The organism is Candidatus Eisenbacteria bacterium, assembly GCA_016235265.1.
Lineage (GTDB): Bacteria > Eisenbacteria > RBG-16-71-46 > RBG-16-71-46 > JACRLI01 > JACRLI01.
In genome coordinates this window covers 1-57671 of sequence record JACRLI010000003.1, presented here as the reverse complement: position 1 = coordinate 57671, position 57671 = coordinate 1, and the positions used below count along the sequence as shown (strand labels likewise).

Below are 57671 nucleotides of genomic sequence, written 5' to 3'. Positions count from 1 at the left end.
CTGCCGTGCCCGTGCTGGTACAGTGTCTTTGAGCCAACACTGATCGAGGATCGTCCTAACTCCGGCTGCGTAGTGGTGCCCGCCGCAAGGCGGGGGCGCGAACCAGCGGGGGGGATGCCCGCTTTTGGGGTATCTGGCTCAGGACCTTCACTCACGGCACACCGGCGGGGTTTTTCTTTTGCCCGCCGGACTGATCGCGGGGCTCCTGGACCCGGAGGGGTCTGACCTATGAATCCGACCATGATCTTGTATGGGGCGCTGGGGTTCGCTGTCGGCGCCCTCGTCTTTTATTTCGTCGGCTTCCTCGTCAGCCGCAACTTCGGGGAGAAGAGCCTGGCCAACGCCCGGCGCGACGCCCAGAAGCTGCTGGAGGACTCCACCCGGGAGGCCGAGACCCAGAAGCGCCAGGTGCTGCTGGAGGCCAAGGAGCACGCCTACCAGGCCAAGCAGCAGCACGAGAAGGACATGTCGCGCCAGAACGCCGAGATCGCCGCGCGCGAGAAGCGGCTGGACGAGCGCGAGAACAACCTGCTGCGCAAGGTGGACCTGCTGGAGAAGAAGGAGCGCACGCTGCGCACCGGCGAGAAGGACCTGGCCGTGCGGGAATCCGCCCTGGACAGCCGGCAGGCCGACCTCGACCGGCTGGTGCAGGAACAGAACGCCCGCCTGGAACGCATCGCCCACTTCACCGCCGAGGAAGCCAAGCAGCAGCTCATCGCCAACATGGAGAGCGAGGCGCGCCACGAGGCGGCCCGCCGCGTGGTCGAGATCCGTGAGACCGCCCAGCGCGACGCCCAGCGCGACGCGCGCAAGATCGTCACCCTGGCCATCCAGCGCTCCGCGGCGGAGCACACCGCGGAGAGCACCGTCTCGGTGGTGAACCTGCCCGGCGACGAGATGAAGGGCCGCATCATCGGGCGCGAGGGGCGCAACATCCGCGCCTTCGAGCGCGCCACCGGGATTGACGTGATCATCGACGACACTCCCGAGGCGGTGGTGATCTCGGGCTTCGACCCCATCCGGCGCGAGGTGGCCCGGCGCTCGCTCGAGCAGTTGATCGCCGACGGCCGGATCCACCCCGGACGGATCGAGGAAGTGGTCGAGAAGACCCGGCTGAAGCTCGACGAGGAGGTCCTCGAGACCGGCGAGCGCACCGTGCTGGACCTGGGCATCGCCGGGGTGCACCCCGAGATGGTGCGCCTGCTGGGCCGGCTGCGCTTCCGCACCAGCTACGGCCAGAACATCCTCGAGCACAGCAAGGAAGTCGCCCACCTGTGCGAGATCATGGCCTCCGAGATCGGCTTCGACAACCAGATGGCCAAGCGCGCCGGCCTGTTCCACGACATCGGCAAGGCCGTGGACCACGAGATGGAGGGCTCGCACCCGGCCATCGGCAAGAACCTGGGGGAGAAGTACGGCGAGCCCGGCCCGGTGGTGGAGGCCATCGCCTATCACCACGAGGACTTCAACCCGCAGTACCTCACCGCGGCGCTGGTTCAGGCCGCCGACGCCATCTCCGGCGCCCGCCCCGGGGCGCGGCGCGAGTCGCTGGAGACCTACGTGAAGCGCCTCGAGAAGCTGGAGACCATCGCCGACTCGTTCCCGGGCGTGGAGAAGTCCTTCGCCATCCAGGCGGGCCGGGAGATCCGGATCATGGTGGAGCACAAGCACGTGGACGACGCCCGCGCGCAGCTGCTGGCGGGGGAGATCGCGCGCAAGGTGGAGCACGAGCTGGAGTACCCCGGCCAGATCAAGGTCGTGGTGATCCGCGAGACGCGCGCCGTGGAATACGCGAAGTAGCATGCGGATCCTGTTCGTCGCCGACGTCTTCGGCGCGCCCGGCGGGGCCGCGGTGCGCGCACGCCTGCCCCGCGTGAAGCGCGAGCGGGACATTGACGTCACGGTGGTGAACGGCGAGAACGCCGCCGGCGGCTACGGGCTCACCCCAGAGAACGCCCAGGAACTGTGGGGGGCCGGCGCCGACGCGGTGACCGGCGGCAACCACCTGTGGGCGCAGAAGGCGATCGTGGACTTCATCGCCCGCAACCCGCGCCTGCTGCGGGCGGTCAACTTCCCGCCCGGCACCCCGGGTGCCACCTCGGCGGTGTGGCGCACCGACTCCGGCGCCACCTTTGGCGTGGCCTACGTGCTGGGCCGCACCTTCATGGCGCCGCTGGACGATCCCTTCCGCGCCATCGACGAGGAGCTGGCGCGCCCGGAGTGGCGCGACGCGAGGGTGAGGCTGGTGGAGGTCCACGCCGAGGCCACCTCCGAGAAGCTGGCGCTGGCGATCCACCTGGACGGCCGCGTCAGCGCGGTGATCGGCACCCACACCCACGTGCAGACCGCCGACGCCCGCATCCTGCCCGGCGGGACGGCGTTCCTCACCGACGCGGGCATGACCGGCCCGCAGGATTCCATCATCGGCGTGGAGAAGGACCTCGCGCTGGCGCGCTTCCGCAACCAGCTGCCGGTGCGCTTCCAGCCCGCGAGCGGCGACGTCTGGATGCACGGCGCCGTGGTGGACGTGGACGAGAAGACCGGCCGGGCCCGCTCCATCCAGGCGTTCAAGGAGCCGCTGCTGAAATGAACCCGACGGGCGAGGGGCCGGCGAAGCGCCTCGACGGCGAGGCCGCCGCCGCGGCCGTCCGGGGGCGGGTGCAGGCCCGCGTGGACGCGCTGCGCGCGCGGGGCGTCACCCCGGGGATCGCGGTGGTGCAGGTGGGCCACATGCCCGCCTCCGACGTGTACGTGCGCAAGAAGCTGCAGGCCGCCGAGGCGATGGGATTCCAGGCGCGGCTGGAGGCCCTGGACCCGCAGGCCGGCCATCCTTCGCTGCTGAGCCGGATCGCGAAGCTCAACTCGGATGCCGAAGTGCACGGCTACCTGGTGCAGCTCCCGCTGCCGTCCGGCTGGGACGAGAGCACCGCGCTGCGCTCGGTGGCGCCGGAGAAGGACCTCGACGGATTCCATCCCATGAACGTGGGCCGCGCCACGCTCGGCGAGGGCGGGTTCTGGCCGTGCACCGCGCTGGGGGTGTTGGAGCTGCTGCGCCACCACGAAGTGCCCCTGGCCGGCCGCCACGTGGTGGTGATCGGGCGCAGCCGCGTCGTGGGCCGGCCGCTGGCCACGCTGCTGAGCCTTCGCGACGTGAACGCCACCGTGACGCTGTGCCACACCGGCAGCGGCGACCTCGCGCGCTACACCCGGTCGGCCGACGTCGTGGTGATGGCCGCGGGCATCCCGCGCGCGCTCACCGCGGAGATGATCCGCGAGGGCGCCGTGGTGGTGGATGTGGGCATTCATCGCGAGCCCGATCCAGGGCGCCCCGGAAAGATGCGACTGGTGGGGGACGTGGACGCCGCCAGCGTGGCCGCCCGTGCCGCGTGGCTCTCCCCGGTGCCCGGCGGAGTGGGCCCGATGACCGTCGCCATGCTGCTGCAGAACGCCGTGACCGCGTGCGAGCGGAGTCTCGCGTGAGCGCGCCGGCCGACAGCCGCCGCGTCTACACCGTCACCGAGATCAACACCCTCGCCCAGCGGGTGCTGCACGAGACCTTCCCCTCGGTGCGCGTGGGGGGCGAGATCAGCGGCTTCCACCACCACTCCGCCTCGGGCCACATGTACTTCGACCTCAAGGACGGCCGCTGCGTGCTGCGCTGCGCCCTGTTCAAGGCCAACGCGCGCCGCCTCCGTTTCCGGCCCGCCGACGGCCTGCAGGTGGAGGCCACCGGCAGGCTCACCATCTACGAGACGCGCGGCTCCTACCAGCTGGTGGTGGACGAGCTGGCCGAGTCGGGCCTGGGTGAGCTGCAGCGCCGCTTCGAGGAGTTGAAGGCGCGGCTGCAGGCGGAGGGGCTGTTCGACGAGGCCCGCAAGCGGCCGCTGCCGCGCTACCCCGCGCGCCTCGGGGTGGTCACCTCCGCGGGCGGCGCGGTGCTCCACGACATCGTGCACGTGGCCCGCCGGCGCTGGCCGGGCATCCGGATCATCCTCTGCCCCGTCCAAGTACAGGGGGCCGGCGCCGCCGCCGACGTGGCCCGCGGCGTGGAGCTGTTCAACCGCGCCGGTGCGGCCGACGTCCTGATCGTGGCGCGCGGCGGCGGTTCCCTCGAGGACCTGTGGGCCTTCAACGAGGAGTCCGTGGTGAGGGCGGTGGCCGCCTCGGCGATCCCGGTGGTCTCCGCGGTGGGGCACGAGACCGACGTCACCCTGTGCGACTTCGCCGCCGACCTGCGCGCCCCCACCCCCTCGGCGGCCGCGGAACGGGCGGTGCCGGAGCGCGCCGAGCACCTGCGGCACCTGGCGCACTCGCGCGGGCGGCTGGTCCGCGGAGTGCTCTCGGCCGTCGCGGAGCGCCGGCTCACCTTGCGCGCGCTGCAGCGCAGCTACGCGCTGGGCCGCCCGCGCGACCTGGTGGCGCAGCGCATGCAGACCGTGGACGAGCTGGAGCGGCGCCTGGGCCGGGCCGTGGGAGAGCGGCTGGCACGGCACGGCGACGCCCTGGGCCGGGCACGGGCGCGACTTGGGGCCCTCTCGCCGTCGCGGGTGCTGCAGCGCGGCTTCTGTTACGTGGAATCGGCGCCCGCGGGGCTGCCGGTGGCGTCGGCGGCGGCCCTCTCGCCCGGCGACGCCGTGCGACTGGTGTTCCGCGACGGGCGGGCCGGCGCGCGCGTGGAGACCGTGGAGGGCGCGCCTTGAAGCGGGCCCCGGGAGGACGTAGCATGGCGGAGAAGGCAAAGGGCGCGGAATCGGCGCCGCCCGAGATTCCCTTCGAACAGGCGCTCGAACGGCTGGAGGCGCTGGTGGCCCGGCTGGAGGCGGGGGAACTGCCCCTGGAGAAGAGCCTCGCCGCCTTCGAGGAGGGCATGCAGCTCGCCCGCCTGTGCGCCGCGCGCCTCGAGGAGGCGGAGAAGCGCGTGCAGGTGCTCGTGGAGCAGGCCGACGGCACGACGGAGCTGGAACCCCTCGAGGATGACGAGCCCAACGACGACGTTTGAGCGCTACCGAGCCTCCGCCGCGCGACGCGCGCAGCGGGAGCTGCTGCGGCTGCTGCCGCCGGCGTCCCAACCGCCGCGGGAGCTGCACCGGGCCATGCGCTACGCGGCGCTGGGCCCGGGCAAGCGCATCCGCCCGGCGCTGGCGTGGCTGGCCTACGACACCGTGGGCGGGCGCAAGTTCGGGGAAGCCGTGGCCCTGCTGGCCGGCGACGCCCTGCACACCCTGGCCTTCGGGGCCCTGGGGGACGCGGGAGGCCGGTCCGAAGGCGCACGTCGCGAGACCTCCGTCCGCGTGCTGGCTTCCGCCCTGGGCTCGCGCGGGATGATCGGCGGCCAGGTATTCGACATGCTCGGCGAGGGCCGTCCCGCCACCGCCGTCTCCGTGCGCCGCATCCACGCGCTGAAGACCGCCGCGCTGCTCGGCGCCGCCGCGCGCCTGGGCGCGATCTGGGGCGGCGCGCCGGCGCGGCAGCTGGAGCGGCTGGGCCGGCTGGGGGAGACGCTGGGGCTGGCCTTCCAGGCCGGCGACGACCTGCTCAACGCCACCGCCACCGCCGCGCAGCTGGGCAAGGCCGCCGGCAGCGACGCCGCGCGGCGCAAGGCCACGCTGCCCCGCGCGCTGGGCGAGGCCGGCGCCCGCCGGACACTGGGGCGGCTGTGCGCGAATGCCCTGCGGCAGGCGCGGGCGCTGCCCGCGCGCCGGGCCGAGTGGGAGGGACTGGTGGCGTTCATCGAGTCCCGGAGGTCGTGACCATGGCCCTGCCGCGTCCGCTTTCGCACGAGCACCTGGACCCGCTCTGGGTGGCGGTGCTGTGCGGCTTCCTGGTGCAGCTGTTCAAGTTCCTCGCCAGCAGCGCGCGCGAGCACCGTTTCAACTTCCGGCGCCTGGTGGAGACCGGGGGCATGCCCAGCTCGCACTCCGCGGGCGTGGCGGCGCTGTCCACGGCGGTGGGCCTGCGCGAGGGATTCGGTTCCGTGATCTTCGCGGTCACGGTATACTTCAGCCTCATCGTGATGTACGACGCCGCCGGCCTGCGCCGCGCCGCCGGGCGGCACGCCATGCTGCTCAACCGGCTGATCGACAGCCACTATCGCCACGACAAGCACCTGGTCGAGATGCGGCTGCTGGAGCTCCTCGGCCACACGCCGTTCGAAGTGCTGGTGGGCGCCCTGCTGGGCGTGGCCTTCACCCTCTGCTGGTACACGCTCGGAGGTCGCACCGGATGACCCGACTGCTGGACTCGATCCAGTCTCCCCAGGACCTTCGCCCGCTCACCCTGGACCAGCTGGCGCAGCTCGCGCAGGAGCTGCGCGACGAGATCCTGCGGGTGGTCTCGGAGACCGGGGGGCACCTCGGCCCCAGCCTGGGCGTGGTGGAGCTGACCATCGCGCTGCACCGGGTGTTCGACTCCCCGCGGGACCCCATCGTGTGGGACGTGGGTCACCAGGCCTACGGGCACAAGCTGCTCACCGGGCGGCGCGAGCGCTTCGGCACGCTGCGCCAGTACGGCGGCATCTCCGGGTTCACGCGGCGCGCCGAGAGCCCGCACGACGTGTTCGGCGCGGGACACGGGGGCACGTCCATCTCCGCGGCCGCCGGCCTGGCGGCCGCGCGCGACCTGGCGGGGCAGGACCACCACGTGATCGCCGTGATCGGAGACGGCTCGCTGACGGCGGGCATGGCCTACGAGGCGCTCAACCACGCGGGCGGCACCGGGCGCCGGATGATGGTGATCCTCAACGACAACGAGATGTCCATCTCGCCCAACGTGGGCGCGCTGGCCCGCTACCTCACGCGCATGACCAGCAGCCACGGCTACCGACGCATCGAGGCCGACATCTACGACCTGCTGGGCAAGGTGCCCCTGGGCGGGAAGGCGCGCGAGGCGGCGCGGCGCATCAAGGAGGGCCTCAAGGGCCTGATGGTGCCGGGCCTGATCTTCGAGGAGCTGGGCTTCAAGTACTACGGCCCCATCGACGGCCACGACATCCCGCTGCTGGTGGACACCCTCGAGCATCTCAAGGACTTCCGCGAGCCGGTGCTGCTGCACGTGCTCACCAAGAAGGGCAAGGGCGTGGGCTTCGCCGAGGCCGCGCCGGTGAAGTTCCATGGCCTGGGCCCGTTCGACAAGGTCACCGGCAAGACCGTGCCGGCCGGCCTGCCCAGCTTCAGCCAGGAGTTCGCGCAGATCCTGATCGAGATCGCCGAGCAGGACCCGCGGGTGGTGGCGGTCACCGCCGCGATGCTGGAGGGCACCGGGCTGCGCGCCTTCCAGGAGCGCTTCCCGGACCGCACCTTCGACGTGGGCATGGCCGAGCAGCATGCCGTGGGGCTGGCCGCCGGAATGGCGGTGGGGGGGCGACGCCCGGTGTGCGCCATCTACTCCACGTTCCTGCAGCGAGCCTACGACCAGGTGCTCCACGACGTCGCGCTGCAGAACCTCCCGGTGGTGTTCGCCGCGGACCGCGCCGGCTTCGCCGGCGACGACGGCCCCACCCACCACGGCGTGTTCGACATCGCGTACCTGCGCTGCGTGCCCAACCTGACGCTCATGGCGCCCTCGGACGAGCAGGAGTTCGCAGACATGCTCTACACCGCGGTCACCGAGGCGACCGGCCCGGTGGAGGTCCGCTACCCGCGGGCCACGGTGCCCGGCCGGGGCCGCTCCGGTTTCCACCTGGTGCCCTGGGGCCAGGCCGAGGTGCGCCGCGAGGGCGGCGATGTGGCCATCTGGGCGCTGGGTCCGGCGCTGGCGTGGGCCCTCGAGGCCGCGGAGCTGATGCAGGCCGAGGGGATGCAGGCCACGGTGGTGAATGCGCGCTTCGCCAAGCCGCTCGACGAGGCGCTGCTGGTCAACCACGCGCGGCGCTTCCGCCGCATCGTCACGGTGGAGGAGGCAGCGGTGGCCGGGGGCTTCGGCAGCGCCGTGCTGGAGGCGCTGGAGCGCAACGAGCTGAGCGGGGTGGAAGTGCGCCGCATCGGCATCCCCGACGAGTTCATCCAGCACGGCAAGCGCGAGCTGCTGCTGCGCGACGTGGGGCTGACCCCCGAACGCATCGCGCGGCGGGTGCTCGAGCGGTGGCGGGAGTATGCCGCGAAGTAGGCCCGCGGCCGCGCTCTACCCGCACCCGCACAAGGCGGCGGCGCGCCACATGCTGCCCGCCGTGGTGCGCTTCCTCAAGGCCCAGGGCTGGGAGGCGCTCGGGTTCCCCGAGCACGCCGGGATCCTGCCCCCATCCGTGCGCCCCGCGGCCATGCCCGAGATGGCCCGCCGCGCCCGCTTCGTGCTGGTGCTGGGCGGGGACGGCACCTTCCTCTCCGCCGCGCGCAAGGTCTGCCGCCACCGCATCCCACTGGTGGGCATGCGCGTGGGCCACATCGGCTTCCTGACCACGCTCGAGCCCGGCGACTTCCGGCGCTCCCTGGGCCAGGTGCTCGCCGGCCGCTACGAGCTGGACTCCCGCACCATGGTGGAGGCGCGCGTGATCTCGGGCGGCGGACGGGTGGTGGCCCGGGGCGTGGCCCTCAACGACGTCACCGTGCGCCAGGTGGACACGGTCAAGGTGATCCGCCTGGGCCTCACGCTGGACCGCCAGCGCCTGGGAGACTTCTCCTCCGACGGCGTGGTGGTGTGCACCCCGACGGGCGCAACCGCCTACTCGCTGTCCGCCGGCGGCCCGGTGGTGATGCCCGGGACCCGGGTGCTGGTCGCCACCCTGATCTGCCCGCACACGCTTTCGTCCCGCCCCGTGGCCTTCTCCCCGGAGCAGGTCCTTACCGTCACCGTGGAGGCCGGCGAGCCCGGACTGCAGGTGGTGCTGGACGGGCAGGAGAGCCTGCCGCTGGCGCCGGGCCAGAAGCTGGCGATCACCGGCTCGCGCCACACCACGCGGGTGCTGCGCCCGCCCGGCTTCTCCTACCCGGAACTGCTGAGGGCCAAGCTGGGCTGGAAGGCCTGACATGCTGCGCGAACTTCGGCTCGAGGGGCTGGCCACCGTGGAGGCCCTGGCCTGGGAGCCGGGGCCGGGGCTCAACGTGGTCACCGGTGAGTCGGGCACGGGAAAGTCGGTGCTGGTGGGGGCGGTGGCGCTGCTCTTCGGCGGCCGGGTGGGACCGGAATCCCTGCGCACCGGGGCCGCCGCCGCCCGGGTGGAGGGCCGCTTCGACGGCTCCGACGTACCGGGCCTGGCCGCGGCCGGCGCGGACCCGGGGCCCGAGAATCCCTCCGACTTCACGCTCTCCCGCGAGATATCCCCCGACGGCCGCAGCCGCTTCCGCCTCGACGGGCGGGCCATCTCGCAGGCGCAGGCCCGCGAACTGGGCGGGCGACTGCTCGACATGCACGGCCAGCACGACCACCAGGGGCTGCTGCGGGCGGAGGTCCAGCTGGAGCTCCTGGACCGCTTTGCCGCGCGGGCGGACCTGGCGCAAGCCGAGCGCGCCGCGGCGGAGGGCCTGGCTTCGACGCGCGAGGCGCTCCGCGCGTTCGAAGAGCACTCGCGCGACTTCGCCGCGCGCCGCGAGCTGTGGGAGTTCCAGCGCCACGAGCTGCAGGACGCGCGCCTGCGCCCGGGGGAGGACGCGGAGCTGGAGCGGGAGCGGCGCCTGCTGGCCAACGCGGAACGCCTGGCCGGGGCGTTGGACGAGGCCGCGCGGGCCCTGGACGACGACGACTCCGGCGCGCTCGCCCGCGTGGCCGCCGCCCGCCGCTCGCTGGCGCGGGCCCGGGACTGGGACGACACGCTGGACGAGACGCTGCGCGGGCTGGAGGAGGCCACCGAGCGTCTGGCGGAGGCCGCCCGGGCGCTCGCCGGCCGGGCCGCCTCCTTGGAGACCGACCCGGAACGGCTGCGCGCGGTGGAGGAACGGCTCGACATCCTGGAGCGGATCCGCAGGCGCTATGGCGGCAGCCTGGAGAGCGCGATCGGCGAGCTGGCCGCGCTGGAGTCGCGCCTGGACGCGCTGGGCTCGCCGGAGAAGACCGGCGCGCGCCTGGTCCGGGAGCGCGACGCCGCACTCGCCGCGTGGCGCGCCGCACGGCGGGCGCTCGAGGCGGCGCGGGAGACCGCGGCTCGCAACCTCGAGTCCCGGCTGGCGAAGGAGTGGCGCGAAGTGGGGCTGCCCGGCGCGCGGTTTCGGGTTACAATCCCACCCGAGCCCGGGGATGCGGCGGAAGCCGGCTGGCCGCACCGGGCCGAATTCCTGGTTTCCACCAATCCGGGCGAGGAGCCGCGCGCCCTGGCCCGCGTGGCCTCCGGCGGGGAGGTCTCGCGCATCATGCTGGGGCTCAAGAGCGTGCTCGCCGCCGCGGACCCGGTCGCCACGCTGCTCTTCGACGAGATCGACGCGGGCATCGGAGGGCGCACCGCCGAGGCGGTCGGCGCCCGCCTGAAGAAGCTGGCGCGGCGCCACCAGGTGCTGTGCATCACCCACCTGCCGGTGCTGGCGGCGTGCGCCGACCACCACTTCCAGGTGGACAAGGCGGTGAAGGGCGGACGCACCTACACGCGCGTGGTACCGCTGGACCAGGAGGCGCGCGTGGAGGAGTTGTGCCGCATGCTGGCGGGCTCGCGCGTCACGCGGGCCACCCGCGACGAGGCGCGCGACCTGCTGCGGCTGGCGGGCGGGGCGCCGGCCTGATCCGAAGACCCCATCCGGGAGACCCATGGCCACGACCCAGTATCACCCCGATTTCCCCACCTTCCAGGCCCTGCACGGCCGCGGCGAGCGGGTGCCGGTGTACCGCGAGCTGCTCATGGACCGCGACACGCCGGTGTCCGCGTTCCAGAAAGTGGCCGACGGCCCGCACGCCTTCCTGCTCGAAAGCATGGAGGGGGGGGAGAAGTGGGGACGCTACTCCATACTCTCCGGCGAGGCGTCGCTGGTGTTCGAGTCCAGCGGGCGGCACGCGCGCCTGATCCGGGGCTACGAGGTGGAGGAGCGGGAGGTGGACGAGCCGCTGCAGCTGCTGGCCCAGCTGCTCACCGAGCGGCGCGTGGCGGAGGTTCCCGGCCACCCGCGCTTCGACGCCGGCGCCGTGGGCTACCTGGCGTACGACCAGGTGCGCCACTTCGAGAAGTTGCCCGGCGCGCCCCCGGACGACCTGGGGCTCCCCGAGGCCCGCTTCCTGTTCAGCGACTGCGTCACCATCTTCGACAATCTCTCGCACACCGTGAAGGTGGTGGCGGTGGCTCCGGGCGAGGGCACCGCGGAGGAGGCCTACGCGGCGGCGCGCCAGCGCATCGAGCGCGAGGTGGCGCGCCTGCAGGGCCCGTGCCCGGCCGAAGCACCGCGTCCCGCCGGCGGGGCGCTGCGCTTCGAGAGCAACCTGGAGAGCAGCCTGGGCCCCGACGGCGGGCGGGAGGCCTTCGAAGTGGCGGTGGAGCGCGCGCGCGAGTACATCCGCGCCGGCGACGTGATCCAGGTGGTCCGGAGCCACCGTCTCAGCGCGCCGGTGCACGCCCGGCCATTCGACGCCTACCGGGCGCTGCGGGTGCTCAACCCGTCCCCGTACATGTACTACCTGCGTTTCCCGGGGCTCGAGGTGGTGGGCTCCTCGCCGGAGGTCCTGGTGCGCGTGGAGGGCCGCGAGGTGGAGGTGCGGCCCATCGCCGGCACCCGCCCCCGCGGGCGGACCCCGGCGGAGGACGCGGCGCTGGAGGCGGAACTGCGCCACGACGAGAAGGAGCGCGCCGAGCACGTGATGCTGGTGGACCTGGGGCGCAACGACGTGGGCCGGGTGGCCGAGTACGGCTCGGTGCAGACCCCCGAGTTCATGGTGGTGGAGCGCTATTCCCAGGTGATGCACCTGGTCTCCGGCGTGCGCGGCCGCCTGCGCCCCGGCACGCGCGCCATGGACGTGGTGCGCGCCTGCTTCCCGGCGGGCACCGTCTCCGGCGCGCCCAAGATCCGGGCCATGGAGATCATCGACGAGCTGGAGCCGCTGCGGCGCGGCGTGTACGCGGGCGCCATCGGCTACTTCGGATTCCGCGGGGACTTCGACCTGTGCATCGCCATCCGCACGGCGGTGTTCACCGGGGGGCGCGTCCACGTGGGCGTGGGCGCGGGCATCGTGGCCGACTCGGTGCCGCGCAGGGAGTGGGAGGAGACCATGCACAAGGGCCGCGCGCTGCTCAAGGCGGTGGAGTGGGCGGAGTCCGGCTGGGACGGCGGCCCGCCCTCGGATGGAGGCCCGGCGTGATCCTGGTCGTCGACAACTACGATTCCTTCACCTGGAACCTGGTGCAGTACCTGGGCGAGCTGGGCGCCGAGGTGCAGGTGGCGCGCAACGACGAGATCACCGTGGAGGAAGTGCGCGATCGCCGCCCCGCGGGCGTGCTGTTGTCCCCGGGGCCCAAGCGCCCCGAGGACGCCGGCGTGTCCAACGACATCCTGCGCCGCCTGGGCGGCCAGCTGCCGATCCTGGGGGTGTGCCTGGGCCACGAGTGCATCGGGCACGTCTACGGCGGCAGGGTGGTGCGCGCGCAGCGGCTGATGCACGGCAAGACGTCGCTCATCATCCACGACGGGATGGGGCTGTTCGAGCGCCTCGAGAACCCCTTCACCGCCACCCGCTATCACTCGCTGATCGTGGACCGCCCCTCGCTGCCGCCCACGCTGCGGGTGTGCGCGTGGACCGCCGAGGGCGAGATCATGGGCCTCCAGCACGTCGAGCACCCCACCTGGGGCGTACAGTTCCACCCCGAGTCCATCCTCACGCAGCAGGGCCGCCTGCTGCTCCGGAACTTCATGGAGCTCGCGGGGGAGCGGCCCGCGAAGTGATCCGCGACATGCTGGGCCGGCTGCTCGAGGGGCAGAGCCTCGCGCGCGCCGAGGCCGCGGCGCTGATGCGGTCCCTGACCGAGGGCGCCGCCACCGACGCGCAGCTGGGCGGCCTGCTGGTGGCGCTGCGCATGCGCGGCGAGACTCCCGAGCTCATGGCCGGCTTCGCCGAAGTGATGCGCGAGCGGGCGGTGCGCGTGCCCACGGCCCGCCGCCCGCTGCTGGACACCTGCGGCACCGGCGGCGACGGCTCCGCCTCGCTGAACATCTCCACCGCCGCCGCGCTGACCGCCGCCGCATGCGGGGTCGCGGTGGCCAAGCACGGCAACCGCTCGGTGAGCAGCCGCTGCGGCAGCGCCGACGTGCTGGAGGCCCTGGGGGTCAAGCTGGCGCTTCCGCCCGCCGCGGTGGGGCGGTGCGTGGACGAGGTCGGCATCGGCTTTCTGTTCGCCCCGGCGCTGCACCCGGCGATGAAGCACGTGGCTCCCGCCCGCCGCGAGCTGGGCGTGCGCACTGTGTTCAACCTGCTGGGCCCGCTCACCAACCCGGCGGGTGCCGACCGGCAGCTGCTGGGGGCCTTCTCCGAGTGGGCCGCCACCCTGCTCGCGGGTGCGCTGGCGCAGCTCGGCGCGGAGCTGGCCTGGGTGGTGCACGGCCACGGCGGCATGGACGAGCTGACCACCACCGGCCCCTCGCGGGTGCTGGTGGTGCGCGCCGGCGAGATTGTCGAGACCCGCGTGGATCCGGCGGCGCTGGGCCTCGCCCCCACCCCGGACGGCGCCCTGCGCGGGGGCGACGCCGCGGAGAACGCCGCGCGCATGCGCCGGATCCTCTCCGGCCGGCCCGACCCGGCCACCGACACCGTGGCGCTCAACGCCGCGGCGGCGCTGGTGGTGGGCGGCGCCGCGAAGGAACTGCCGGAGGCGCTGGCCCGCGCCCGCGAGGCGCTGGCCGCGGGGCTGCCAGGGCGCCGGCTCGACGAGCTGGCCGCGCTCACCCGGCTTCTGTGACCGCCGGACCGCCCCACCGGAACCGCAGCATCCCGAACCCCGGAGCCTGGGAGACCGTGAACCGCCTGCAGGCCATCGCCGCCGACGTGCGCGCCGCCCTGGACGCCCGCATGCGCGCGCGGCCCCTGGGGGGATTCGCGCCCGGGCTCAAGCTCGGCGCCCCGGGACGGTTCCGCGCCGCCATCGCGCGGGCCTCGAAGGCGGAGCCGGTGCGCTTCATCGCCGAGGTGAAGAAGGCCTCGCCCAGCCGCGGACTACTGGCCGGCGACTTCGACCCCGTGGCGCGCGCGCGCGCCTACGCCGCGGGGGGCGCGGCGGCGGTGTCGGTGCTGACGGAGCCGCGGCACTTCCTGGGCTCGCCCGACCACCTGAAGGCGGTCGCCGCCGCCGTGCCGCTGCCCGCGCTCCAGAAGGACTTCACCCTGGAGGCCTACCAGCTCCACGAAGCGGTGGAGCTGGGCGCTTCCGCGGTGCTGCTGATCGCGGCGCTGCTGCCCTCGGGGCGGCTCGCGGCGCTGCGCGCCGCGGCCGAAGAGCTGGGGCTCGACACGCTGGTGGAGGTCCACGACGAGGCCGAGCTGGAGGCCGCGCTGGCCTCCGGCGCGCGCATCGTGGGGGTGAACAACCGGGACCTCAGGACCTTCGAGGTGCGCCTCGAGACCACGCTCCGGCTGGCGCCCCGCGTGCCCGCCGGAACCACGCTGGTGGGGGAGAGCGGCGTGACCGGGCGGGCCGACGTGCTGCGCCTGCAGGACGCGGGCGTGGACGCGCTGCTGGTGGGGGAGGCGCTGATGCGCAGCGGGGATCCCGCGGCCCGCCTGCGCCAGCTGCGCGGGGAGGAGCCGTGAGCACCCGGATCAAGATCTGCGGGCTGACGCGCCTCGAGGACGCCCTGCTGGCCGCCCGCCTCGGCGCCGACTTCCTGGGCCTGGTGGCCGCCGAGAGCCGGCGCCGGCTCACGCTGGAGCAGGCCCGCGAGGTGGCCCGCGCCCGGGAGTCGCACCCGGTGCGCACCGTGGGAGTGTTCCACCGCCAGCCGCGGACGCAGATTCTCGAGTGGATCGAGCGCGTGCCGCTCGACCTGGTGCAGGTGCACCCGGAGGACGGCACCGACTTCCCGGTGCCGGTGGTTCTCACGCGCCGCCTGGGTGGGCCGCTCTCCGAGGCCCCGCCGCCCCAGGCGGGATTTTGCGTGTACGAGATCTACGTGGAGGGTGTGCCGGGGGGCACCGGCCGGACCCTCCCTTTGGAGTGGCTGGAGACGGGCGTGGCCCCCGGGAAGTTCCTGCTCGCCGGCGGGTTGAACGCCGGCAACGTGGCGGAGCGCGTGCGCCGGCTTCGCCCCTTCGGCGTGGACGTCTCCGGCGGCGTGGAATCGGCTCCCGGGGTGAAGGACCCCGCGAAGCTCGCGCAGTTCATCGAGGAGGTTCGCCGTGCCGACCTGGGCTGAGCGCTACCCCGACGCCTCGGGGCATTTCGGGCCGTTCGGGGGCCGCTTCGTGGCGGAGACGCTGATGAGCCCGCTGGAGGAGCTGGCCCGCGTCTACGACGAGGCGCGGCGCGACCCGGAGTTCCGCGCGCGCCTGGACGGGCTGCTGCGCGACTTCGTGGGCCGGCCCACCCCGCTCACCTTCGCCGCCCGGCTCACGCGGGAATGGGGCGGGGCGCGGGTGTACCTCAAGCGCGAGGACCTGTGCCACACTGGCGCCCACAAGATCAACAACAGCCTGGGGCAGGCGCTGCTGACGCTGCGCATGGGCAAGCCGCGGGTGATCGCCGAGACCGGCGCCGGCCAGCACGGGGTGGCCACCGCCACCGCGTGCGCGCTGCTGGGGCTGGCGTGCGAGGTGTACATGGGCGAGGAGGACATGCGCCGCCAGTCGCCCAACGTGTTCCGGATGCGCCTGCTGGGCGCGCAGGTCCACGGCGTGTCCAGCGGCAGCCGCACGCTCAAGGACGCGGTCAACGAGGCGCTGCGCGACTGGTCGGCCAACGTGCAGCACACCCACTACATCCTGGGCTCGGTCCTGGGCCCCGACCCGTTCCCCCGGATGGTGCGGGATTTCCACGCGGTGATCGGCCGCGAGCTCCGCGAGCAGATGCGCGAGCGCGAAGGCCGCGCGCCCGACTGTATCGTGGCCTGCGTGGGGGGCGGCAGCAACGCCATCGGCGCGTTCTTCGAGTTCCTGGACCAGCCCGGTGTGCGGCTGGTGGGGGTGGAGGCCGGCGGGTTGGGCATCCCCAGCGGGCGCCACGCCGCCCGCTTCGCCGAGCCGGCGCCTGGGGTGCTGCACGGTACGCGCACGCACCTGCTGCAGGACGCCGACGGCCAGGTGCGCGAGACGCACTCCGTGTCCGCGGGCCTGGACTACCCGGCCGTGGGGCCGGAACACGCCTTGCTTTTTGAGAGTGCTCGGGTAGAATACGCGTCTGTCCCGGATGACGAGGCGGTGGCCGCGTTCTCCGAGCTGGGCCGGCTCGAGGGGATCCTGCCCGCGCTCGAGTCCGCCCATGCCGTGGCCCACGCAAGACAGCTCGCCCGTGAGCTCGGCCCCGACCGGACCCTGGTGATCAACGTGTCGGGGCGCGGGGACAAGGACCTGGACATCGTCCGGGGGCTCCTCCTGTAAGGACTTGGACGCACCGATGCGCCGGTAGCTCAGTTGGATAGAGCATCAGCCTCCGGAGCTGAGGGTCGGGGGTTCGAATCCCTCCCGGCGCACATTCCGCATCGAGCCCACGGGCCCCGCCGCCACGCGACGGGGCCCGCTGCGTTGCCGGCGGCGGCTTCCTCCGCGCCCGCCCGGCAGCTCGCACGCCGCGGGGGCCGCGCCCCGCGCGCGCCCGAACCCGGCTCCCCGCTGCGGCCGCCTTGCGCCCGGAGGCCCGATGCCCCAATCTGGATGCATGATTGCTGCGACCTGCGCCGCCTCGCGCCGCCGTCCGATCCTCCTTGCGCTCTGCGCGATGGTGATGCTGCTGTCCCAGCCGTCCACGCCGGCCCGGGCCGCCCGCGACGTCGCCGACGACATCTTCTACTCGTACATGCCCATCGCCTGGCGCGACTCGGACAACGACGCCAGCCGCTTCGGCGACTTCGGCGGCATGACCGCCGCGCTGCCCTACCTCAAGTACCTGGGCGTGACCTCGGTCTGGATGACCCCCGTCTTTCCGTCGCCGGCCTATCACGGCTACCAGCATGGCGAGGCGAGCCTGCTCAACCCCTCCTTCGGCAGCGAGACCCAGTTCCGGTCCTTCGTCTCGGCGGCGCACGCGGACACCGTGAAGGTGTACCTCGACTTCGTGTCCTACCAGCTGTCGCAGTCCTCGACCATGTTCCTCGACTCGTACAACCGGCCCGCCTCGCCCTGGACCCCCTTCCTGGTCTACACCAACGGCTCCAACAGCGCCTTCAGCGGGGGCGCCTACAACAGCTGGAACGGGGCGCGCGTGGGCACCATCACGTGGAATCTCAACCACGGGCCGGCGGGCGACACGCTGATCTCGTGGTGTCGCCACTGGCTCGACCCGCGCGGCGACCAGAGCCTGTCGGAGGGCATCGACGGCTACCGGCTGGACCACGTGGTGCTGGACGAGGGCAACGGCTACCACCTGGCGTGGTGGCTGCGCTGGAAGGCGGGGCTGCAGGCGGTGAACCCGGACGTGTTCACCTTCGCCGAGCAGGGGGACTGGGGCTCGCACGGCAGCGAGTTCCTGAACGCCCACGACGCCGCGTTCACCAAGCCGTTCCTGTTCGCGGCGCGGTCCGCCATTTCCTCGGCGAACGCCTCCGGGCTGTACAGCGAGATGCGCGCCACGCTGGCGTCCCTGCCGGCGGGGCGCACGTACCTGTGCACCCTGGGCGACCACGACGTGGACCGTCTGGCGTCGAACCTCGGAAACAGCACCGGCCGCGCGAAGGTGGCCGCGGCCATCCAGATGACGCAGCCGTTCCCGCCGGTGATCTACTTCGGCGACGAGCTGGGCATGCGCGGCACCAAGCAGAACTACGGCAGCGACGCCAACGACATCCCCATGCGCGAGCCGTTCAAGTGGAAGGCCGTCGCCGGGTCGCCGATGAGCAACTACTGGATCTTGAACAGCCAGGCCTACAGCGGCCGCTTCGCGAAGGACAACGACGGGCGCTCGGTGGAGGAGCAGCAGGGGGCGGCCGGCTCGCTGCTGGAGACCTACCGTTCGCTGATCGCGCTGCGCCGGGCGCACTCCGCGCTGCGGCGGGGCGCGTATGCCGAGGTGCCCAATTCCAGCGCCGCGGTATGGGCCTTCGCGCGCCAGCACGCGGGGCAGGAGACGCTGCTGGTGGCCATCAACCTGTCCGGGACGGCCGCCGACATCACCCTGGACCTCACCAAGTTTGACGTGCCCGGGGGCTCCACGCCGGTGCTGGACGTGATCGGCGGCGGCACGCTTGCCGCGCTCACCACGCTGAACCGCGCCGCCTACCCGCTGCACCTCGGCAGCCACGGCTGGGCCGTGCTGCGCGCGGGGGTGACGCCGCGTCCGGTGGTGGCCGGGCCGCAGGACGGCCGCAACATCCCCGCCGACCACGGGGCCCTGGCGCTGGTGGCCACGCAGGACAATGCCACCGCCATGGGTGACAACCAGGCCGAGTTGGACCAGCTCTACGTCAAGCCCGACAGCCAGGGGCTCCGCGTGGGCATCACCGGCAACCTGCCCTCCGACGGGACCGCCCTGGTGCTGCTGCTCGACACCCGCGCGGGCGGCCAGAACACGCTGCGCACGTCGGCCTTTACCGCGCCGCCCTCGGGCCTGGCCGAGCTCGACGGGCTCACCCTGGACCCCGGCTTCCAGCCCGACGCGCTGCTGTGGATCAACGCCTGGAGCGGCAACCTGTACGTGGACCACTACACGCTGGCGACCGCCGGCGGGGGCACGAAGCGCTACATGGGCGCGGCGCTGGTGAACAGCCTCGACGGCGCGCTCTCGGGAGGCGACAACCCGGCCGGCATGGCCGTGGCCCTCAACGACAGCAACACCGCCGGCGTGACCGCGGCCTCCGCCACCGCCGCGGCCTCCGCCAGCCTCGGATGGGAGATGCTCCTGCCGTATGCGGACCTGTTCCTGTCCGGACCGGGGCCGGACGTGGGAGTGATGGCCATGCTGGTGCGCCCCGATGGAACCGTGGGCAACCAGTTCCTGCCCGGCCTGGGTGGCGGCTACGGACTGCTCGGCCGCACGCCGCTGAACCTCGCCGGCGTGGCCGGCCCGCAGTTCGCGGTGATCTCCACCAGTCTCACCGCCGGCATCCCGCCCGCGGGGCAGAAGGCCTACGGGCTGCGCGTGGCCCCCAGCCCGTTCCGGGGCGGCGCCACGGTGCGCTACCGGCTGCCGCGAGCCATGGACATCAGCCTGGAAGTGCTGGATGTCGCCGGGCGCCGGGTGCGCGACCTGGGCACGTTCCTGGGCTCGCCGGGCTCGCATTCGCTGCCCTGGGACGGGACCGGGGAGGGGGGCGCGGCGCTGCCCAGCGGCATCTACCTGGTGCGCGCGCGCACCGCCGCGTGGGTGGAGTCCGCCCGCGTGGTGAAGCTTCGGTGACGTCTCCCGCGGCCGCGCTCCGCACCGCCTTTCTCCTCGCGGCCGCGTGCGCGGCCGGGGGCGCCGCCGCGGCCACAGGCGCAGCGGCGCCCGCGCGGGCCGCCGCACCCGAGCCGCCCGCCCGCTCCAGCCTTTCCGACTCCGTCCGCGTGACCTTCCTCGTCCAGGCCCCGGCATCCACGCCCGGGAATGCCACGCTGTGGATCTCGGGCAATGTCCCGGAACTGGGCGAGTGGAATGGCGCCGGCCTCCGGCTCGCCGCGCGCGGCGGCGGGCGGCACGCGGCCACGGTGGCGCTCGCGCGCGGGACCGCGCTGCAGTTCAAGGTCACGCGCGGGGGCTGGGACACCGTGGAGAAGGACGAGCGGGGCGGGGAGATCGGCAATCACGTGGCCACCGCCACCGGGGACGACACCTTGCGCCTCGCGGTGCGCACGTGGCGCGACCAGGCGGAGCCACCCGCGGCGTCGCGCGCCCGCACGCTCACCGGAAACGTGGTGGAGATGGCGGCGTTCAGCTCGCGCTTCGTGCGCGAGCGCCGGGTGTGGGTGTACCTGCCGCCCGGCTACGCCGCGGATTCCTCCGCCCGCTACCCGGTGGTCTACTTCCACGACGGCAACAACGTCTTCGACGCCGCCACCAGCTTCCTGGGAGTGGAGTGGGGCGTGGACGAGACCGCCGAGCGGCTCATTCCCACCGGCGGCCTGCCGCCCTTCATCGCGGTGGCCGTGGCCAACACGCCCGACCGCGCCGCCGAGTACACACCCGCCGCGGACGCCCGCCACGGCGGGGGCAGGGCCGCGGACTACGCCCGATTCCTGGTGGACGAGCTCAAGCCGCGCGTGGACTCCCTGTACCGGACCCTGCCGGACCCGGCGCACACCGCGGTCGCGGGCTCCTCGCTGGGCGGGCTCGTCTCCCTGTGGCTGGGCCTGGAGCGCCCGGACGTATTTGGAAGGGTGGCCTGCATCTCGCCGGCTGCGTGGTGGGCGAACCGCGACATGGTGCGGCGCGCGGGCGCCGCCGCCGGCCCGCGGCCGGGGCAGCGGACCTGGATCGACATCGGCACGCACGAAGGCACCGCGAGCGCGGGCCGGGCGGAGTGGCTCGAGGACGCCCGGGCCCTGCGTGACGCGCTGATCTCCCGCGGCTGGCGGGAGGGAGCCTCGCTGCACTACGAGGAGGTGGCCGGCGCGGCCCACAACGAGGGCGCGTGGGCGGCCCGCATTGACCGCGTGCTGGCGTTCCTCCTGGCCCCCTAGGCCCCTCCCGCAAGCTCCATTCCCACAATCGAAAGGCGCGGCGCATTCAAGTGGATTGAACGGCGTGCAGCGGCCTCCGCATGCGTCCGGCGGCGCCAGCTACCGGATTGCCGAATTGCCCCTCCTGGGCTACAATATTTACGCAAGTTTCCGCCTCCGACCGCCTCTCCCCGGGTGACGGCCGGATCCGGGGCGCCTCGGGCGCCCTTGGACCACGCACGCACCTTGGTACCCTGACGCCAGGAGCCCTGCCCATGAACGCCGTGAGGCGCGCCGCCGCCACCGCTCTCGCCGTGATTTCCCTCGTCGCCGTCCTCTCGCATGTCTCCACCGCCCAGGTCCGGAAGCTGGCCGACCCGCTGTTGGGCCGCGCGGCATGGCCCTCGAGCTCCCTGCTCGCCCTGGGCGCCGTGAAGGCGGGGGGGAGCGCGGACGAGGCGGCCGCCAACATCCTGGCGTTCTACGCCACCGAGGAGACGGGCCGGCTGGACCTCAGGGTGAGCATGGTGCGCATGGTGGACCCGCGAGACGGGCGGGACCACTTCGCCGCGCAGGGCGTGCGCGTGCTGGTGCTGGTGGACGACGCCCCCGGCGGGCGCACCGACCTGCCGCTGGGGCTCGCGGGTGTCTCGCCCATCGCCTGGGAGTCCTACGTGGAGCTGGGCGGAGCCCCCGCCGCGCCGCTGGCGGCCCGTCACGACGCCCGCGGAGCCGCGCTGGAGCGCCTGGACGCCACGCTGGCCCGAGTGGACGCGGATCGCGACGTGCTGGCGGCCTCCTTCGCCCTGCCCGGGTCGCTCCGCGGCAGGGTGGGAGCGGCTTCGACCGGCCGCGAGCCCGGGGCGCAGCCGGTCCGCTTCCACGTCATCTCGGTGGCCGGCGGAGCGGTGAGAGACCGGCTGGTCGTGCCCGCCGCGCCGCGCGTGTACGAGGCCTCGTGCGCGTTCGCCCACCACGGCAACCAGGGCCTGTCCTACAGCGACGTGTTCCACGGCCGGTCGGGGGCCGAGGCCTCCAGCGGCTTCGACGAGATCCTTTCGCTGCACCAGAACACGGCCGTCCCGGGCAACTTCCACCTGGCGCCGCTGCTGCAGACCTCCCAGCTGTGGGACCACAACACCGGCGACGCGCTGGACATGAACGCCTGGCTCGCCACAGGCGTGACGCAGGGCTGGGCCGGCATCCTGACCTCGGCGTACGGCCAGCACATCATGCCCTTCGTCACCAACGGCATGAACGACTGGTCCATCGACCGCGAGAAGGCCATGAACCAGTTGCGCTACGGCTACAACTCGCGGGTGGCGTGGATTCCCGAGCGGGTGTGGCTCTCGCCGACCAGCGGACCCACCGGCGGGGTGACCGACTGGATGGGGGACAACTTCGGCGGCCACGGCGTGAACGCCGTGATCCTCGACGACGACATCCACGGGCAGGGCTACGACAACCACCAGATCCACACCATGGCCGGCACCGGCCTGCGCGTGATCCTCAGGGACTCCAATTTCACCGGCAAGCTGCACGCCGGCGACGGCGCCGGCGCGCTGGCGATCCTCACCGGGCTGGCCGGCTCGGGCCAGGGCACCTTCCGCCTGGTGACCTACGGCGACGACTGGGAGATGGCCGCCGGCATGGGCAACTGGGCCACCGACATGCCGTACGCCTACGGCACCTACCTGTGGATGATCAACAAGTGCCAGGCCGAGGCCGCGTGGCTGCACACGTGGAAGCTGGACGCCGCGCTGGACAATCCCAACTTCGCCGGCAACCCCTCGATGAACGTGACCTACGGCACCTACGGCTCGATCGGCGGGACGGCGGGGTACGGCGGGAGCAACAACGCCTGGTACAGCGACTGGGCCGGCTACGTGCCCTACATCACCGGCGGCAACGGCAGCGGCGGCTGCGACCCGTCGCGCGGCGGCAACTGCGCCAACTTCGGCACCATGTGGAACACCGCCCAGGCGAGCCTCTCCTCGGCGGCGGTCAACAACATCAACGAGGCCGGCTTGCTCATGACCAACCTGCACGAGGAGGCCTGGCACGACTACCTGGGCGGACCGATCAGCGGCTGGGAGAAGAACTACTCGGCGCACGTGAAGAACGCCAACGTGTACGCCGAGGCCTCGCGCTGGGCCGCGGGGATGTACGCCAACCCCACCGGCGCCTATTTCAGCGACATCGACCACGACGGGTTCCAGGAACTGGTGATGTACAACGACCGGGTGATGGCGGTGTTCGAGGGCAACGGGGGGCGCGCGCCCTGGGTGTTCGCCCGGGGCCCGGGCAGCCAGAACTTCTCGGTGGTCGGCGTGGACAACGCCTACTGGTACGGCACCGAGGGCGACTACAACGACGGCAACCACGTGGCCGCCTTCAGCGACGTGGGTCCCAACTACCAGAACGACACCTACAACATGCGCGTGGACACCGCCACCGGCACCACGGTGCAGGTGACCCTGGACCACTACGGTGTGACCAAGACCTTCCGCCTCACGCTGGGCCAGCCCTACATCGACGCGGTGTACAACGTGGGCTCCACCACCCAGTACCTCCAGGCCGGCTGGACGCCCGACCTGGTGGACCTGGTGTGGAACGCGCGCATGGACCGGGTGTGGCCGGGCAGCTCCGCCTACATGGGCCAGCGCAACCCCAACACCGGGGCCACGGGCGCATTCGTGCTGGGCTCCGGGGGCGCGGCGCACCAGAAGGAGATCTCCGGGCGCATCATGAAGGGGGACGAGATCCGGGGCACCCAGAGCTTCGAGTTCTACCTCTTCGCGGGCGTGACCTCCGCGCCGGACCTGTCGGGCCACATCGCGGAACTGGACAGCCTGGCCGCGCACCTCACCGACCAGATCCCCCCGCAGGTGTCCTCGGCCACCTACTACCCGGCCTCGCGCCAGCTCAGCATCACCTTCAACGAGACGGTGAAACGCACGCCGGTGGTGTTCACCGGCATCGCCGTTGACGCCAACAACGACGGCACCGCGGAAGTCACGCTCGACAACTCCACCGTCGTGGCCAACGCGGTCGATGCGCCCACGCTGGCGCTCACCGTGAGCCCCGCGGTCGGCACGGCCATCGCCGGCCTGAGCCACACCAACCTGCGGCTGCTGCTCGCGACCGGCGAGGTGCAGGACGCCGCCGGCAACAGCGTGCTGCAGGTGCTCCACACCGACAACAAGATGATCTCGTACGGGCCGCCCACCTCGATCACCGTGGACGGCTGGGTCAACCTGGCCGAGTGGACCCAGTGCGCGGTGGCGGTGCGCGACTCCAACGATTCCCAGTGGACGTCCAGCAACGAGATCCAGTCGCTGCTGGTGGGCATGGACTCCACGTACCTGTACCTGGGGCTGGCGGGCACCGTGAGCCACAACTCGTGGCTCATCTACGTGGACACCGACCCCAACGGGGCCAACGGGCAGGCCGACCTGCGCAATATCGACGTGTGGAACCGCAAGACCCAGTTCACCGCCCCGGGCTTCAAGGCCGACTGGCAGTACGGCTGCTACCAGGACCAGGGGGCGTTCGACGCGAACAACTTCTGGAAGATCGTGTCCGCCACGCATGCGGTGGACTCCAGCTCGGCGGTGCTGATGGGCTTCGACTCCCAGCACGTCTACGGCTCCGGGGGCGGGAGCGAGCTGGCGATCCCCTGGAACGTCCTGTACGGCCTGGGCGCGGGGCGCGTGCCGGCCAACGCGAAGATCTCCATCTCGGCGGCGCTGGCGTGGAACGGGACCGGCGAGCAGCTGGGCGGCGACGTGGCCCCCAGCAACATCTCGGCCGCCCTGCCGGTGATCGACCGCGGGTACACCTTCACCGTGGACGCCACCGGGAGCGGCTATCCCACGCTGCCCGACCGGGTGGCCCCCACGCTGGGCTCGGCCTCCGCGTCCAACGACTCCACCGTGCTGGTCTCGTTCTCCGAGCGTCTGGACCCGGCCACGGCGCAGGCTTCGTCCAACTACTCGATCTACCGCACCTCCGATCCGCAGCAGACGCTCACGGTCAAGTCCGCGGTGCTGCAGCCCTCCGGCAGCGCGGTGGAACTCACCACTTCGCGCCAGTCCTGGCTGGATTACACGTTGCGCGTGAGCGCGGTGAGGGACACCGCCTGCAACCCCAACACCATCGTGGCCAACTCCACGCTGGCCTTCACCGGCGCCCCGGTGGAGGTGGGCGGGGAGCCCGCGCAGACCCGCCTGGCGCTGCTCCAGAACACCCCCAACCCGTTCGGCGCGGGGACGCGGATCCGCTTCGTGGTGCCTGCGGGGGCCGCGGGCCAGGACCTGGAACTCAGCGTGTACGACACCCAGGGCCGCCTGGTGCGGACCCTGGCGCGGGGACCGGCGCGAGTGGGAGCGCAGTCTCTCGCCTGGGACGGATCCGACGCGGGCGGCGCCCGGGCCGGCTCCGGCGTGTACTTCTACCGGCTGACGCTGGGAGGGGAGCGGTTGATTCGGAAGATGGTGCTCTCCCGCTGATCCGGCGCGCCGGGCTGGCTCCCGCCCGGGGCCAACTCGGGAGCCAACTCGGCGCTTTCGTCCCGGTCCCGGTTGTTCTAGAATGCCGGACGCAGCGTTCACCCCCGGGGCCGCCCGCCGGGCCGATTCGCGCGGGCCGGCGGTTCCAGGATTCGGGGCACGCATAGGGACGTCCGAACCTCATGGAGCGCCGCCCGCGGAAACGCGGGCCGCCCGCTCCCGGGGTGCCAGGGAACTTTGCCCACACTCGACCGGCCGCACCGCTCCCCGCACCACCCGCGCCCGTGGCGTCTGGCCGCGGCGGTGTGCCTGCTGCTGGCACTGGCCGCCTCCCTGGCCCAGGCGGTCACCGCCCGCCACCTGCGCGGCCGCATCCTCGTGGACGGCTACTCCGTCGATTTCGAGCCTGACGAGATCACCTTCGACAACACCCGGGTCCCGCCCGAGGAGTCCGATCACGACTCCCGCTGGCAGGACAACGAGGTGGTCCAAATCCACCTGACCTGGGACGGGGACTCGATCTACGTGGCGGCCGACGGCGTCATCAGCGCCAACAACATGATCGTGTTCTTCGACACCGGCCGAGCCTACCCCGGGGTGAACGACGAGCAGGGGCGGCCGTTCCAGGGGCTCAGCCGCATGACCGGGCTCAACACCTGGCGCAGGAATTTCGTGTTCGACAACGGCTTCCGCCCCGATCTCTTCCTCGCCACCTGGGACGGCAACACCACGCCGCAGCTGGTCTCCATCCTCGGTCCCAACCAGGCCCTCGCGGAAAGCCCCGCCACCGCCACCACCGCCGGCGCGTTCCGCAGCGCGGCGTCGTTTTCAGGCACGCTCCCGGGGCGCTCCATGGTGTTCGCGATCCCGTGGTGGAAGTTCCTGGGCTACCCCGATTCCACGGGCCTCGAGCGCCGCGTGGACCCGCAGCGCGGGGACACGGTGACCGTGCTGCCCGCGGGCATCGACACGCTGCGCTACGCCGCGGTGATCACCGCGGGCCCGGACGGCACCGGCGGCCCCGACGCCGCGCCCGACAACCTGGGCGGGTTGCAGGTGGACTCCGGGGTGCAGGAGACCATCGACAACTTCGCGTACCTCGAGGTGGACTCCGCGGGCAACGCCGCGGGCCAGCCCGCGCCGCCGGACTTCGGCGTGAACGTGCGCAGCCGGGTGCGCTTCCTGGTCCAGCCGCCGGTCGCGCCCATCCGCTTCCGCATCGAGAAGCTCCTCGTGACCCGACCCTCCTTCGCGCCCGGCCGGGGCCAGGTCACCCACTTCGCGTTCGACGTCTCCCCGAAGCTCACCCTGGAGCAGGCCGGCTCGCGCTCGCTGGTGCTCTCGGCGTCCGTGTACAACATGCGCGGGGACAAGGTGCGCGACCTCTACACTTCCCAGGGACGCAAGGTGAACGAGACCTCGACGGCGGCCGACACGTGGGACGGCCGCGACGACGGCGGGGCCCTGGTGCCCGGCGGCATCTACCTGGTGCGGGTGGTGCTGGAGCCCGAGCTGGCGCGCGTGGTGGCGCCCGTGGTGGTGGTGCGGTGAGCGCGCGCGTCCGCGGGCGTGGGAGTTCCGCAGCCGGCGCGCCCGCCGGGATCGTGCTCGCGCTGGTGGCCGCGGGCCTGCTCGCCGCGGCGGGCCCGGCCCGCGCGTGGTTCGAGGAAAGCGACGTCGGCTCCAGCGCCATCGGGTTCGCGCGGGCCTACACCGCGATTGCCGACGACCCCAGCGCCCTGTACTGGAACCCCGCCGGACTGGCGACCCTGGGACGGGGCGAGGTGGCCCTGACCTATTCCCGGCCGTACTCGGTGCCCGGGCTGACCTCCAGCTACGGCAGCGTGGCGCTCCCGGGCGGGCCGGGCACCGCGGCCGCCTCGTGGCACCACGTCGCGGTGGCCGATGCGTTGCACGAGGACACCTACACCCTGGGCGCGGGCCGCGAGATCTACCGCGGGGGCGGCGGGGTCCGGGTGAGCCTCGGGGCGGCGCTCAAGATCGCGCGCCTGTCGTTTCCCACCTACCCCGATCCCGAGACCGGCGCCACCGTGGACTTTGGCTCGGCCACCAAGATGGCCGCAGACGCCGGCGCCCTGGTGTTCGTGACCCCGAAGATCAGCCTGGCCGCCGTGGTCCGCAACCTGGGCGCGCCCGCCTTCAACCTGACCGGGGAGGAGGCCGGCGGGACCAGCCTCCCGGTGCTGTGGCAGCTCGGCGCGGCCTACCGCTGGGACCGCGAGTCCACCGTGGCCTTCGACCTGCGCAAGGCCACCGACGGCAAGGCCCACGTGAACCTGGGAGCGGAGATCTGGTTCTACGAGAGCTTCGCCATGCGCGCGGGCCTGACCGGCTCCGACGCCGCCGGGGGCATCAGCGTGAAGTCCCGCGCCTTCCTGGTGGACCTGGGCTTCCTCACCAACCAGCCGCTGGGCATCTCGTACCGCGCCTCGCTGCGCGTGCCCTTCGGGCGGAAGGAGTCGCAACCGTGAGGGCGGTCTCCGGCATCCCCGGGACGCGTCCTGCCGGGACGCGCGCCGCCGCGCTCCGGGCGTGCCTCGCCGGACTGCGCGCCGCCGCGCTCCGGGCGTGCCTCGCCGGACTGCGCGCCGTCGCGCTCCGGGCGTGCCTCGCCGGACTGTGCGCCGTCGCGCTCCAGTCGGCCCCGGCCGGAGGGCCGCTGGGGCCCGCACCCGTCCGCGCCGGGACCACGCTCGAGGGCGAGTACAACCTGATGCTCGACGTCCGCAAGCAGGACCGGCTCTACCCGTGGAACTTCGACTCCAACAACCAGGACACCGAGAGCCGGGCGGACATGTGGCTGTTCAGCCAGCCGCGCGTGGGCGTGGAGGCGTACCTCAAGTTCGGCGCCCGGTGGCACCCCTCGGACAACAGCAGCGAGCGGCCGGTGTTCCAGTACCGCGAGGCGCACCTGCGCTACCGCCTGCAGCTGGGCAGCCGGCCCGCCGACATCTACCTCTTCTCGAGGCAGAACCGCTTCTGGGTGGACAACCACCTGATCAAGGTCGTGGACTTCGATCCGCCCAGCAACGGCGGCAACGCCCAGGGCGTGCGCATCGACTCGCTGCGGTTCTTCGACGGATTCAACGCCACGGTGATCGCCAGCGACTTCAGCGGCGAGTTCGACCCCACCGGAAACCGCAAGGACGCGTCCAAGACCGACGACGCCTACATCATCCGCGCGCGCCAGGAACTGCTGGACAAGAAGCTGCGGCTGGGCTTCACCGCCAACCGCAAGGTGGAGAATGAGCCCGGGGAGGGCACCAACAGCCACGCCGACGTCCTGGGCGCCGACCTGCGCTTCACCTGGCGCAACATGGACTTCTCGCTGGAGTACGCCGCCAGCAGCACCGCCGGTCCCGGGCCGGTGGCGCCGGACAGCGTCCGCGACTACACCGTGGACGAGTCCGGGGCGCACCACCCCTATGCCGAGCCGGTGCTGCGCCGGAAGTTCCTGGGCATCCCGCTCAGCGACCGCGGCGTGTGGGTGGGGGAGATCCGTTCGCTCAAGCTGGGCAATCCCACGCTGGGTTACCTGAACGTGGCCCCCATCGGCTGGCTGCGCGGACCGCTGTTCGACAACCGGCTGGGGGACTCCAACCGGGACGAGCGGGGCTTCCTGATCAACACCTGGTACCTGATGCCGGCGCGCGCCATCACCTTCACCAACAACTTCCTCAAGTACGAGAAGCGGGCCAGCCTCCGGCGCAAGGTGAAGGAGTGGTACTCGGAGGCCTACATCGAATTCGTGAACGGGTTCACCGGCAAGGTGTTCTACCGGCGGCACCGCACCGTGGACCAGCTGGGCGGCGGCCTGGAGCGGGAGGACCGCAACGACGACATCTACGCGGAGCTGCAGGTGGAGAGCCGCCTGGCGTGGCTGCGCATCGAGGGCAAGATCAAGAACCTGTCCACCGAATTCGAGAAGCAGCTCGCCAGCATCGAGACCAGCGTGAACGTGGGGGCGAAGACCAAGGTGTACTCGCGCCTGATGTTCGGCAACGACCCCACGGGCCTGCGCCGCATCCTGTTCACCCAGCTCCAGTACCGGCCGGCGGGCAACATGGACCTGTTCGTGGAGTACGGCCCGGGCTGGATCGGCGGCGGCTCGCGTCCGGTGGACGACGGAAACCTGGAAGGCAACGGCTTCCAGCGGGATCTCATCAAGGTGTACTTCAAGGGGAAATTCTGATGCCCGGGCGCGACGCGGCCGGGACGCTGGGCCGGCGGACCCTCCGGGGCCGCGCGGCGGGGGACCTCCGAATGAAACTGGCGAAAGTGCCCGGCAGGCTGGGCCTCCTGGCGGCCGCGCTGGCGGCACTGACCGCACTCGTGATTTCCGCGGCGGCGCCCGCGCGCGCCGAGGTGTCGGTGACCGCCGACGGCATCCGCTTCACGTACGTGAACGCGGGAGCGGAGAAGGTGTTCTGGGTGGGCGCATTCAACAGCTGGAACAACGGCGCCAACCCCATGATCCGGGAGGGCGACACCTGGAGCGTCACCCTCAAGCTCCCCGCCGGCGAGCAGCAGTACAAGTTCTACGTGGACGGGCAGTGGCTGGCCGACCCGGACAACCAGGTCACCGCCGGGGAGTTCGGCAACTCCGTGGTCCGCGTCACCGCGGACGGGAAGCTCCAGGCACAGGCCGCCACCTCCAACACCCCGCTCAATCCCAAGCTGGTGATCGGCGGACGGTTCATCACCGAGTACATCTCGCGCAAGAACCCCGCGGACGAAAACCGCATGGAGCTGGGCCGGCCCACGTTCGACCTGGATGTGAACTTCGCCGCGCGGATGAGCGACGTGCTGGACGCCCGCGTCCTGACCAACATCCAGAGCGAGTACGACGGGGTGCAGTTCTTCCGCACCCGCCTGAACTTCGACCGCGGCTCCCTGCGGCTGCACACCGACCAGATCGACCTGCTGGCCTTCGACAACGACTCCATCCCCGCCTGGGGCGACCCGCTGGGCCTGGTGGGCAACATCGGCATCTACCGCCACGCATTCGGATACCGGCAGCAGGGGATGCAGGCCCGCCGGACCCTCCTCGGCGCGGACGTGCGCCTGCTCTACGCGGACAACTTTCAGCCGGGGGGCACGGGCCGGCCGACGCTGGCGGTGGTTCCCCTGGTGGTGTACTTCGGTCCCGGGACACCCCGGTTCGTGGGCCCCGCGTTCGCGGCGGACTACCAGCGCAGCTTCGGCGACCAGGCCAAGAACGTCCTTGCGGTTCGCGCCGCCCGCGAGCTCAAGCCGGGCCTGACCCTGGGCCTCAACGCCCGCCTGGACCGGGGCCAGAACCCCGGGCTCGCGGTCATCGCCGAGCCCAGCGTCATGGATTCGACGGGGCTGGTCATCGAGAAGCGGATCACATCCGCCACCCAGGCCATCGAGCGCTGGTGGGCGGCCGGCGCCGACGCCGACTACGCCCGCGGAGGCCACCGTGTGCGGGGCGGATACCTCTTCGGTCGGAACATCCTGGACACGGGATCCTCCGGCTCGGTGTCCCGCTCGTACTTCTTCAGCCGGAACGACTCCACCATCTGGAGCACCGTGGTCCAGCCCGGCGTGCTGCCACAGGACTTCCGCCTGGCGCGGGACCACCGCGCGAAGCTGGAGTGGTCCGGCCCGCTGTTCGGCGGCGCGCGCGCCGCGCTGGGCTGGGAACTGCATGCCACGCACGTCTACGCCCTGGGCAACGACAGCGCCAAGGCCTACAGCGACTCGCTGCGCGAGATCCCCGACCTGTCCAACCGCGTGTCGGACTGGACCGCCCTGCTGGAACGGGAGTGGCAGCGGCCGGGAGGACGCCGGCTGGCGGCCCGGCTGGCGCTGGACTACTCGGTGTTCCACTACGCGGACAACACGCCGTGGCTGCACCAGTTCTGGTTCGACCGGCGCAATTTCTGGCTCGACACCGGGGAGCACCGGGTGTCCTACGACCGCCTGGTGATGCTGGGCGGCGACAACGTGGTCAGCTGGAAACCGTCCCTCTCCGCCGACGTGCTGCGGGACGGGCGCCTGAACCTCCGCTGGCAGGGGACCTGGAACTGCGTCTCCTTCGACACCCGGCCCAAGTACATGGAGAACCTGTTCCAGGCCACCCTGAAGGCCGGCTCGCGCACGCAGCTCTACTGGGACATGCGCTGGGCCAAGTACGACGACCCGGTGCTGCAGCTGGGCCACGGCTATGTGGACCAATTCCTGCGGCTGAGCTACGCGTTCAGCCCCACCATCAGCTTCGAGGGCTCGCTGGGGGTGGACCCCTTCGTGCTGGACCCGCCGGTGAACGAGTATGCGTACGTGGGGCGCGACCTGTTCCTGTTCGCCAGGGGCGCCAACGGGGCCAACGCCCAGGACAACTACCTGGGCCTGGCGCGGCTGATCCCGGCGGCGGAGAAGGCGCTCGAGGACGAGCGCCGCATCCAGCTGCGCGCGGTGGTGAGGTTCTAGCATGGGGGTCTTTCGCGACTGCCGGGGCGCCGCACGCGGCCTCCGCGCTTCACGCGGCCTCCGCACCGCGGTCGCCGTGGCCCTCCTCGCCGGGCTGGCGGCCTCCGCCGGCTGCGGCTCGCTCAATTTCATCAAGCGCCGCCTGCCGCCGCTGGCCGGCCAACAACTGGGGGGCCGGCCAGGCACAGACGGGCTCGTTCCGGATCGGCGAGATGACCCGCGGCGCCGACGGCGTGTGGAGCCGCACCGAGCAACTCCCGTCGGGACGCTACCAGTACAAGTTCAAGGTCGACGAAGTGAACTGGAAGGAAGACCCGAACAATCCGGAGCGCGTGGACGACGGCTACGGCGGGTTCAATTCCCTCTTGATCGTGAAGTGACGCCCGCGCGGCGCGCGGGAATCGAGGATGAGCGCATGAACCCGAGAATGCGGCCTGCCACCCGGAACCTGGCGATCGCCACGCTCCTGTGCGCGTTTTCGCTGCTGCACTGCGACCGCGCCCCGAACCGCTCCCTGCTCACGCCCACCGGCGGCGGGGGCGGACCCACCTGCAAGTCGAAGTTCACCAAGATCCAGGTGGCGGGGGACTTCAACGGCTGGAGTCTCACCGCGGCGCCGTCCATGACCGCCGTCGGGTGCGTGTGGACGGCCACGGTGCTCAACGTCACCGCCGGCGAGCACAAGTTCAAGTTCGTCACCAACGGCGCCTTCGACAACCCGCTCGACTACGGCTCGGACGAGGTGTGCCGCCCGGCGCTCAATGGCACGATCAGCGCGGTGAGCGGCTCCGGCACCGCCATCTGCGTCACCTTTGCCAAGGCCGCCAACTATCGCTTCACCCTCGACGAGGAGGCGCTCACCTTCCGGATCGAGGAGGTGGTGGTGCAGCAGCCGGCCACCCTCCGGGGGAGCGTGGCCTTCGGCGGTTCCCCCCCGGCGGGGCTGAAGGCGGCCGTCACGGCCCTCCTCGCGGGCACCCAGACGGTGGCCGCGTCCGACACCACCGCCCAGTCGTTTGTCTTCGAGGGCCTCGAGGCCGGCCGCTACGACGTGCGCTTCGCCGCCCCCGGCTACCTCGACACCGTCCGCGCGGGCGTGCTCGCGGCGGCCGGCCAGACCGTGGACCTGGGCCCGACGGTGCTGCGCACCGGCTGCGCCTCGCAGTTCCACACCATCCAGCTCGCCGGCAATTTCAACCCCGACCTGTACGGAAATTTCGACCTGGCGCGCTCGCCGCAGATGACGAAGATCGCCGGCTGCGTGTGGCAGGGCACGGTGAACAGCGTCACCGCCGGACAGCACTACTTCAAGATGGTCACCGACGGCGCCTTCGACAACCCCAAGGACTACGGCGGCGACGAGGGGCGCTGTCTCACCGTCACGCACGACACGCTGCTGACGCCGGTGCGCCAGGTGAGCGGCACCGGCACCGCCCTGTGCGTCACGTTCCCGGACGCCGGGAACTACCGCTTCACGCTGGACGAGTCCGCCGGCACCGTGCTGGTGGAACGCCTGGTGGTGGCCAACCCCGGCTCGGTCACCGGGCACGTCCTGTTCCCGGGCACCCCGGCCGCGGGCGCCCGGGCTTCGGTGAGGGTCTTCGCCGCGGGCACCGCCAACCAGCTGGGCGCGGACAGCACCGCCGCCGGCGCCGCCAGCCAGGCCTTCGCTGTCCCCGGCATCCCGCCGGGCAGCGTGGACGTGCGCGTGGCCGCGGTGGGCTACCGGGACACCAGCAGGACCGGGGTCACGGTGACCGCGGGGCAGGCCGCCGACATCGGAACGCTGGCCCTGACCGCGGTGGTGGGCTGTGTCTCCCGGGCGCACACGAGCATGATCCTGACCGGCAACTTCGCGCAGTTCCCGTCCTTCGACCTGTCCCGCTCGCCGCACATGACCCGGCTGGGCACGTGCCGCTGGCAGGTCACCGTGGACAGCGTCAAGGCCGGGGAGAAGTTCCTGAAATTCGTGGTGGACAGCAGCGCCACGCGGGACGGCTACGGCGGGGACGAGAACAACTGCCTGGCGCTCAGCCCCGCGGGCGGGCTCACCTCGGGCGTGACGCACACGCCGGGCGTGGGCGGCAACCTGTGCGTGACCTTCACCCCCGGCCGCTACCGGTTCACGCTCGACGAGCAGAGCCTGACCTTCACCATCGAGAGACTGGCCCCGGGAGCCCCGCGCCGGACCGCCTGGCGCGCGCCCCGATGAACGAGGAGACCGATCCATGAGGCACTTCCGGCTCATTCCCGCCGTCGCGGCCCTGATGCTGGCCACGGCGCTGCCGTGCGCCGCGGCCGACGCGCCGAAGACGCAGACCCTGCAGGCGGAGAAGCTCGAACTGAAGGCCGAGTCGGGCAGGGGCGCCGTGTCCGGATGGCTGGTGCAGGCGGGGAGGAAGAGCACCTTCACCGCCACGGCGGTCTCGGTGAAGCGGCTGGAGGGCGGCGCGCTGCAGGTGGAGCTCACCGACGCGGTGCTGGAGGAAGTGAAGGCCACGGCCGTCGGCGCCCCGGTGAAGGTGGACGGAGGCTGGCGCTTCACGATGTCCGCGGAGGCGGCCCGCACGGCGCTGGGCAAGGACCCCGCCTCGGTGACCCTGGCGGGGGACTTCAACAACTGGAGCCCCAACGACGCCGCCACCGCCTGCCGGCTTCAGGACGGCGTGTGGACCGCCGTGATCACGCTGCAGCCGGGCAAGCACACCTACAAGTTCGTGCTCGACGGCGGCGCCAAGTGGAAGGAAGACCCGTCCAACAGCGAGAAGGTGGACGACGGCTTCGGCGGCTCGAACTCGGTGGTCAACGTCCCGTAGCCGGCGGAGACGCGGGCCGGGCCGGTGATCCCGGGGCCCCGGCCCTTGCCGCGGCCCATGCCCGGCGGCCGGGACGGGCCTCATCCCAGGAGGAGTGCGAATGCGGTTGGCGTGGGCGATGGCGCGCGTGGTGGCGACGGCGGCGGTGGCCGGGGCCCTGGTGCTCGCGGCAGGGTGCGGGAGGGCCCCCGGCAGCAAGGTGACGATCACCGTCTGGGAACAGATGGACCCGCCCGAGCGCGCCCAGTTCGAGAAGCACATCGCCGAGTTCATGAAGCGCGACACCAACGTGGTGATCGTGCACCAGAACTACGACACCGAGACGCTGCGCACCCAGTTCCAGACCGCGGCCAACGGCGGCTCGGGCCCGGAGATCGTCTTCGGCCCCTCCGACCAGGTCGGGCCGTTCTCGGTCATGGGCATCATCCAGCCGCTGGAGCAGGTCGAGGGGCTGGGGCCGGCCTACTTCGCCGGCTTCGAGGCCGCCAGCCTGGACACGCTCGACGGGCACCTCTACTACGCGCCGGACCAGATGGGCAACCACCTGGTGCTGATCTACAACCGCAGGCTGGCGCCCCGGCCCCCCGGGACCACCGACGAGCTGATCGCGATGGCGCGCCGGGCCACCGTGCCCGGCAGGGGGGGCGCCCCCGGCACCTACGGGCTCGTGCTCAACATGGTGGAACCGTTCTGGCTGGCGCCGTTCCTGGCCGGCTACGGCGGCTGGGTCATGGACGCGCGCAACCAGCCCACGCTGGACTCGCCGGGCATGGTGCAGTCGCTGCGCTTCCTCTCCGACCTGCGCACCGTGCACCGGGTGATCCCGCAGGAGTGCAACTACCAGGTGATGGAGACGCTGTTCAAGGAGAACAAGGCCGCCTTCCTGGTGAACGGCCCGTGGTCGTGGCAGGGCTATCGCGCCGCAGGCGTGGACTTCGGCATCGCCCCGCTGCCCCGGGTGAGCTCCACCGGGAACTGGTGCGCGCCCATGACGGCATCCAAGGGCTACTCCATCAACCGGAACTGTCCCAAGGGCTCGCTGCCCGCGGTGGTGGCTCTCCTGAAGTACCTCACCGGCCCCGGGGTGCAGGCCGAGAACGCGCGGGCGCTGCTCACGCTGCCCAGCGCCACGGCGGCCTACCAGGACTCCTTCGTGAAGTCCGACGAGTTCCTGCGCCAGTCGCGCGCCGCGTACTCGCTGGGCCGGCGCATGCCGGTGGTGCCCGAGATGCGCGCCATCTGGGACGCCATGCGGCCGCAGATGGAGCGGGTGCTCAACGGGCAGACCTCCCCGGACTCCGCGGCGAAGAACATGCAGGCCATGGCCCTCAAGCAGATCCGGCTGATGAAGGAGTAGGAGCGCATCCGTGGCTCGCCGGCCCTACCGCTCATTCCCGTACCTGCTCGTCGCCCCGGCGGCGGTGGTGATGTTGTCGGTGGTGTTCTACCCGCTGCTGTACAACTTCCTGCTGGCGTTCCGGAACATGAGCCTGTACCACTTCCAGGTCACCGAGTTCGTGGGCCTGAGGCACTTCCGCGCCATCTTCGCAGACCCCTCGTTCTACTCGGTGTTCGCCAAGACGCTGGTGTGGACGGTGGTGAACGTGTTCTTCCACGTGACCCTGGGGGTGATGCTGGGCATCCTCATCAACCGCCCGCTGCCGGGGCGCGCGGTGATGCGGGCGCTCCTGATCCTGCCCTGGGCGGTGCCCCAGTACATCAGCGCCCTCACGTGGAAGGGGATGTTCAACTACGAGTACGGCGCCATCAACCTGATGCTGACCCGGCTGCTGCACCTGGCCCCGGTGCCGTGGCTCTCCGACGCGTTCTGGGCCTTCGTGGCGCCCATCCTCACCAACGTGTGGCTGGGCTTCCCGTTCATGATGATCGTGACCCTGGGCGGCCTGCAGAGCATTCCGCAGGAGATGTACGAGGCCGCCGACATCGACGGCGCCACCGCCTTCCAGAAGCTCACCCGGATCACCCTGCCCATGCTGGCGCCCATCCTGGCGCCCGCCATCGTGCTGGGCGTGGTGTGGACCTTCAACAACCTCAACATCGTGTGGCTGGTGACCGAGGGCGGCCGCCCCGCCGACCAGTCGCACATCCTGAACACCTATATCTACAAGAGCGCCTTCGCGTACAACCGGTACAGCTACGCCGCGGCGTTCTCGGTGATCGTGTTCCTGATCCTGCTGGGGTTCCTGCTGCTGACCGCGCGGACCCAGAAGCGGCAGGCGGGCGCGTGAGAAAGGGACGGAACGCGGTGGCGGGCAGGGCGGGTCGGACTTCCCGCGGGGGCAGCCGGGCCGGCGACTTCGCGGCCTACGCGGTGCTGCTCGTCTTCTGCGCCATCGCGGTGTACCCGGTGCTGCAGGTGTTCGGCATTGCGCTGCGGCCCGCCGACCGGCTGTACTCCACGTCGCTGGCCATCATCCCGCCGGACGCGACGCTGCACTCCTTCCGCGTCATCCTGTTCGAGAAGCCCTTCCTGCTGTGGCTGCGCAACAGCGTGCTGCTGGCGGCGGCCGTGACGCTGGTCAGCATCGCGCTGGCTGCCACCGCCGGGTACGCATTCTCGCGCTACCGGTTCCGGGGGCGGGAGACCGGGCTGCAGGCCTTCCTGATGACCCAGATGTTCCCGGCCACCATGCTGCTTCTGCCGCTCTACGTGCTGTTCAAGAGGGTCCACCTGCTGGACTCGATGCTGGGCCTGGGCGTGGCCTACGTGGCCACCGCCATGCCCTTCTGCGTCTGGACCATGAAGGGCTACTACGAGACGCTGCCGAAGGACCTGGAGGAGGCCGCGCTCATTGACGGGATGGGCCCGTGGGGGGCTTTCGTGCGGGTGGTCCTGCCGCTGGCCGCCCCGGCCCTGGCCATCACCGCGCTGTTCTCCTTCATGGCCTCGTGGTCGGAGTTCATGGTGGCGCGCGTCATCCTGACCCGCCCGCAGCTGTTCACCCTGCCGCTGGGCCTGGAGAGCCTGGCCGGCACGTTCCAGACCGAGTGGGCCAACTACGCGGCCGGGAGCCTCCTGGTGTGCCTGCCGGTGGTGGTGCTGTTCATCTCCCTCAACCGCTTCCTGATCTCGGGCCTAACGTTGGGCGGGGTCAAGGGTTGAGCCCCGCGGGGCCAGCGCAGACTCTTTATTGACAACAAGATATCCTATCTGGTATACTGTTTCTCAAATCCCCGGAAGCGTCGTTTCGCACCTCCAACAGCACCACGGCGCGCGTCCGGCCGCCAGGCCGCCCTCGTGCCCCGACAGCGAGGAGCCACCATGAGCCGACACCCGAGCATCCGCACGCTGTGCGCACTTCTCGTGGGAGCCTTCGGGCTGCTCGCGGGAGCGGCGCAGGCCGTCCCGTACAATCACATCAACGCCGACGGCACGTGGGGGGTGGGCGAGTGGGACATCGCCACCGAACGCCGCTGCTCGAACACCATCGCGCCGTGGGGCAACGACGGGAATCCCCAGTCCATCCTGGTGACCTGGGACGCCGACTCACTCTACGTGGGCGTGGAAGTGAACGCCTGGAACAACGCGGCCCTGGTCTACATCGACTCCGACGGCATCACCACCGGGGCCACCAACAGCGACTTCTACCAGGGCTTCACCATGCCCGGCTGGGACCCGGACTTCGTGTTCGGCGCCTACAACATGCAGTGGGGCTCGGTGCTGGGGGGCAACCCCAGGCTGCGCCGGATCACGCCGGCCGGCACCACCTCCAGCTACGCGGGCGGCCGCTTCGGGGTGAAGGACAAGAACACCGACGGCGGCCACGGCACCGGCTTGGTGGAGATCGCCATCCCGTGGACCGACCTGTCCGCGCACTCGAACGGGCACGTCCGCGTGGCGGCGGGCACCGGCTGGGCCCTGGTGAAGGTCCCGCAGGTGGATCCCGCGGGCGGCCTGGGCGGCGAGTCCGGAGACGAGTTGTGCGGCACCGACCAGGTGGGCGGCACCGACGGCGTGAGCTCGACCCTGGACACCCCGACGGACATCGCCTACGACCTGGACGGCAACGGGATCCCGGACAACTCCGTGGACACGGTCCCGCCGACCGTGCTGTGGTCCAACTCGCCGGCGGTCGCGCCAAGCTACACCGGCAGCCACACCGAGGCCACGGTGCAGTTCAGCGAGGTGGTGGACCTGGCCACCGCGCAGGCCGCATCCAACTACCTGCTGGACGGAGCCACCGTGCCCGTCGCCGCGGTGCGCGGCACCCCCGACAGCACCCAGGTGGTGCTCACGTTCGCCTCGCCGCTCACGCTCGGCGCCACGCACACCGTGCTCGTCACGGGGGTGAAGGACCGCGCGGGCAATCTCATCGTCAACAACGGCACCACCAACGTGGGCTGCTTCTGCATCCGGCGGCTGGTGTTCACCGTAAACATGTCGCTGCACCTGCGCACCGACGGCACCAATCCCGACTCGCTGACCATCATCGGCAGCATGAGCCCGCTGCAGTGGGATCCGGTCTGCCGCCTCCACATGCACGACGACGGCACCCACGGCGACGCCGCGGCCGGCGACAGCGTGTGGACCACCACGCTCGACTTCGCGCGCACCCAGGTGTGCGGCGCCACGCCGGACACCACCCAGGTTGACTACGAGTTCAACCACCGCTGCGCCGAGTACGAGGGCATGCACCACGTGTACCGGCTGGCGTGCGGCAACCCCATCGACACGCTGAGCGTGTGGTGGAAGGACATCGCGCCGTCCAACTTCACGGACAAGCCGATGGACGTCATCTTCCGTTGCGACGCCGGCACCGGCCCGCTCTACGTCAACGGGTCCCAGCTGCCGCTGAACTGGAACGTGCCGTCGGTCACGCCGCTCGCCGACGACGGCGTCTCGCCCGACTCGGCCGCCGCGGACCGCCGCTGGACGCTCACGGTCCGGTTCCCCGCGGGCACGCTCAAGAACGTCGGCTTCAAGTACCTGGTGGACAGCCTGGGCACCCACTTCTACGAGTGCGGCAACGACCGCAGCGTGTTCCTCAACGACGCCGCCTACGACACGGTGGGGGGTACGCTGGGCCCGATCGTGATCACGCCGCCGGGCATCTTCGGCCAGGGCTGCGTGAGCGTCACGGCGGTGGGCGACGGGGGGGGCCGGTTCCGCCTGCTGCCCAACTCGCCCAACCCCTTCAGCGGATCCACGCGCATCCGCTTCATGGCCTCGGTGGCGACCGACGCGGAGCTGGGTGTGTACGACGCCAGCGGCCGGCTGATCCGCACCCTGTTCCGGGGCCGGATCACGGGAGGGGAGCAGTCGGTGAACTGGGACGGCCGGGACGCCTCGGGCAAGTCCGTCTCCAGCGGCATCTACTTCTACCGCTTCCGAGCCGGCGCGGAGGTGCAGGAACGCAGGATGGTGGTCATCCGGTAAGTCGTTGCGGGACAGGGTGGTGGACCGCGGGGTCCACCACCCGGGTCCCAATTGACGTCTTATGTGGAACTGATATACTCGTTACGGCACATTTTTCTGTCACTGGGTTCCTTCAACTGGAGGTCTCGCAACATGAAACTTGTCACCAGCGTGCTCCTGGGCCTGACGCTGATCGCGTCCTCGGCGTTTGCCGTGTGCGGCCCCGTCCCGACCATCGACGGCACCCTTGACGCGATCTACGGCGCGGCCGTGTCCGTGCAGAACACCCAGACCCAGTTCGGCGACAACTCCCTGGGCGTGGTGGACTACGCCAACGGCTCCGAGCTGGACAACGCCTACGGCGTGATCGTGTGCAACAGCCTGTACCTGTTCCTGGGCGGAAACCTCGAGTCCAACTTCAACAAGCTCGAGATCTTCCTCGACACCAAGGGCGGCGGACAGAACAAGCTGCGCAACGACAACCCCGGCGTGGACTACAACGGTCTCAACCGCATGGGTGACGACGGCAGCGGCAATGGCCTGATGTTCGACACCGGCTTCGAGGCGGACTACTGGATCGGCGTGACCGGCGGCTGGAACGGCAGCGGCTACGCGATCTACGCGAACTACGCCGAGGTGCTCACCTCGGGCGGCGGCCTGGGCGACTACCTCGGCACCACCGGCGCGGCCAGCAGCGGCGTGCTCTCCGGCGGCACCGACCACGGCATCCAGCTCACGCTGAACAACAGCAACGTCGCCGGCGTGGACGGCGGTTGCTCCGCCTCGCTCGGCGCAGGCGTGGGCACCGGCATCGAGCTCGCCATCCCGCTGTCGCTGATCGGCGACCCGACCTGCCTCAAGGTGTGCGCGTTCATCAACGGCGGCGGCCACGACTACCTGGCCAACCAGGTCCTCGGCCCCCTGCCTGCCGGCACCTGCAATCTGGGCGAGCCGCGCGTCGTGAACTTCGGCGGCATCGCGGGCGACCAGTTCTTCCTCGTCGGCTGCAACGTCACCCCGGTCTCCGGCTCGACCTGGGGCGGTCTGAAGCGTCTCTACAAGTAGTCGGGCGCCCTGCCGCTGCGACGGCATGCCCCAATCGCGGGCCCACTCCCTTGCGGGAGGGGGCCCGCGGTGTTTTCGGGGGCACACCCCGGCCGTGTTTCATGGCTGTTTCGCGGCGCCGGGAGGGCTGCGGGGTGGACACGCTCGCGCGCGCGGTCTACTCTGGGGCCTCACGGATTTCGGCCGCCGCCTCGCGCGGCGCGGCCGCACGGTGTCTGGATTCCTGACCGCGAGAGGGCCCATGGCTTCGGTGGAATTCGTTGGGGTGCGCAAGGACTACCAGCCCGGCGTCCCGGTCCTGCACCGGCTGGACCTGGCCGCCGTGGAAGGGGAGCTGCTGGTGCTCGTCGGCCCGTCCGGGTGCGGAAAGTCCACGGTGCTGAGGCTGCTCGCCGGCCTGGAGGAGCCCACCGAGGGCGACATCCGCATCGGCGGCAGGAGCGTGGTGGGCGTGGCCCCCGGCCGGCGCGACGTGGCCATGGTGTTCCAGAACTACGCCCTGTACCCGCACATGTCGGTGCGCGACAACCTGAGCTTCGGGCTCAAGGTGCGCAAGATCGCGGGCCCCGAAATCGAGCGGCGCGTGAACGCCACCGCCGGGCTGCTGGGGCTCACCGAGTACCTGGACCGACGCCCGCGGGCCCTCTCCGGCGGACAGCGCCAGCGCGTGGCGCTGGGACGCGCGCTGGTGCGTGAGCCGCAGGTGTTCCTGCTGGACGAGCCGCTGAGCAACCTGGACGCACAGCTGCGACTGCGCATGCGCTCCGAGATCAAGCAGCTCCACGCCCGCGTGGGCGTGACCATGGTGTACGTCACGCACGACCAGGTGGAGGCGATGTCGCTGGGCCACCGCGTGGCGGTGCTCAAGGACGGCTGGCTGCAGCAGCTCGGCACCCCCGACGAGATCTACGCGCACCCGGCGAACGCGTTCGTGGCCGGCTTCCTGGGCTCGCCCCAGATCAACATGGTGGACTGCGAGGCCAGCGGCGGCGCGCTGGTGGCGGCGGGCACGCCGGTGGACGTTCCCGGACGCCCCGCCTGGCCCGAGGGCACCAGGCTGCGCCTGGGCCTGCGACCGGAGAGCGTGCGACTGGGTGACACGGGCATGCCCGCGGACGTGCTGTGGGTGGAACACCTCGGGCACGAGGCGTGGGTGTGGGTGGTGCGCTCCGAGGCCCCGCCGGTGGTGGGCCAGCAGGTCCGGCTGGGATGGAACTGGCCCGATGCGCACTGGTTCGACCGCGACAGCGGCGCCCGGATGAACCCGGCCTGAGCCCGCGGCCCGGTCCCGCTCCGACAGTGGCGCGAGCCCGCGGCCCGATCGGGGCAACGAGATCCGTACGATCCCACGGCCGGACGCCCGCGCGGCGCCCGGCCGTGCTACATTCCCGCGCATGAGCCTCGAACCGTCCCGCGTCACCGACCCCCGCGGGGTCTTCCAGCTGTTCAACCGCATCGCGCCGCGCTATGACCTCGTCAACCGCCTGATGAGCCTGGGCCGCGACCTGTCCTGGCGCCGCGACCTGCTGGAACTGGTGCGCGACCGGCCCGGGCCGCTGCTGGACCTTTGTGCCGGAACCGGCGACGTGGCGCTGATGGCCTCGCGCCACCTGCCGGGCCGGCCGGTCCTGTGCGCCGACGGCAGCGCGGGCATGCTGCGCCGCGGCCTCGGGCGCGACGGCGCGCTCGCGCTGGCCGGCTGGGTGCAGGCCGACGCGCTGCGCCTGCCGCTGCGCGAGGCCTCGCTGGGCTCGATCACCGTGGCCTTCGGGGTGCGCAACGTGGTGGCGCTGGACGAGCTGATGCGCGAATTGCGGCGCACGCTGCGACCTGGAGGCCGGCTGGCCGTGCTCGACATCTTCGCGCCGGCCTCCGGGCTGGTGGGGGTCTGCTACGGCCTGTACCTGCGCCACCTGGTGCCCGCGCTGGGCGCCGCGGTGGGCGGCGACGGCGCCGCCTACCGCCACCTGTCCGCGTCGGTCCGGGCCTTCGGCCGGCCGGGGGACCTGGCGGCCCGGATGGAGGGCGCGGGCTTCCGCGGGGTGGGCTTCCGCTCCATGCAGCTCGGAGCGATCGGACTGGTGTGGGGGGAGAAGGGATGAGCCGCATCCTGGCGACGGCGCTGATGGCCTCCCTGTTGATGGTCGCCGGGCCCGGGCCATCGGCGCGCGCCGCGCCCGGGTTCGTGGTCCGGCACGACCCGCTCTTCTCCCCGCGGGAGGAAGCCGAGCTCGACGCGCGCCTCCACGCCGACCTGGACTCGCTTACCGTGGACCACGCGCGCGGCGTGTACCGCTCGCGCCACGGCCGGCGCGTGGACACCTTCGTGGATGCGCTGCCCTTCCTGGAGCGCCGACTCCGGGGGGAGAGCCCGCTCGCGACGGAGTTCCTGCCCGTCCGCGACAACTGTCTCTACCTCGCGGTGGACCGCGACTGCTTCCACCACAAGGTGTCCGACACCCTCAGCATCGCGGTGTGCAACCTCCGGGCATTCGCGCGGGACTGCAATCTCGAAGGGCCGCCGCCACGCCGGCCAAAAGTGATCCTGTGCGCCCACTACGATTCCGACGCCCGCCTCACGGGGCGTGACTGGCACTTCGAGAGCGACCCGGCCCCCGGGGCGGACGACAACGCCTCGGGCTGCGCGGCGCTGCTGGAGCTGGCGCGCCAGGTCGGCACGCTCCGGTTCCCCTTCGACCTCGAGTTCCAGTTCTTCGGCGGCGAGGAGTTCGGCCTCTTCGGCAGCCGCCACGAAGCGGCGGCGGCGGATGCCCGCGGGGACTCCATCCTGGCGGTGCTGAGTCTCGACATGCTGGCGTACGCCCCGCGCCGGGACTCGCTGTTCGTGGTGGTGGACTCGGCCTCGCGCTGGCTCGCCGACTCGCTCGTCGGGGTCTCGCGCCGCGCGTGGGCGGACGGCCCGGCGCTGCAGACGGTGGTGGAGGCCCGCCCGCGCGACAACAGCGACCACGCCCCGTACCGCAACCTGGGCTGCCCGGCGGCGATGCTCTCCGAGGCGGCCAGCCCGGTGCTCACCAACCCCACCACGGAGACGCTGGCGGACACGCTGGGCAACCTCAGCATGCGGGCCATCCGCCGCGCGGTGCAGCTGGTGGGGATGTGGCTGCGCGAGCTGGCGGCGCCACGGGCGGTGTTCGAGACCCTGCCCTGGGGCCCGTACGCCATGCTGCCGAGCCAGCGCAAGGTGCTCGCCGCGGGGGACAGCCTGCGGCTCCCCGAGGTCACGGTGCGGGTGGCCGCGGGCTCGGGCGTGGACGCCGAGTGGGAACTCCTGGACCGGGCCCGGCCCTTCTTCATGGGTTGGCTCGACGGGAAGTTCCAGTCGCGCTCGGGGGACGTGCGGACGCTGTTCGACACCTTCGGCCCGGTCACGTTCGGGCCCGGGGCGCGGGTCACCATGCCGGCGCGGACGCTGCCGCTGGGGCCCGCGCAAAGCGGCAGTTACGCGTTCGACGAGCTGTGGAAGCTGCGGCCCGTCCCATCCGGCCTGGGGCGCGAGATCTCCGTGGAATCCTGGAGCGACTGGATCGAGCTGCTGCCCGCGAAGGACGCGGCGCCCTGGGAGCTGGGCCCGCGCACCAACCCGGTGGGTGCGGATTCCCCCGTTCCGGCGGCGTACGTGCGGCTCCGGGCCGGGACACCGGTCGGCGTGCGGCTCTTCGACGCCGCGGGCCGCACCGTGCACCGCGCCCGCGAAGCCGCGCGCGACTTCGCCGGCCTCCCGTACGTGCCGCTCGCGCCGGCGGGCAGGAATCTTCCGGCGGGCGTGTATTTCTACAGGCTGGAACTGGACGACGGCCGTGCCAGCCACGGCCGCATCGTGATCCTCCGGTGAGGCGGCGGGGAGGCGGTTCCGCCGCCCGCCGGGTTCCCTGCGGAGTGCTCCCATGATCCCACCCCGCAAACTGCGCCCCGATGAGCTGGTGTGGGCCTGCGCCTGGATGGCCGTCAACGCGGCGGTGCTGATCGGCATCGCCGCGCTCATCCCGGTGTTCCGTCGCATGGCGGAAGCCGCGCAGGTGCCGGGGAACATCCGGATCTGCTTCTATCTCGTGGCGGCCCTGGCGATGGCCAATGCAATCCGACGCCTCGTTCTGCAATACCTGCGGCTGCGCCACCCCCGGGACCCCGACGAGGAGGACGATCGCACCCCCCCGCTGTGATCCGCGTTCCCGCAACGCCTTGGCGCGCCCGCGCCGCGGCGGGGGCACCGGCGCCCTGCCGGCGGCACACGGCTTGCGTTCCCCCCACGGGGATATCCACCTTGTGAGGGAACACTTGCCACACCCGAATGCTCCCGCTGACGCCAATTCGCTCCGTGCGCTCGCCGCGGCGGTGACGCACGCCTCGCGCGCCGCGGAGACCGGCTCGCTGATCCGCGGCATCCTGGAGGCCTGCGCGCGCCCCGGCGGAGCGTTGGCGGCGGCGCTGACCCTGCCCGACGGTTCGCGCCTGCGGCTGTGGGTGCAGCGGCCGGGCGCATCCGGGGCGATGGAGGAGCCGTCGCCGAGCCGCCTGGACTGCCTGCCGCCCAGCCGCGGCCACGACGGCGAGCCACGTTTGCTGCCGGTGTCGCCGTTCGAGGTGGAGCTGGCGCTGCACCTGCGGCGGACGGCGCACTGCGTGGAAGTGGCGCTGCCGTCCCGGCAGGGTGGGGGGGCCAGCCTGCTGCTGTTCCTGCCCGGCCCCGCCGAGCGTCTCAGCGGCCTGGAGCGCGAGTTTGCGCGCGCCATGGCGCAGGTAGTCTCGCTGGGCCTGGAGCGGCTCCGGGCGCAGCGCCGGCTGGGAATCGTGGCCACCCGCGACGACCTCACCCACGCCTTCAATTACCGCTTCCTCAAGACCGCGCTGCGCAAGGAGCTGGCGCGCAGCGCCCGGCGCGCCCAGCCGCTCTCGGTGATCATGCTGGACGTGGACCAGCTCAAGCACTACAACGACCGCTTCGGTCACCTCCTGGGCAGCGCCCTGCTGCGCGACATGGCCCAGCTCCTCAAGCGGGAACTGCGGGGCGTGGACTGGGTAGCCAAGTACGGGGGCGACGAGTTCCTGGTGATCCTGCCCTCCACCGACAAGCTCGGCGCCGCGAAACTGGCGGACCGGCTGCGGCGGGCCGTGTGCGAGCACGCCTTCGACCGGGCCCAGCCCGGGGAGGTGACCGTCAGCCTGGGCGTGGCGTGCTTCCCCGCCGACGGGGAGATGCCGCTGGCGCTCATCGAGGCGGCCGACCGGGCGCTGTACAGCGCCAAGTGGGCGGGGAGAAACCGGACTCACCTGGCCGGTGGCAGGGCGGGGGAGCCGGACCTGGCCGCCTGAGGCGCCCTCCCGGGGCCTCAACTTCCGCTAAGCCAATGCCGACATAGCGAGTTGACACCTTTCCCGGGGGGTCCTAGACTCCCGGCTGGCCGGTCAGATACGCTTTTCCTTATCCGACAAGGAGTTGGAATGCCCCGACCCAACCTGCTGGCCGTTGCCGCGGCGCTGGCACTGGCAGTCTTCGCCATGCCCGCGGGGGCGGCGATCTCCCCCCCGGGTTCCCCGGACTACAAGATCGGCGTGGACGACATTCTCCAGGTGGTGGTGCGCCCGCGGCTGGACCTCAGCGCCCAGGCCACCGTGCTCGGCGACGGCACCATCAACCTGCCCTCGCTGGGAGCCGTGAAGGCCGAGGGCATGACCGTGAACCTGCTCTCCGCCGACCTCACCCGCCGCTTCGGCCTCTACGACCGGGACGTCACCCAGGTGGTGGTGACGGTGCTGGCCTACAACAGCCAGAAGATCTTCCTGCTGGGCGAGGTGTACAAGCCGGGCCGCTACGCGTTCCCGGTGATCCCGGGCATCTGGGACGTGGTGCGCGAGGGCGGCGGGCCCACCAACGAGGCCGACCTGGGAGCGGTGCAGCTCATTCACGGCGAGGGCGACAAGCGCGAGACGGTCACCGTGGACCTGGGCTCGGCCATCGCGTCGGGCGATTTCTCGGGCCTGCCCAAGCTCCGCCCCGGCGACACGGTGCGCCTGGTGCGCAAGCAGATCGTGGTGCCCACCAAGGACCAGGTGTACGTGATGGGCGAGGTGAAGGTGCCGGGCATCTATTCCACCCAGACCGCGCCCGACGTGCTCGGCGCGATCATGGTGGCCGGCGGCCCCGGCCCGGACGCGAAGATGTCGCGCGTCACCGTCACCCGCCGCAACGGCGAGAACACGCGCTCCATCGAGCTGGACCTCGACCACTACCTGGACGGCGACGTGGCCCTGGCGAACCTGCCCCTCAAGGCCGGCGACGCCATCTCGGTGCCCACCCGGTCCGGCGGACTGGCCCGCGGTCTGGGCCCCATCAACGCGGTGATGCCGGTGCTGCAGGTGCTGATCTCGACCTTCATCGCCATCGAGTCCATCCGCGCCGTGCGCGGCAACCCGTAGCGCGGGCGTTCCGGAGAGAAGCATGGAACCCAGGGAAGCGAACGCCCGGCATATTGACCCGCGGATCTACCTGCGCATCCTCTGGAAGCGCAAGGCGCTCTGGATGCTCCCGCCGGTGGTGATCCTGTGCACGGTCGCGATCGGCGTGAACGTGGTGCCGCCGGTCTACGAGGCGCGCGCCAAGATCTACTACGAGGACCGCGCCAACCTGACCCGCCAGCTCCAGGAGCTCACGGGCATGGGCGGCCAGGGCTACAGCCGCACCGAGGAGCTCACCGCGCAGCGGATGATGGACATCAGCGCCAAGATCCGCTCGCGGCCGTTCCTGGAACAGGTGGTGCGGATCCTGCGCCTCAACGAGGACCCGCTGGCGCAGCACGAGGGCCGCAAGGTCCACAACCGCCACCCCGAGCTCTCCCCGGACGAGGCCACCATGCAGCTGCTGGTGGACAACCTGCGCGCCCGGATGGGGGTGGAGGCCGGCGGCGCCAACGTGTTCATGATCGTGGCCCGCGACAACTACCCCCGCAACGCGCAGCTGCTGGCCAAGTGGGTCTCGCAGCTCTTCGTGGACGGCGTGGTGCGCGGCCAGATGCAGCAGATCCGGGCCGCGGGCGACTTCAGCCAGGAGCAGCTGGCGATCTACGAGAAGAAGCTGCGCGCCTCGGAAGACGCGCTGCGCGCCTTCCAGGAAACCATGCTGGGCCGTCAGCTGGCCTCCAATCCCGTGGGCGAGAAGACCCGCGAGCAGGCCCGCAGCCTGGTCCGCGCGGCGGAGGCCGAGCTGGCGGACCTGGACGGCCGCGCCCGCGTGGCCGATGCCGACGTGCGCTCCCTGGTGCGCCAGGACGCCGCCCTCCTCCGCACCGGCAGCCTGAAGAGCCTGGGCGAGGAGCTGAACAAGGCCGAGATGGACCTGGGGCTGCTGCTGCTGGACCGCGGCCCGGCCGACCTCTCCGTGGCCGCGCAGAAGGACCGCGTGGGCCGCGCCCGCCAGGACGCCTACGACGGGCTGGACCGCTCGATCGCCTCCCGGCACGCCGGCATGGGGCCCGACCAGCGGGCCGCGCTGCGCGACGCGTTCTACTCCGAGATGCAGATCAACTCCATCCGCGCGCGGCGGGACCGCCTGCAGAAGTGCCTCGACGACTATGAGCGCAACTACCGCCAGGCCCCGCGCGAGCAGCTGGAGCTGGACCGGCTGCGCCAGGAAGTGATCACCAACCAGCGCCTCCTGGAGGCCTTCCGCAGCCAGTCCACCGGCAGCCGGATCTCGGAGGCGGTGGAGAGCACCAACCTGGGCATGCGCGTGGAGATCCTGGAGCAGCCCGACCGGCCCCTCGACCCGGTGAGCCCCAACGCCCCGCGCGTGTTCACCATGGCGCTGGTGCTGGGACCGCTGCTGGGCTTCGGGGTGGTGTTCCTGACCGAGTACCTGGACAGCTCCTACCGCACCGTGGAAGACGTGGAGAGCGAGTTGAAACTGCCGGTGCTGGGCACCATGCCCCGCCCGCCGCAGGAGAGCGGCGCGCTGCCCGTGCGCCGGCGCTGGATTCCCATCACCGTGGCCTCGATGCTGGCGGTCACCGCGGTGTTCTTCGTCCTCAAGCTGACCCTGTTCCCCGACCTCGGGCGCTTCCAGCACACCGCGCAGGCGCGCGACCCCAAGGCCGCGGCGCCGGCGACGAGCCCCTGACGCCATGAGCCAGTCGAAGAAGCCCGCCGCACCCGACATCTTCGCCGCCTACGAGCCGGAGGCCCCGGTGGCCACCGAGTTCCGGCGGCTGTTCGTGCGCATCAAGCGCCTCGGCGGCGACGAGGGCGCGCACTCGGTGATGATCACCAGCGCCCGGCGCGGGGAGGGCAAGACCACCGCCGCCGCCCAGCTGGCGCTCACCGCCGCGCTGCACGGGAACCGCAAGGTGGTGCTGGTGGACGTGGACCTGCGCCGGCCCCGCATCCACAGCGTGACCGGGCTGGAGCAGCGCCCCGGGCTGACCGAGGTGCTGCGCTGGCAGTCCACGCTGGACGCGGCGCTGCGCGACACTCCGCTGCCGAACCTCAAGGTGCTGCCCAGCGGCAAGGTGCTCAACTCGCCCTCGGCGCTGCTGGAGTCCCCGCGCCTGAAGGAGATGCTCGACGAGCTCAAGGCGCGCTTCGATTTCCTGGTGCTGGACGCCCCGCCGGTGATCCCGGTCACCGACCCGATGGTCCTGGCGCCCCTGGTGGACGTGACGCTGCTGGTGGTGATGGCGGGGGAGACGCCGCGCGCGGTGGTGCAGCGCGCCAAGGCGCTGCTGGAGGATGCCGACGCCCGCAAGCTGGGCGTGGTGGTGAACAACGTGGACGAAGTCCTGCCGTACTACTACGACTACCGGTATTACGGCTACGGATACGAGAGCAACGTGAGCCCGGCCGAGGGGCCGGCCGATGGGAGGGAGACGAGGTGAAGCTCGAGCTGAAGATCAAGAGCCGCAAGGCCACGCTGGGCGTGATCGGGCTGGGGTACGTGGGGCTGCCGCTGGTTGCGGAATTCGGCAAGGCCGGCTTCAAGGTCGTGGGGATCGACATCGACGAGAGCAAGGTGCGCGCGCTGAAGAAGGGCCGCTCCTACATCAAGGACGTGCCCTCGAAGGAGATCGCGGAGCTGGTGAAGAAGGGCCTGTTCGTGCCCACCACCGACTTCTCGCTGCTGCGCAAGTGCGACACCGTGGACATCTGCGTGCCCACGCCGCTGCGCAAGACCAAGGACCCGGATGTCAGCTACATCGTCGCCGCCACCGAGCAGGTGCAGAAGTACCTGCACAAGGGCATGCTGGTGGTGCTGGAGAGCACCACCTACCCGGGAACCACGGATGAGCTGATCCTGCCGCAGCTGGAGGCGCGCGGGTTCAAGGTGGGCCGGGACTTCTACCTGGCCTTTTCGCCGGAGCGCGTGGACCCGGGCAACGAGAAGTTCACCACCAAGAACATCCCCAAGGTGGTGGGCGGCGTGACCCCGAACTGCACCCGCATCGCGCAGTTGCTGTACCGCCAGACGCTGAGCAAGGTGGTGGGGGTGTCCTCCACGCGGGTGGCGGAGATGGTCAAGCTGCTGGAGAACACCTTCCGGAGCGTGAACATCGGCATGGTCAACGAGATGGCGCTGATGTGCGACCGCATGGGCATGGACGTGTGGGAGGTGATCGAGGCGGCCTCCACCAAGCCGTTCGGCTTCATGCCGTTCTACCCGGGGCCGGGGCTGGGCGGCCACTGCATCCCCATCGACCCGTTCTACCTGTCGTGGAAGGCGCGCGAGACGGGCTTCGAGGCCCGCTTCATCGAGCTGGCCGGGCAGGTGAACGGCCAGATGCCCCACCACGCGGTGGACAAGGTGGCCCTGGCCCTGAACCACATCCGCCGCAGCCTCAAGGGCTCGCGCGTGCTGGTGGTGGGGGTGGCCTACAAGAACGACATCGACGACGTGCGCGAGTCGCCGGCGCTGGACATCCTGGAGCTGCTGCACCGCCGCGGCGCGAAGGTGGACTACCACGACCCGTTCGTGCCCGTTCTGTGGATGCCCGGCGGGAAGATGCGCAGCGTGAGGATCTCGGCGGCGGCGCTGCGCAAGTACCACTGCGCCGTGGTGGTCACCGCCCACCGCGGCGTGGACTACCCGATGATCCTGCGCAACGCGGCCACCGTGGTGGACACGCGCAACGCGCTCAAGGGCCGCAAGGCCGCGAACCTCTTCCGGATCTAGGCGGTCTTCTTGCTCCAGCGCTGTCTCGTGACCGGCGGGGCCGGTTTCATCGGATCGAACCTGGTGGAGCGCCTGCTCGCCGACGGCGCGTCGGTGAAGGTGCTCGACAACTTCTCCACGGGCCGCCGCTGCAACCTGGACTTCGCGCGCGCGCCCGACGTGGCGTCCCGGCTCGAGGTCCTGGAGGGGGACATCCGCGACCTCGAGGCGTGCCGCGCCGCGGCCCGGGGGGTCGAGGTGGTGTTCCACCAGGCCGCCCTGCCGTCGGTGCAACGCTCGGTGGAGGACCCGGTGGCGTCCCACCAGGTGAACGCCACCGGATCGCTCCACGTGCTGCAGGCGGCCCGCGAAGCCGGCGCGCGGCGCGTGGTCTACGCCAGCTCCTCGTCGGTGTACGGGGAGAACCCGGCGCTGCCCAAGACCGAGGAGCACGAGACGCGCCCGATGAGCCCCTACGCCATCTCGAAGCTGGCGGGGGAGCAGTACGCGCGGGTGTTCCACCAGCTCTACGGTTTCGAGGCGGTGGCCCTGCGCTACTTCAACGTGTTCGGCCCGCGCCAGGACCCCGACTCGCACTACTCCGCGGTGATCCCACGCTTCATCCGCAGGCTGTTGAGCGGGGATCCCCCCGACATCTACGGCGACGGCGAGCAGTCGCGCGACTTCACCTACGTGGCGAACGTGGTGGAGGCCAACCTGAAGGCCGCCACCGCCGCGGACGCGCCGGGACGGGCCTTCAACATCGCCCTCGGCGGGCGCGTCTCGCTCAACGAGCTGCTCCGGATGCTGGCGGAAATCCTGGGGGTGCCCGCGCGCGCCCGTCACCTCGAGGCGCGCAAGGGCGACATCCGGCACTCGCAGGCGGGCATCGAGCTGGCCCGCGAGGTGCTGGGGTACCGGGGCGAAGTGTCCCTGGAGGAAGGGCTGCGTCGCACGGTGGAGCACTTCCGGAGCCCCTCCCGCACGGGCTCCTGATCCCCGTGCCCCGACCGCGGCGGGCATGATCCTCACCAACTCCACCATGTCCCAGAGCGCGCTGTGGCAGGCGCGCACGCGCAGCGTGTCGCGCCCCGGCCGGAGCGACGTGCGCGAAGCCGTGGCGCTGTTCCTGGAGCGTCGCGCGTCCCGGGGAGTGGTGACGCTGGGCGCCCGCACCGCGCTCGTCTACGGGGCCCTGACGCGGCTGCTGGGCGCGGGCCCTCCGTGGGTGGCCAAGGAACTGCTGCTGGATGATCCGGCCCCCGGCGCCGGCGGCGCGCTGAAGCGGGCCGCGTACCGCTGGGCGCTGCGGCACTGCCGGGCCGCGGTGGTGTACTCGGAGGCCGAACGGGCCCCGGCGGCCGCCGCGCTGGGCCTGGGCCTCGAGAGATGCGTGTTCGTGCCGTTTCACACCCGGCGCGAGCCGGCCGCGGAACCGCTCGACGGGGACGGACCGATGCTCGCCGCCGGCCGCTCCCTGCGCGACTACCGGACGCTGGCGGAGGCGGTGCGACTGGCGGGCTGCCGCGTGGAGGTGATCGCGCCGGCGGTCGAGGGCCGCGCCCTGGCCGGGGCCCCGGGGGTGGACTTCCTGGGCGAAGTGCCGGACGCCGAGTACCGGCTCCGGCTGGAGCGGGCCACCGCGGTGATCGTCCCCCTGCGCGCCACGGCGCGCTCGGCGGGCCAGGCGGTGGTGCTGGAGGCGATGGCGCTGGGCAAGGCCGTGGTGTGCGCCGACGTGCCCGGTCTGCGCGACTACGTCCGGCCCGGGGTCACCGCGCTGGCCTATCCGCCGGGAAACGCGGAGGCGCTGGCGGCCCGCCTGCGCCAACTGGCCGATCCGGCGCTCCGCCTGCGTCTGGGCCGCGCCGCCCAGCAGGTGGCGCGGGAACGATTCACTCCCGACCGGCACGCCCGCGCGGTCCTGGAACTGCTGGCCGGGGACGCCCCCGAGGAGGCCCGCACGTGAGCACCCCCGCCGCACCCACGACGCTGTCCGCGCGCCTGGGCCGGCACTCGCTCGTCTACGGGGTCAGCGTGCTGGCCAGCCAGGCGCTGGGCTTCCTGCTGATCCCGGTCTACACGCGCGCCCTGAGCCCTGCCGACTACGGGGCGCTCGAGGTGCTGGGGCGCACCTCCGAGGTGCTCGGGGTGCTGGTGATCGCCGGGCTGCGGCTGGCGGTGGTTCGCTTCGTGCAGGATCCGGCCTACCGCGTGCGACGCGGGGCGGTGGTGGGCAGCGGCCTGGCCTTCGTGGCCTCGCTGGCGCTGCTGGTGTCGGCCGCGCTGCTGTGGCAGGCCGACGCGGTGGCGCAGCTGCTCCTGCCCGGCCACCGGCTGGGCTGGGCGGTGCGGCTGATGGCGGCGGGGGCGGTGTTCGACCTGCTGACGGTGCAGCCCCTGGCGCTGCTGCAGGCCGACCAGCGCTCGACCCGCTTCGTGGCTTTCAACCTGCTGCGCTTCACGCTGGGCCTGGCGCTCAACCTGGCGCTGGTGGCCTGGCTCGACATGGGGCTCAAGGGAATCCTGCTTTCCACGCTGATGGCCGCCGCCTCCACCGCCGTGGCGCTGCACGCCGGCCTGTGGCGCGACGAGCGGCCCGCCGTGGACCGGGGAGTGCTCCGGGAGTTGTTGCGCTTCGGGCTGCCGTTCGTGCCGGGAGGGCTGTTCCTGTTCATCCTCAACAACGGCGACCGCTATTTCCTGGCCCGCATGGCCCCGGCCGACGACCTGGGCATCTACGCCCTGGGCTATCGCCTCGGCACGGTGGTGATGTTCCTGTTCGTGCAGCCGGTGATGATGAACTGGAACGCGATGATGGTGGAGATCGCGAACCGGCCGGACGGCCGGGAGGTGTTCCGACGGGTGTTCACCTTTGTGACCGCCGGCTACCTGGTGGCCAGCGCCGCCTTCTCGTTGCTGGGCCCGGCCCTCCTCGGCCTGGTGGCCGGGCCGCAGTTCCGCCGGGCGGCGGAGCTGATCCCGTGGGTGTGCCTGGCCTACTTCTTCTGGACCGCTTCGCTGTTCTTCGACACCCCGTTCTACCTGGCGCGCAAGACCGGGGCCAAGCCCATCCTGCTGGCGGCGGCGACCGCGCTGAACCTGTTCCTGTACGCCACGCTGATCCCGCGCTACGGCATGTTCGGGGCGGTGTGGGCAACCGCGCTGGCGTTCGCGTTCTTCGCCTGGCTCACCTGGGCCGTGTCGCGCCGCCACCTGGACGTGCCCTACGACTGGGCCCGCGTGGGGGCGATGCTGGCGGCCGCGTCGGCCGCGGTGATCGCGGGAGGCGCGTTCCGGCCGCTGGGGGCGGTGGCCTCCGTGGCCTGGCCCGCAGGCCTGGCGGTCGCGCTGGCCGCCCTGGCGTGGCGGGGAATCCTGACGCGCCGGGACCGCTCCGCGGCCCTGCGCGCCCTGCGCTCCCTGTTCCCCGCGGCCGCGGAGGCATCCCGTGAAGCTTGAGCCGGCGCCCCTCCCGGAGCGCGAGCCGCGCGGGGTCTCGCTGGTCCGGCCCCGGCAGCTGATCCTGCCGGCCACCCTGCTGGCCACCGTGGCCGCCGGCTTCGCGCTCATGTACTACCCGCCGGAGATCGTGCTGGCGGCGGTGATGGCGCTGCTGCTGGGCGTGGTTCTGCTGTCGCGCCCCTTCGTGGGGCTGTTGATCCTGCTGGGAATCATGGTGGTGCAGCCCGGTGAGCTGGAGCTGGCCCTGGCGGCGCTGCACATCGAGCGCATCGCGGCCGCGATGGTGATCCTGGCCACCGCCTACGAGTTGCGCCAGAAGCGCACCGCGGTGTTCTTCATCGGCCACCCGCTGCTCACGGCCATGTACCTGTTCCTGCTGGTGCTGTGCCTGAGCATGCTCGGCTCGGTGTGGCTGGGAGGGACGTCCGCAACCATCCAGGCCTACGTGCGCACGCTGGCCTACTGCCTGATCATCATCAACCTGGTGCGAAGCCCGCAGCGCCTGGCCACGCTGATGCGCTTCTTTATGCTCCTGCACACCTACCTGGCGTTCCAGACGCTCAAAGGCTACTACGCGGGCGAGATCGTGCTCGCCCAGGGCATCAGCCGCGCGGTGGGCAAGACCAGCTTCGGCGGCGACCCCAACACCCTGGCCGCCACGCTGATCGCGGCCATCCCCATCTTCTTCCTGGGCTTCCGCGTGGAGCGGAGCTGGGGCTGGCGGGTGGTGTGGGGCGCGAGCATGCTGGCGTGCCTGTGGACGGTGGTGCTCACCGGCTCACGCTCCGGCATCCTCGGGGTGCTGCTGCTGGCGGTGCTGCTGTGGATCATGAGCCCGCGGAAGCTGGTCACGCTGATGGCCGCGCTGGCGCTGCTCGGCGTGGTGTGGCTGGCCATGCCGCAGCAGTACAAGACCCGCTACCTGACCATCAAGAACAAGGAACTGGACGAATCCTCGCAGGGACGCATCGAGGCCTGGAAGGCGGGCATCCAGATGTACCTCGACCGGCCGCTCCTGGGGGTCGGCGCGGGGAACTTCAGCCCCGCCCACGCCATGCAGGCCAAGGAGTTCGAGGGTAAGAACTGGCTGCAGGCCCACAGTCTCTACATCCAGCTCATCGCCGAGCTGGGCACGCTGGGGGCGCTGGCGTTCCTGTACTTCCTGTTCCGCATGTTCCAGAACTGCGCCCGGCTGATCCGGAAGTTCCCCGTTCACCGGCGGGATTCGGACTATCGCGGGGTGGTGGCGCGCTCGGCGCTCATCGCCTGCCTGGCACTGATGCTGGTGGGCATCTTCGGACACAACCTCTACCGCATCACCTGGTACCTGATGGCCGGCCTGCTGATCGTGGTGGACCGCGCGCAGGAGGCCTGAACCGATGCGCGTCCTGGTGCTCGACGAGTGGCTGCCGGTGCCCATGGACTCGGGCAAGCGGCTGCGCAGCTACGAGCTGCTGCGCCGGCTGGCCCGGCGCCACGACGTCACCTGGCTGGCGCCCGCGCGGCCCGGACCGGCCACCGCGGAAGCCGCGGACACCATGCGCGCGGACGGGTTCCACGTGGAGACGGTGGACCTCGCGGTGCCCACGCGGCGCGAAGCGGCGTTCTATCTCCGGGCGGCCGCCTCGGTGTTCGACCGCGAACCGTACGTGGTGACCCGCTTCAAATCGGGCGGGCTGCGCCGGCGCATCGGGAAACTGCACGCGGAGCGGCCCTTCGACCTGCTGCACGTGGAATGGACCCCGCTGGCGGCCAACCGGCCGGCCGGCTGGGACCGGCCCTGGCTGGTGGACGCGCACAACCTCGAGTGGAAGATCTGGGAGCGCCACGCGGGCGTTTCCGGGCCGCCCCTGGGCTGGTTCTACGCGCTCGAGGCGAGGCGCATGGCGGCGTTCGAGCGCGGGGTGTTCCGGGCGGCGGACCTCACGCTGGCGGTCTCCGAGTCCGAGCAGCGTGAGATCGAGGCCCTGGGCGGCCGGGCGCGCTGCGTGGACAACGGCGTGGACCTGGACCGTCTGCGCCCTGCGGACACTCCCGAGGAGCCGGTGCTGCTCTTCACCGGGGCCCTGGACTGGGCCGCCAACAACGACGCGGTGGAGCACTTCCTGGCGGACCTGTGGCCCGCGGTGCGATCCGCATGCCCCGGGGCGCGCTTCCAGGTGGTGGGGGCGCGGCCCGACCCGGCGTGGGCCGCGCGGGTGGCGGCGCACCCGGGAGTGGAGGTTCACGCCTCGGTGCCGGACACCCGGCCGTACTTCGAACACGCGTCCGTGGTGGTGGTGCCGCTGCGCGTGGCCGGGGGCACCCGGCTCAAGATCCTCGAGGCCCTGGCCATGGGCAAGGCGGTGGTCAGCACGGCGGTGGGGGCGGAGGGTCTGGCGGTGACGGCCGGCGAGGATTACCTTGTCGCCGAGACGGCGGGCGAGTGGGCCGGATCGTGCGCGGCGCTGCTGGGGGACCCGGCACGCCGGCGCTCGATGGGCATGTCCGGACGGCACCGGATCGAGGGACGCTACGGCTGGGACGCGCTGGCCGGCGCGCTGGAGCGCGCGTGGCTGGAACTGCAACCCGGAGGGGCACGATCGTGAAACCGGTGGTGGTGCATGTGCGCGCGACCAACTTCCTCGGCGGGCCCGAACGCCAGGTGCTGGGGCACGCCCGCGTGTCCGCCGGTGCGTGGTACGAACCGGTGCTGGCCGCCTTCTCGGAGCGCCGCGGCCGGGTGGACTTCCTGGACGCCGCCGCGGCCCAGGGCACGCGCACGCTGCTGCTGCGCTCCGGCGGCCCGTTCGACCCGGCCCCGCTGCGACAGCTGGCCCACTTCGTGGCGCACGAGCCGGTGGCCGCGCTGGTGGCCCACGGATACAAGGCGGCCGCGGTGTGCGACCTGGTGTCGCGCGCCACGGGCCGGCCGTGGCTGGGGGCGGTGCGGGGCTTCACCGGGGAGAACCGGCGCGTGCGGGGCTTCGAGGCGGTGGAGATGCGACTGCTGCACCACGCCCGCCTGGTGATCGCCGTCTCCCAGGGCACCGCCGAGATGCTGGCCGCGCGCGGGATCCCGCCCGAACGCATCCGCGTGGTCGCCAACTCGGTCGAGGTGGACGAGTGGCTGCCCGCGGGGGACGCGGCCGGCCGCGCGCCCCGCGGCGAGGCCTGGGTGTTCTCGGGCCGCCTGTCGCCGGAGAAGAACG

General features: G+C 71.9%; 46 protein-coding genes and 1 tRNA gene. All 47 read left to right on the top strand.

The window, feature by feature from the left end; all coding sequences use genetic code 11:
* The first annotated feature begins 228 nt into the window (after positions 1 to 228).
* The gene (rny, locus tag HZB25_01815; GenBank protein MBI5835957.1) at positions 229 to 1800 is read left to right on the top strand and encodes a ribonuclease Y; all 1572 of its coding nucleotides are present in this window, start codon (positions 229 to 231) and stop codon (positions 1798 to 1800) included.
* Between the two features lies 1 nt (position 1801).
* Positions 1802 to 2590 carry a YmdB family metallophosphoesterase gene (locus HZB25_01810; GenBank protein ID MBI5835956.1) on the top strand — a complete coding sequence of 263 codons (789 nt, stop codon included), beginning with the start codon at positions 1802 to 1804 and terminating at the stop codon, positions 2588 to 2590.
* Positions 2587 to 3480 carry a bifunctional 5,10-methylenetetrahydrofolate dehydrogenase/5,10-methenyltetrahydrofolate cyclohydrolase gene (locus HZB25_01805; protein MBI5835955.1) on the top strand — a complete coding sequence of 298 codons (894 nt, stop codon included), beginning with the start codon at positions 2587 to 2589 and terminating at the stop codon, positions 3478 to 3480. Before HZB25_01810 ends, HZB25_01805 begins: the two co-directional genes overlap by 4 nt.
* Positions 3477 to 4700 (top strand): exodeoxyribonuclease VII large subunit, encoded by a 1224-nt coding sequence (gene xseA / locus HZB25_01800; protein MBI5835954.1) that lies wholly within the window; start codon positions 3477 to 3479, stop codon positions 4698 to 4700. The genes HZB25_01805 and xseA overlap by 4 nt, the downstream gene beginning before the upstream one ends.
* A gap of 23 nt (positions 4701 to 4723) precedes the next feature.
* Positions 4724 to 4999 (top strand): exodeoxyribonuclease VII small subunit, encoded by a 276-nt coding sequence (locus HZB25_01795; protein ID MBI5835953.1) that lies wholly within the window; start codon positions 4724 to 4726, stop codon positions 4997 to 4999.
* Entirely contained in the window at positions 4974 to 5750 is a 777-nt protein-coding gene (locus HZB25_01790; protein ID MBI5835952.1) for a polyprenyl synthetase family protein, read from the top strand. The genes HZB25_01795 and HZB25_01790 overlap by 26 nt, the downstream gene beginning before the upstream one ends.
* Before the next feature lie 2 nt (positions 5751 to 5752).
* Positions 5753 to 6226 (top strand): divergent PAP2 family protein, encoded by a 474-nt coding sequence (locus HZB25_01785; GenBank protein MBI5835951.1) that lies wholly within the window; start codon positions 5753 to 5755, stop codon positions 6224 to 6226.
* The gene (locus HZB25_01780; GenBank protein ID MBI5835950.1) at positions 6223 to 8103 is read left to right on the top strand and encodes a 1-deoxy-D-xylulose-5-phosphate synthase; all 1881 of its coding nucleotides are present in this window, start codon (positions 6223 to 6225) and stop codon (positions 8101 to 8103) included. The genes HZB25_01785 and HZB25_01780 overlap by 4 nt, the downstream gene beginning before the upstream one ends.
* The gene (locus tag HZB25_01775) at positions 8090 to 8959 is read left to right on the top strand and encodes an NAD(+)/NADH kinase (protein MBI5835949.1); all 870 of its coding nucleotides are present in this window, start codon (positions 8090 to 8092) and stop codon (positions 8957 to 8959) included. Before HZB25_01780 ends, HZB25_01775 begins: the two co-directional genes overlap by 14 nt.
* Position 8960: 1 nt before the next feature.
* Complete coding sequence (recN, locus tag HZB25_01770; protein MBI5835948.1) at positions 8961 to 10640, top strand: DNA repair protein RecN; 1680 nt, start codon at positions 8961 to 8963, stop codon at positions 10638 to 10640.
* A 25-nt stretch (positions 10641 to 10665) separates the two neighbouring features.
* Positions 10666 to 12201: an anthranilate synthase component I gene (gene trpE / locus HZB25_01765; GenBank protein ID MBI5835947.1), complete on the top strand. Its 1536-nt coding sequence runs from the start codon at positions 10666 to 10668 to the stop codon at positions 12199 to 12201.
* Complete coding sequence (locus HZB25_01760; protein MBI5835946.1) at positions 12198 to 12782, top strand: aminodeoxychorismate/anthranilate synthase component II; 585 nt, start codon at positions 12198 to 12200, stop codon at positions 12780 to 12782. The genes trpE and HZB25_01760 overlap by 4 nt, the downstream gene beginning before the upstream one ends.
* Positions 12783 to 12790: 8 nt before the next feature.
* Positions 12791 to 13792, top strand: a complete 1002-nt coding sequence (gene trpD, locus HZB25_01755; protein MBI5835945.1) for an anthranilate phosphoribosyltransferase — start codon at positions 12791 to 12793, stop codon at positions 13790 to 13792.
* A gap of 56 nt (positions 13793 to 13848) precedes the next feature.
* Positions 13849 to 14640 carry an indole-3-glycerol phosphate synthase TrpC gene (trpC, locus tag HZB25_01750; GenBank protein MBI5835944.1) on the top strand — a complete coding sequence of 264 codons (792 nt, stop codon included), beginning with the start codon at positions 13849 to 13851 and terminating at the stop codon, positions 14638 to 14640.
* Positions 14637 to 15242: a phosphoribosylanthranilate isomerase gene (locus tag HZB25_01745; protein MBI5835943.1), complete on the top strand. Its 606-nt coding sequence runs from the start codon at positions 14637 to 14639 to the stop codon at positions 15240 to 15242. Before trpC ends, HZB25_01745 begins: the two co-directional genes overlap by 4 nt.
* A complete protein-coding gene (gene trpB / locus HZB25_01740) occupies positions 15226 to 16422 on the top strand; it encodes a tryptophan synthase subunit beta (GenBank protein ID MBI5835942.1) in 1197 nt (398 codons plus the stop codon). The genes HZB25_01745 and trpB overlap by 17 nt, the downstream gene beginning before the upstream one ends.
* 18 nt (positions 16423 to 16440) lie before the next feature.
* A tRNA-Arg gene (locus HZB25_01735) sits at positions 16441 to 16514 on the top strand.
* Positions 16515 to 16681: 167 nt separating this feature from the next.
* Positions 16682 to 19372, top strand: coding sequence for a DUF3459 domain-containing protein (locus HZB25_01730; GenBank protein ID MBI5835941.1), 2691 nt, complete (start codon positions 16682 to 16684; stop codon positions 19370 to 19372).
* Positions 19369 to 20634 carry a carbohydrate esterase gene (locus tag HZB25_01725; GenBank protein MBI5835940.1) on the top strand — a complete coding sequence of 422 codons (1266 nt, stop codon included), beginning with the start codon at positions 19369 to 19371 and terminating at the stop codon, positions 20632 to 20634. The genes HZB25_01730 and HZB25_01725 overlap by 4 nt, the downstream gene beginning before the upstream one ends.
* Before the next feature lie 254 nt (positions 20635 to 20888).
* Positions 20889 to 25124, top strand: coding sequence for a T9SS type A sorting domain-containing protein (locus HZB25_01720; GenBank protein MBI5835939.1), 4236 nt, complete (start codon positions 20889 to 20891; stop codon positions 25122 to 25124).
* Positions 25125 to 25361: 237 nt separating this feature from the next.
* The gene (locus HZB25_01715) at positions 25362 to 26675 is read left to right on the top strand and encodes a hypothetical protein (protein MBI5835938.1); all 1314 of its coding nucleotides are present in this window, start codon (positions 25362 to 25364) and stop codon (positions 26673 to 26675) included.
* A complete protein-coding gene (locus HZB25_01710) occupies positions 26672 to 27616 on the top strand; it encodes a hypothetical protein (protein ID MBI5835937.1) in 945 nt (314 codons plus the stop codon). The genes HZB25_01715 and HZB25_01710 overlap by 4 nt, the downstream gene beginning before the upstream one ends.
* On the top strand, positions 27613 to 29337 hold the full coding sequence (locus HZB25_01705; GenBank protein MBI5835936.1) for a hypothetical protein: 1725 nt from the start codon (positions 27613 to 27615) through the stop codon (positions 29335 to 29337). The genes HZB25_01710 and HZB25_01705 overlap by 4 nt, the downstream gene beginning before the upstream one ends.
* A 71-nt stretch (positions 29338 to 29408) precedes the next feature.
* The gene (locus HZB25_01700; GenBank protein MBI5835935.1) at positions 29409 to 31598 is read left to right on the top strand and encodes a glycogen-binding domain-containing protein; all 2190 of its coding nucleotides are present in this window, start codon (positions 29409 to 29411) and stop codon (positions 31596 to 31598) included.
* 212 nt (positions 31599 to 31810) lie between these two features.
* Positions 31811 to 31978 (top strand): glycogen-binding domain-containing protein, encoded by a 168-nt coding sequence (locus tag HZB25_01695; protein ID MBI5835934.1) that lies wholly within the window; start codon positions 31811 to 31813, stop codon positions 31976 to 31978.
* A gap of 35 nt (positions 31979 to 32013) precedes the next feature.
* The gene (locus tag HZB25_01690; protein MBI5835933.1) at positions 32014 to 33810 is read left to right on the top strand and encodes a carboxypeptidase regulatory-like domain-containing protein; all 1797 of its coding nucleotides are present in this window, start codon (positions 32014 to 32016) and stop codon (positions 33808 to 33810) included.
* A gap of 334 nt (positions 33811 to 34144) precedes the next feature.
* Positions 34145 to 34414, top strand: a complete 270-nt coding sequence (locus tag HZB25_01685; protein MBI5835932.1) for a glycogen-binding domain-containing protein — start codon at positions 34145 to 34147, stop codon at positions 34412 to 34414.
* Between the two features lie 100 nt (positions 34415 to 34514).
* A complete protein-coding gene (locus HZB25_01680) occupies positions 34515 to 35771 on the top strand; it encodes an extracellular solute-binding protein (protein MBI5835931.1) in 1257 nt (418 codons plus the stop codon).
* A 70-nt stretch (positions 35772 to 35841) separates the two neighbouring features.
* Positions 35842 to 36663, top strand: a complete 822-nt coding sequence (locus HZB25_01675) for a sugar ABC transporter permease (protein MBI5835930.1) — start codon at positions 35842 to 35844, stop codon at positions 36661 to 36663.
* A gap of 17 nt (positions 36664 to 36680) precedes the next feature.
* The gene (locus tag HZB25_01670) at positions 36681 to 37538 is read left to right on the top strand and encodes a sugar ABC transporter permease (GenBank protein ID MBI5835929.1); all 858 of its coding nucleotides are present in this window, start codon (positions 36681 to 36683) and stop codon (positions 37536 to 37538) included.
* A gap of 159 nt (positions 37539 to 37697) precedes the next feature.
* Entirely contained in the window at positions 37698 to 39812 is a 2115-nt protein-coding gene (locus HZB25_01665; protein ID MBI5835928.1) for an Ig-like domain-containing protein, read from the top strand.
* A gap of 132 nt (positions 39813 to 39944) precedes the next feature.
* Positions 39945 to 40856, top strand: coding sequence for a hypothetical protein (locus HZB25_01660; protein MBI5835927.1), 912 nt, complete (start codon positions 39945 to 39947; stop codon positions 40854 to 40856).
* 241 nt (positions 40857 to 41097) lie between these two features.
* Complete coding sequence (locus HZB25_01655; GenBank protein ID MBI5835926.1) at positions 41098 to 42129, top strand: ATP-binding cassette domain-containing protein; 1032 nt, start codon at positions 41098 to 41100, stop codon at positions 42127 to 42129.
* A gap of 121 nt (positions 42130 to 42250) precedes the next feature.
* Complete coding sequence (locus HZB25_01650; protein ID MBI5835925.1) at positions 42251 to 42958, top strand: ubiquinone/menaquinone biosynthesis methyltransferase; 708 nt, start codon at positions 42251 to 42253, stop codon at positions 42956 to 42958.
* Positions 42955 to 44712, top strand: coding sequence for a Zn-dependent exopeptidase M28 (locus HZB25_01645; protein MBI5835924.1), 1758 nt, complete (start codon positions 42955 to 42957; stop codon positions 44710 to 44712). The genes HZB25_01650 and HZB25_01645 overlap by 4 nt, the downstream gene beginning before the upstream one ends.
* Before the next feature lie 52 nt (positions 44713 to 44764).
* A complete protein-coding gene (locus HZB25_01640; GenBank protein MBI5835923.1) occupies positions 44765 to 45040 on the top strand; it encodes a hypothetical protein in 276 nt (91 codons plus the stop codon).
* A 115-nt stretch (positions 45041 to 45155) separates the two neighbouring features.
* Positions 45156 to 46190 carry a GGDEF domain-containing protein gene (locus HZB25_01635; GenBank protein ID MBI5835922.1) on the top strand — a complete coding sequence of 345 codons (1035 nt, stop codon included), beginning with the start codon at positions 45156 to 45158 and terminating at the stop codon, positions 46188 to 46190.
* Between the two features lie 129 nt (positions 46191 to 46319).
* On the top strand, positions 46320 to 47294 hold the full coding sequence (locus HZB25_01630) for a polysaccharide export protein (protein MBI5835921.1): 975 nt from the start codon (positions 46320 to 46322) through the stop codon (positions 47292 to 47294).
* Between the two features lie 22 nt (positions 47295 to 47316).
* Positions 47317 to 48990 carry a hypothetical protein gene (locus HZB25_01625; protein ID MBI5835920.1) on the top strand — a complete coding sequence of 558 codons (1674 nt, stop codon included), beginning with the start codon at positions 47317 to 47319 and terminating at the stop codon, positions 48988 to 48990.
* A gap of 4 nt (positions 48991 to 48994) precedes the next feature.
* Positions 48995 to 49744: a CpsD/CapB family tyrosine-protein kinase gene (locus tag HZB25_01620; GenBank protein ID MBI5835919.1), complete on the top strand. Its 750-nt coding sequence runs from the start codon at positions 48995 to 48997 to the stop codon at positions 49742 to 49744.
* A complete protein-coding gene (locus tag HZB25_01615; GenBank protein ID MBI5835918.1) occupies positions 49741 to 51036 on the top strand; it encodes a nucleotide sugar dehydrogenase in 1296 nt (431 codons plus the stop codon). Before HZB25_01620 ends, HZB25_01615 begins: the two co-directional genes overlap by 4 nt.
* A gap of 9 nt (positions 51037 to 51045) precedes the next feature.
* Positions 51046 to 52011 (top strand): SDR family oxidoreductase, encoded by a 966-nt coding sequence (locus HZB25_01610; GenBank protein ID MBI5835917.1) that lies wholly within the window; start codon positions 51046 to 51048, stop codon positions 52009 to 52011.
* Between the two features lie 25 nt (positions 52012 to 52036).
* Positions 52037 to 52984 (top strand): glycosyltransferase, encoded by a 948-nt coding sequence (locus HZB25_01605; protein MBI5835916.1) that lies wholly within the window; start codon positions 52037 to 52039, stop codon positions 52982 to 52984.
* Positions 52981 to 54477: a lipopolysaccharide biosynthesis protein gene (locus tag HZB25_01600; protein MBI5835915.1), complete on the top strand. Its 1497-nt coding sequence runs from the start codon at positions 52981 to 52983 to the stop codon at positions 54475 to 54477. The genes HZB25_01605 and HZB25_01600 overlap by 4 nt, the downstream gene beginning before the upstream one ends.
* On the top strand, positions 54467 to 55855 hold the full coding sequence (locus HZB25_01595) for an O-antigen ligase family protein (protein MBI5835914.1): 1389 nt from the start codon (positions 54467 to 54469) through the stop codon (positions 55853 to 55855). The genes HZB25_01600 and HZB25_01595 overlap by 11 nt, the downstream gene beginning before the upstream one ends.
* Before the next feature lie 4 nt (positions 55856 to 55859).
* On the top strand, positions 55860 to 57068 hold the full coding sequence (locus HZB25_01590) for a glycosyltransferase (protein MBI5835913.1): 1209 nt from the start codon (positions 55860 to 55862) through the stop codon (positions 57066 to 57068).
* The coding region (locus tag HZB25_01585) for a glycosyltransferase (protein MBI5835912.1) at positions 57065 to 57671 on the top strand (607 nt) is incomplete at its 3' end. The genes HZB25_01590 and HZB25_01585, both read left to right, overlap by 4 nt.

Coding starts and splice junctions, on each gene's coding strand:
- HZB25_01775 (MBI5835949.1), top strand. CDS start 8,090: ATGCCGCGAAGTAGGCCCGCGGCCGCGCTCTACCCGCACCCGCACAAG.
- HZB25_01665 (MBI5835928.1), top strand. CDS start 37,698: ATGAGCCGACACCCGAGCATCCGCACGCTGTGCGCACTTCTCGTGGGA.
- HZB25_01805 (MBI5835955.1), top strand. CDS start 2,587: ATGAACCCGACGGGCGAGGGGCCGGCGAAGCGCCTCGACGGCGAGGCC.
- HZB25_01720 (MBI5835939.1), top strand. CDS start 20,889: ATGAACGCCGTGAGGCGCGCCGCCGCCACCGCTCTCGCCGTGATTTCC.
- HZB25_01625 (MBI5835920.1), top strand. CDS start 47,317: ATGGAACCCAGGGAAGCGAACGCCCGGCATATTGACCCGCGGATCTAC.
- HZB25_01730 (MBI5835941.1), top strand. CDS start 16,682: ATGCCCCAATCTGGATGCATGATTGCTGCGACCTGCGCCGCCTCGCGC.
- HZB25_01700 (MBI5835935.1), top strand. CDS start 29,409: ATGAAACTGGCGAAAGTGCCCGGCAGGCTGGGCCTCCTGGCGGCCGCG.
- HZB25_01780 (MBI5835950.1), top strand. CDS start 6,223: ATGACCCGACTGCTGGACTCGATCCAGTCTCCCCAGGACCTTCGCCCG.
- rny (MBI5835957.1), top strand. CDS start 229: ATGAATCCGACCATGATCTTGTATGGGGCGCTGGGGTTCGCTGTCGGC.
- HZB25_01810 (MBI5835956.1), top strand. CDS start 1,802: ATGCGGATCCTGTTCGTCGCCGACGTCTTCGGCGCGCCCGGCGGGGCC.
- HZB25_01680 (MBI5835931.1), top strand. CDS start 34,515: ATGCGGTTGGCGTGGGCGATGGCGCGCGTGGTGGCGACGGCGGCGGTG.
- HZB25_01795 (MBI5835953.1), top strand. CDS start 4,724: ATGGCGGAGAAGGCAAAGGGCGCGGAATCGGCGCCGCCCGAGATTCCC.
- trpD (MBI5835945.1), top strand. CDS start 12,791: ATGCTGGGCCGGCTGCTCGAGGGGCAGAGCCTCGCGCGCGCCGAGGCC.
- trpE (MBI5835947.1), top strand. CDS start 10,666: ATGGCCACGACCCAGTATCACCCCGATTTCCCCACCTTCCAGGCCCTG.
- HZB25_01645 (MBI5835924.1), top strand. CDS start 42,955: ATGAGCCGCATCCTGGCGACGGCGCTGATGGCCTCCCTGTTGATGGTC.
- recN (MBI5835948.1), top strand. CDS start 8,961: ATGCTGCGCGAACTTCGGCTCGAGGGGCTGGCCACCGTGGAGGCCCTG.
- HZB25_01640 (MBI5835923.1), top strand. CDS start 44,765: ATGATCCCACCCCGCAAACTGCGCCCCGATGAGCTGGTGTGGGCCTGC.
- HZB25_01650 (MBI5835925.1), top strand. CDS start 42,251: ATGAGCCTCGAACCGTCCCGCGTCACCGACCCCCGCGGGGTCTTCCAG.
- HZB25_01630 (MBI5835921.1), top strand. CDS start 46,320: ATGCCCCGACCCAACCTGCTGGCCGTTGCCGCGGCGCTGGCACTGGCA.
- HZB25_01660 (MBI5835927.1), top strand. CDS start 39,945: ATGAAACTTGTCACCAGCGTGCTCCTGGGCCTGACGCTGATCGCGTCC.
- HZB25_01790 (MBI5835952.1), top strand. CDS start 4,974: ATGACGAGCCCAACGACGACGTTTGAGCGCTACCGAGCCTCCGCCGCG.
- HZB25_01690 (MBI5835933.1), top strand. CDS start 32,014: ATGAACCCGAGAATGCGGCCTGCCACCCGGAACCTGGCGATCGCCACG.
- HZB25_01695 (MBI5835934.1), top strand. CDS start 31,811: ATGACCCGCGGCGCCGACGGCGTGTGGAGCCGCACCGAGCAACTCCCG.
- HZB25_01590 (MBI5835913.1), top strand. CDS start 55,860: ATGCGCGTCCTGGTGCTCGACGAGTGGCTGCCGGTGCCCATGGACTCG.
- HZB25_01685 (MBI5835932.1), top strand. CDS start 34,145: ATGTCCGCGGAGGCGGCCCGCACGGCGCTGGGCAAGGACCCCGCCTCG.
- HZB25_01655 (MBI5835926.1), top strand. CDS start 41,098: ATGGCTTCGGTGGAATTCGTTGGGGTGCGCAAGGACTACCAGCCCGGC.
- HZB25_01675 (MBI5835930.1), top strand. CDS start 35,842: ATGTTGTCGGTGGTGTTCTACCCGCTGCTGTACAACTTCCTGCTGGCG.
- HZB25_01620 (MBI5835919.1), top strand. CDS start 48,995: ATGAGCCAGTCGAAGAAGCCCGCCGCACCCGACATCTTCGCCGCCTAC.
- HZB25_01605 (MBI5835916.1), top strand. CDS start 52,037: ATGATCCTCACCAACTCCACCATGTCCCAGAGCGCGCTGTGGCAGGCG.
- HZB25_01785 (MBI5835951.1), top strand. CDS start 5,753: ATGGCCCTGCCGCGTCCGCTTTCGCACGAGCACCTGGACCCGCTCTGG.